At 42.8% G+C, this 57,671-nt stretch carries 59 protein-coding genes (1 of these 59 running past the window's edge); 40 read left to right on the top strand and 19 right to left on the bottom strand.

The genetic code is table 11. The annotated features are described in order from the left end of the window. From QZ106_RS09125 to QZ106_RS09115, 3 genes are all read left to right on the top strand, one after another. Positions 1 to 1,754, top strand: the 3' portion of a protein-coding gene (locus tag QZ106_RS09125) for an iron ABC transporter permease (RefSeq protein ID WP_295976532.1). The gene continues 304 nt to the left of window position 1, outside the view; 1,754 of the gene's 2,058 nt are visible here — the last part of the coding sequence; the start codon falls outside the window, past its left edge; the stop codon is at positions 1,752 to 1,754. A 16-nt stretch (positions 1,755 to 1,770) separates the two neighbouring features. Then, entirely contained in the window at positions 1,771 to 2,817 is a 1,047-nt protein-coding gene (gene fbpC, locus QZ106_RS09120; protein WP_295976531.1) for a ferric ABC transporter ATP-binding protein, read from the top strand. Positions 2,818 to 2,949: 132 nt separating this feature from the next. Continuing rightward, entirely contained in the window at positions 2,950 to 5,286 is a 2,337-nt protein-coding gene (locus QZ106_RS09115; RefSeq protein WP_295976530.1) for a hypothetical protein, read from the top strand. Positions 5,287 to 5,397: 111 nt separating this feature from the next. Here QZ106_RS09115 and rho read toward each other — a convergent pair whose 3' ends face one another. Next, positions 5,398 to 6,660, bottom strand: a complete 1,263-nt coding sequence (rho, locus tag QZ106_RS09110; RefSeq protein ID WP_021616385.1) for a transcription termination factor Rho — start codon at positions 6,658 to 6,660, stop codon at positions 5,398 to 5,400. 288 nt (positions 6,661 to 6,948) lie between these two features. Between rho and rhlB the strand changes: the two genes are divergently transcribed. The 8 genes from rhlB (at position 6,949) to ybeD (ending at position 14,681) form a co-directional block, all read left to right on the top strand. Further along, positions 6,949 to 8,205: an ATP-dependent RNA helicase RhlB gene (gene rhlB, locus QZ106_RS09105; protein WP_295976529.1), complete on the top strand. Its 1,257-nt coding sequence runs from the start codon at positions 6,949 to 6,951 to the stop codon at positions 8,203 to 8,205. A 66-nt stretch (positions 8,206 to 8,271) separates the two neighbouring features. Then, positions 8,272 to 8,580, top strand: a complete 309-nt coding sequence (gene rsfS / locus QZ106_RS09100; RefSeq protein WP_021616387.1) for a ribosome silencing factor — start codon at positions 8,272 to 8,274, stop codon at positions 8,578 to 8,580. A 48-nt stretch (positions 8,581 to 8,628) separates the two neighbouring features. Next, on the top strand, positions 8,629 to 9,096 hold the full coding sequence (gene rlmH, locus QZ106_RS09095; RefSeq protein WP_295976528.1) for a 23S rRNA (pseudouridine(1915)-N(3))-methyltransferase RlmH: 468 nt from the start codon (positions 8,629 to 8,631) through the stop codon (positions 9,094 to 9,096). Next, the gene (mrdA, locus tag QZ106_RS09090) at positions 9,097 to 11,037 is read left to right on the top strand and encodes a penicillin-binding protein 2 (protein WP_295976527.1); all 1,941 of its coding nucleotides are present in this window, start codon (positions 9,097 to 9,099) and stop codon (positions 11,035 to 11,037) included. Next, on the top strand, positions 11,024 to 12,145 hold the full coding sequence (gene rodA / locus QZ106_RS09085) for a rod shape-determining protein RodA (protein WP_295976526.1): 1,122 nt from the start codon (positions 11,024 to 11,026) through the stop codon (positions 12,143 to 12,145). The genes mrdA and rodA overlap by 14 nt, the downstream gene beginning before the upstream one ends. Positions 12,146 to 12,193: 48 nt before the next feature. Next, complete coding sequence (locus QZ106_RS09080) at positions 12,194 to 13,066, top strand: septal ring lytic transglycosylase RlpA family protein (RefSeq protein ID WP_295976525.1); 873 nt, start codon at positions 12,194 to 12,196, stop codon at positions 13,064 to 13,066. A gap of 26 nt (positions 13,067 to 13,092) precedes the next feature. After that, a complete protein-coding gene (locus QZ106_RS09075) occupies positions 13,093 to 14,280 on the top strand; it encodes a serine hydrolase (RefSeq protein ID WP_295976524.1) in 1,188 nt (395 codons plus the stop codon). 98 nt (positions 14,281 to 14,378) lie between these two features. After that, positions 14,379 to 14,681 carry a DUF493 family protein YbeD gene (gene ybeD / locus QZ106_RS09070; RefSeq protein WP_021616393.1) on the top strand — a complete coding sequence of 101 codons (303 nt, stop codon included), beginning with the start codon at positions 14,379 to 14,381 and terminating at the stop codon, positions 14,679 to 14,681. 89 nt (positions 14,682 to 14,770) lie between these two features. Here ybeD and rapZ read toward each other — a convergent pair whose 3' ends face one another. The 5 genes from rapZ to lptC are packed head-to-tail and all read right to left on the bottom strand — an operon-like array spanning position 14,771 to position 18,007. Next, complete coding sequence (rapZ, locus tag QZ106_RS09065; RefSeq protein WP_033002610.1) at positions 14,771 to 15,625, bottom strand: RNase adapter RapZ; 855 nt, start codon at positions 15,623 to 15,625, stop codon at positions 14,771 to 14,773. Between the two features lie 30 nt (positions 15,626 to 15,655). Then, entirely contained in the window at positions 15,656 to 16,183 is a 528-nt protein-coding gene (ptsN, locus tag QZ106_RS09060) for a PTS IIA-like nitrogen regulatory protein PtsN (RefSeq protein WP_295976523.1), read from the bottom strand. A 3-nt stretch (positions 16,184 to 16,186) separates the two neighbouring features. Next, positions 16,187 to 16,912, bottom strand: a complete 726-nt coding sequence (lptB, locus tag QZ106_RS09055) for an LPS export ABC transporter ATP-binding protein (RefSeq protein ID WP_021616396.1) — start codon at positions 16,910 to 16,912, stop codon at positions 16,187 to 16,189. A gap of 8 nt (positions 16,913 to 16,920) precedes the next feature. Beyond that, positions 16,921 to 17,442, bottom strand: a complete 522-nt coding sequence (gene lptA, locus QZ106_RS09050; RefSeq protein ID WP_295976522.1) for a lipopolysaccharide transport periplasmic protein LptA — start codon at positions 17,440 to 17,442, stop codon at positions 16,921 to 16,923. Next, positions 17,423 to 18,007, bottom strand: coding sequence for an LPS export ABC transporter periplasmic protein LptC (gene lptC / locus QZ106_RS09045; RefSeq protein WP_295976521.1), 585 nt, complete (start codon positions 18,005 to 18,007; stop codon positions 17,423 to 17,425). The genes lptA and lptC overlap by 20 nt, the downstream gene beginning before the upstream one ends. Before the next feature lie 245 nt (positions 18,008 to 18,252). On the opposite strand from lptC, the gene mlaF reads away from it, so the two are divergent. The 7 genes from mlaF to murA are packed head-to-tail and all read left to right on the top strand — an operon-like array spanning position 18,253 to position 22,949. Then, a complete protein-coding gene (gene mlaF / locus QZ106_RS09040) occupies positions 18,253 to 19,050 on the top strand; it encodes a phospholipid ABC transporter ATP-binding protein MlaF (protein WP_290521845.1) in 798 nt (265 codons plus the stop codon). Further along, positions 19,044 to 19,829, top strand: a complete 786-nt coding sequence (mlaE, locus tag QZ106_RS09035; RefSeq protein ID WP_021616400.1) for a lipid asymmetry maintenance ABC transporter permease subunit MlaE — start codon at positions 19,044 to 19,046, stop codon at positions 19,827 to 19,829. The genes mlaF and mlaE overlap by 7 nt, the downstream gene beginning before the upstream one ends. A gap of 22 nt (positions 19,830 to 19,851) precedes the next feature. Further along, positions 19,852 to 20,364, top strand: a complete 513-nt coding sequence (gene mlaD, locus QZ106_RS09030; protein ID WP_021616401.1) for an outer membrane lipid asymmetry maintenance protein MlaD — start codon at positions 19,852 to 19,854, stop codon at positions 20,362 to 20,364. 27 nt (positions 20,365 to 20,391) lie between these two features. Then, the gene (mlaC, locus tag QZ106_RS09025; protein ID WP_295976520.1) at positions 20,392 to 21,033 is read left to right on the top strand and encodes a phospholipid-binding protein MlaC; all 642 of its coding nucleotides are present in this window, start codon (positions 20,392 to 20,394) and stop codon (positions 21,031 to 21,033) included. 3 nt (positions 21,034 to 21,036) lie between these two features. Then, a complete protein-coding gene (locus QZ106_RS09020) occupies positions 21,037 to 21,396 on the top strand; it encodes an STAS domain-containing protein (protein ID WP_021616403.1) in 360 nt (119 codons plus the stop codon). After that, positions 21,396 to 21,653: a BolA family protein gene (locus QZ106_RS09015; protein WP_290521841.1), complete on the top strand. Its 258-nt coding sequence runs from the start codon at positions 21,396 to 21,398 to the stop codon at positions 21,651 to 21,653. Before QZ106_RS09020 ends, QZ106_RS09015 begins: the two co-directional genes overlap by 1 nt. A gap of 18 nt (positions 21,654 to 21,671) precedes the next feature. Beyond that, positions 21,672 to 22,949: a UDP-N-acetylglucosamine 1-carboxyvinyltransferase gene (gene murA / locus QZ106_RS09010; RefSeq protein ID WP_295976519.1), complete on the top strand. Its 1,278-nt coding sequence runs from the start codon at positions 21,672 to 21,674 to the stop codon at positions 22,947 to 22,949. Between the two features lie 91 nt (positions 22,950 to 23,040). Here murA and era read toward each other — a convergent pair whose 3' ends face one another. Genes era through QZ106_RS08980 form a run of 6 tightly spaced genes read right to left on the bottom strand, consistent with a single transcriptional unit; the run spans position 23,041 to position 27,884 of the window. Further along, positions 23,041 to 23,946 (bottom strand): GTPase Era, encoded by a 906-nt coding sequence (era, locus tag QZ106_RS09005; protein ID WP_295976518.1) that lies wholly within the window; start codon positions 23,944 to 23,946, stop codon positions 23,041 to 23,043. Then, positions 23,943 to 24,623 (bottom strand): ribonuclease III, encoded by a 681-nt coding sequence (rnc, locus tag QZ106_RS09000; RefSeq protein WP_295976517.1) that lies wholly within the window; start codon positions 24,621 to 24,623, stop codon positions 23,943 to 23,945. The genes era and rnc overlap by 4 nt, the downstream gene beginning before the upstream one ends. A gap of 1 nt (position 24,624) precedes the next feature. Beyond that, positions 24,625 to 25,647, bottom strand: a complete 1,023-nt coding sequence (gene lepB / locus QZ106_RS08995; RefSeq protein ID WP_295976516.1) for a signal peptidase I — start codon at positions 25,645 to 25,647, stop codon at positions 24,625 to 24,627. An 11-nt stretch (positions 25,648 to 25,658) separates the two neighbouring features. Then, positions 25,659 to 27,455, bottom strand: coding sequence for a translation elongation factor 4 (gene lepA, locus QZ106_RS08990; RefSeq protein ID WP_295976515.1), 1,797 nt, complete (start codon positions 27,453 to 27,455; stop codon positions 25,659 to 25,661). 3 nt (positions 27,456 to 27,458) lie between these two features. Next, positions 27,459 to 27,707, bottom strand: a complete 249-nt coding sequence (locus QZ106_RS08985) for a hypothetical protein (protein WP_295976514.1) — start codon at positions 27,705 to 27,707, stop codon at positions 27,459 to 27,461. A 27-nt stretch (positions 27,708 to 27,734) separates the two neighbouring features. Then, complete coding sequence (locus tag QZ106_RS08980; RefSeq protein ID WP_295976513.1) at positions 27,735 to 27,884, bottom strand: LysR family transcriptional regulator; 150 nt, start codon at positions 27,882 to 27,884, stop codon at positions 27,735 to 27,737. Positions 27,885 to 27,909: 25 nt separating this feature from the next. Here QZ106_RS08980 and QZ106_RS08975 point away from each other — a divergent pair, with 25 nt between their 5' ends. Further along, the gene (locus tag QZ106_RS08975; protein ID WP_209364773.1) at positions 27,910 to 28,140 is read left to right on the top strand and encodes a zinc-binding dehydrogenase; all 231 of its coding nucleotides are present in this window, start codon (positions 27,910 to 27,912) and stop codon (positions 28,138 to 28,140) included. An 11-nt stretch (positions 28,141 to 28,151) separates the two neighbouring features. Then, on the top strand, positions 28,152 to 29,192 hold the full coding sequence (locus QZ106_RS08970) for an LLM class flavin-dependent oxidoreductase (RefSeq protein ID WP_295976512.1): 1,041 nt from the start codon (positions 28,152 to 28,154) through the stop codon (positions 29,190 to 29,192). 36 nt (positions 29,193 to 29,228) lie between these two features. On the opposite strand, the gene QZ106_RS08965 is transcribed toward QZ106_RS08970, so the two are convergent. Next, positions 29,229 to 30,125, bottom strand: coding sequence for a LysR family transcriptional regulator (locus QZ106_RS08965; protein ID WP_295976511.1), 897 nt, complete (start codon positions 30,123 to 30,125; stop codon positions 29,229 to 29,231). 127 nt (positions 30,126 to 30,252) lie between these two features. On the opposite strand from QZ106_RS08965, the gene hchA reads away from it, so the two are divergent. Further along, positions 30,253 to 31,116: a glyoxalase III HchA gene (hchA, locus tag QZ106_RS08960; RefSeq protein ID WP_295976510.1), complete on the top strand. Its 864-nt coding sequence runs from the start codon at positions 30,253 to 30,255 to the stop codon at positions 31,114 to 31,116. Positions 31,117 to 31,289: 173 nt separating this feature from the next. Here the strand turns inward: hchA and QZ106_RS08955 are convergent, their stop codons facing one another. Next, positions 31,290 to 31,511, bottom strand: a complete 222-nt coding sequence (locus tag QZ106_RS08955; protein ID WP_295976509.1) for an antibiotic biosynthesis monooxygenase — start codon at positions 31,509 to 31,511, stop codon at positions 31,290 to 31,292. Between the two features lie 429 nt (positions 31,512 to 31,940). Then, positions 31,941 to 32,324: an autonomous glycyl radical cofactor GrcA gene (gene grcA / locus QZ106_RS08950; protein ID WP_021616414.1), complete on the bottom strand. Its 384-nt coding sequence runs from the start codon at positions 32,322 to 32,324 to the stop codon at positions 31,941 to 31,943. A gap of 285 nt (positions 32,325 to 32,609) precedes the next feature. Between grcA and ung the strand changes: the two genes are divergently transcribed. The 8 genes from ung to mdh all read left to right on the top strand — a co-directional run bounded on the left by ung (position 32,610) and on the right by mdh (position 39,854). Next, a complete protein-coding gene (gene ung / locus QZ106_RS08945; RefSeq protein ID WP_295976550.1) occupies positions 32,610 to 33,278 on the top strand; it encodes a uracil-DNA glycosylase in 669 nt (222 codons plus the stop codon). A gap of 31 nt (positions 33,279 to 33,309) precedes the next feature. Further along, complete coding sequence (yaaA, locus tag QZ106_RS08940) at positions 33,310 to 34,086, top strand: peroxide stress protein YaaA (RefSeq protein WP_295976508.1); 777 nt, start codon at positions 33,310 to 33,312, stop codon at positions 34,084 to 34,086. A gap of 5 nt (positions 34,087 to 34,091) precedes the next feature. Further along, a complete protein-coding gene (locus QZ106_RS08935; RefSeq protein ID WP_295976549.1) occupies positions 34,092 to 34,652 on the top strand; it encodes a hypothetical protein in 561 nt (186 codons plus the stop codon). Further along, positions 34,652 to 35,572, top strand: coding sequence for a cation diffusion facilitator family transporter (locus tag QZ106_RS08930; RefSeq protein ID WP_295976507.1), 921 nt, complete (start codon positions 34,652 to 34,654; stop codon positions 35,570 to 35,572). Before QZ106_RS08935 ends, QZ106_RS08930 begins: the two co-directional genes overlap by 1 nt. Before the next feature lie 50 nt (positions 35,573 to 35,622). After that, complete coding sequence (gene pfkA, locus QZ106_RS08925) at positions 35,623 to 36,588, top strand: 6-phosphofructokinase (RefSeq protein WP_209362051.1); 966 nt, start codon at positions 35,623 to 35,625, stop codon at positions 36,586 to 36,588. A gap of 221 nt (positions 36,589 to 36,809) precedes the next feature. Beyond that, positions 36,810 to 37,427, top strand: coding sequence for an outer membrane lipoprotein chaperone LolA (gene lolA / locus QZ106_RS08920; RefSeq protein ID WP_295976506.1), 618 nt, complete (start codon positions 36,810 to 36,812; stop codon positions 37,425 to 37,427). 12 nt (positions 37,428 to 37,439) lie between these two features. Beyond that, positions 37,440 to 38,777 carry a replication-associated recombination protein A gene (locus tag QZ106_RS08915; RefSeq protein WP_295976505.1) on the top strand — a complete coding sequence of 446 codons (1,338 nt, stop codon included), beginning with the start codon at positions 37,440 to 37,442 and terminating at the stop codon, positions 38,775 to 38,777. A 141-nt stretch (positions 38,778 to 38,918) separates the two neighbouring features. Further along, on the top strand, positions 38,919 to 39,854 hold the full coding sequence (mdh, locus tag QZ106_RS08910; protein ID WP_295976504.1) for a malate dehydrogenase: 936 nt from the start codon (positions 38,919 to 38,921) through the stop codon (positions 39,852 to 39,854). Positions 39,855 to 39,929: 75 nt separating this feature from the next. On the opposite strand, the gene fdhD is transcribed toward mdh, so the two are convergent. After that, complete coding sequence (gene fdhD / locus QZ106_RS08905; protein ID WP_295976548.1) at positions 39,930 to 40,733, bottom strand: formate dehydrogenase accessory sulfurtransferase FdhD; 804 nt, start codon at positions 40,731 to 40,733, stop codon at positions 39,930 to 39,932. 266 nt (positions 40,734 to 40,999) lie between these two features. Between fdhD and fdnG the strand changes: the two genes are divergently transcribed. The 3 genes from fdnG to QZ106_RS08890 are packed head-to-tail and all read left to right on the top strand — an operon-like array spanning position 41,000 to position 45,726. Continuing rightward, positions 41,000 to 44,083: a formate dehydrogenase-N subunit alpha gene (gene fdnG / locus QZ106_RS08900; protein ID WP_295976503.1), complete on the top strand. Its 3,084-nt coding sequence runs from the start codon at positions 41,000 to 41,002 to the stop codon at positions 44,081 to 44,083. A 1-nt stretch (position 44,084) separates the two neighbouring features. Further along, positions 44,085 to 45,017 (top strand): formate dehydrogenase subunit beta, encoded by a 933-nt coding sequence (gene fdxH / locus QZ106_RS08895; RefSeq protein WP_021616427.1) that lies wholly within the window; start codon positions 44,085 to 44,087, stop codon positions 45,015 to 45,017. Continuing rightward, positions 45,010 to 45,726, top strand: coding sequence for a formate dehydrogenase subunit gamma (locus tag QZ106_RS08890; RefSeq protein ID WP_033002614.1), 717 nt, complete (start codon positions 45,010 to 45,012; stop codon positions 45,724 to 45,726). The genes fdxH and QZ106_RS08890 overlap by 8 nt, the downstream gene beginning before the upstream one ends. 95 nt (positions 45,727 to 45,821) lie before the next feature. Here the strand turns inward: QZ106_RS08890 and QZ106_RS08885 are convergent, their stop codons facing one another. After that, positions 45,822 to 46,754 (bottom strand): Kdo(2)-lipid IV(A) acyltransferase, encoded by a 933-nt coding sequence (locus QZ106_RS08885; RefSeq protein ID WP_295976502.1) that lies wholly within the window; start codon positions 46,752 to 46,754, stop codon positions 45,822 to 45,824. Positions 46,755 to 46,870: 116 nt separating this feature from the next. Here QZ106_RS08885 and hldE point away from each other — a divergent pair, with 116 nt between their 5' ends. Further along, on the top strand, positions 46,871 to 48,319 hold the full coding sequence (hldE, locus tag QZ106_RS08880; RefSeq protein ID WP_295976501.1) for a bifunctional D-glycero-beta-D-manno-heptose-7-phosphate kinase/D-glycero-beta-D-manno-heptose 1-phosphate adenylyltransferase HldE: 1,449 nt from the start codon (positions 46,871 to 46,873) through the stop codon (positions 48,317 to 48,319). Positions 48,320 to 48,570: 251 nt separating this feature from the next. On the opposite strand, the gene QZ106_RS08875 is transcribed toward hldE, so the two are convergent. Then, positions 48,571 to 49,158, bottom strand: a complete 588-nt coding sequence (locus QZ106_RS08875; RefSeq protein ID WP_295976500.1) for an aminotransferase class IV family protein — start codon at positions 49,156 to 49,158, stop codon at positions 48,571 to 48,573. A 2-nt stretch (positions 49,159 to 49,160) separates the two neighbouring features. Then, complete coding sequence (locus QZ106_RS08870; protein ID WP_295976499.1) at positions 49,161 to 50,153, bottom strand: aminodeoxychorismate synthase component I; 993 nt, start codon at positions 50,151 to 50,153, stop codon at positions 49,161 to 49,163. Positions 50,154 to 50,247: 94 nt separating this feature from the next. Between QZ106_RS08870 and QZ106_RS08865 the strand changes: the two genes are divergently transcribed. The 7 genes from QZ106_RS08865 to QZ106_RS08835 all read left to right on the top strand — a co-directional run. After that, positions 50,248 to 50,814, top strand: coding sequence for an anthranilate synthase component II (locus QZ106_RS08865; protein ID WP_295976498.1), 567 nt, complete (start codon positions 50,248 to 50,250; stop codon positions 50,812 to 50,814). A 152-nt stretch (positions 50,815 to 50,966) separates the two neighbouring features. Beyond that, positions 50,967 to 51,911 carry a 2-hydroxyacid dehydrogenase gene (locus tag QZ106_RS08860; protein ID WP_295976497.1) on the top strand — a complete coding sequence of 315 codons (945 nt, stop codon included), beginning with the start codon at positions 50,967 to 50,969 and terminating at the stop codon, positions 51,909 to 51,911. 91 nt (positions 51,912 to 52,002) lie between these two features. Then, entirely contained in the window at positions 52,003 to 53,931 is a 1,929-nt protein-coding gene (locus tag QZ106_RS08855) for a TonB-dependent siderophore receptor (protein WP_295976496.1), read from the top strand. 66 nt (positions 53,932 to 53,997) lie between these two features. After that, on the top strand, positions 53,998 to 54,807 hold the full coding sequence (locus tag QZ106_RS08850) for a helical backbone metal receptor (protein ID WP_295976495.1): 810 nt from the start codon (positions 53,998 to 54,000) through the stop codon (positions 54,805 to 54,807). A 273-nt stretch (positions 54,808 to 55,080) separates the two neighbouring features. Further along, positions 55,081 to 56,058, top strand: coding sequence for an iron ABC transporter permease (locus QZ106_RS08845; RefSeq protein WP_295976494.1), 978 nt, complete (start codon positions 55,081 to 55,083; stop codon positions 56,056 to 56,058). A gap of 4 nt (positions 56,059 to 56,062) precedes the next feature. Then, the gene (locus tag QZ106_RS08840) at positions 56,063 to 56,797 is read left to right on the top strand and encodes an ABC transporter ATP-binding protein (RefSeq protein WP_295976493.1); all 735 of its coding nucleotides are present in this window, start codon (positions 56,063 to 56,065) and stop codon (positions 56,795 to 56,797) included. Positions 56,798 to 56,827: 30 nt separating this feature from the next. Further along, on the top strand, positions 56,828 to 57,671 hold an 844-nt coding region (locus QZ106_RS08835), incomplete at its 3' end, for a CAP domain-containing protein (RefSeq protein WP_295976492.1).

Raw genomic sequence — 57,671 nt, 5'->3', positions numbered from 1 at the left:
TCAGTATGGGTTATTCGGTCATCGTTTTACTCATCGGTTTCACCGCACTTGCCACGCTATCGCTTGCCAAGTTGAAAATCATGCAAGGCGATAAATTTATTATCGCATCTCTGCTTTGCATTATTTTGCTGATTTTTTTCTTCATCGTGTATCCAACCTTGGCGATTTTTGTCTCTATGTTCTACGACGGGGACACCTTTGCCCCACAACAAGTAATGCGTATTTTGACGCAAAGCTACATTGTGCGCGTCATCAGTAACTCCTTATTCCTATCCGGTTTCGTGGGTATCGTTTCTACGGTGTTCGGTTTAGCCTTTGCTCTTTACACGACCCGTATTGCGCGCCGTACCGCATTTATCGGTAAAATCTTCTCTATTTTGCCGATTGTTACACCACCGTTTGTCGTTGGGTTAGGGGTGACTTTAATGCTGGGTCGTTCCGGTTATGTGACCGAGTTTTTATCCACCAATTTCGGTTTCACCAACCACAACTGGTTATACGGTTTTAACGGTATCGCCATTGCACAAATTTTGGCATTTGCGCCAATTTCCTTCATGATTTTAGATGGCGCATTAAAATCCGTGCATCCGTCCATTGAAGAAGCGTCTTATACGTTGCGTGCTAACCGTTATCAAACCTTCTATAACATCATTTTCCCGTTACTGCGCCCTGCCTTGGCGAACTCGTTCCTCATCGTGTTCATCCAATCGCTCGCCGACTTTAGTAACCCGTTGGTGTTGGGTGGTAGCTTCGATGTGATTGCAACGCAAATTTACTTCTATATTGCCGGTTCACAATTAGATTACGCCTCCGCCAGTACCCTTGGCTCCATGTTGTTAATCTTCTCCTTGGCGATTTTTATCATTCAATATTTATGGATTGGTAACCGCTCTTATGTGACCGTTTCCGGTAAATCTTATCGCGGCGATGTACAAGAACTCCCTGCCGGCTTGAAATACACGATTATTTTCATGCTCGGCTCTTGGGTTATCTTCAACCTTGCTTTATACGGCAGTATTTTCTACGGAAGCTTCACCGTCAACTGGGGGGTGGACTATACCTTAACCTTGAAGAACTATGCCATGTTGTTCGGACAAGGATTGAGTGATGGTGCATGGCCTTCCTTAATTAATACCTTAATTTACGCTGGTATCGCGGCACCACTTACCGCCATTTTTGGTTTATTAATTGCCTATATTGTGGTGCGTAAAGACTTCCAAGGGAAAAAATCCCTCGAATTCTTAACCATGCTTTGTTTTGCCGTACCGGGCACCGTGGCGGGGGTCTCTTACATTCTTGCCTTTAACAATGCGCCAATGTACATCACCGGCACCAGCATTATCGTAGTGATCTCCATGGTGATGCGTGATTTGCCAATTGGTATGCGTGCGGCGATTGCGGGCTTGGGACAACTCGATAAATCCTTAGACGAGGCCTCTCTTTCTCTGAAAGGTAGCTCATGGAAAACCCTGTGGTATATCGTGTTACCATTATTAAAACCGGCCTTGCTTTCTGCACTTGTCACCAGTTTCGTGCGTGCCATGACAACAGTAAGTGCAATCATCTTCTTGGTGACTGCGGATACCCGTGTAGCAACCGCATACATCCTAAACCGTGTCGAAGACGGTGAGTATGGGATTGCCATTGCATATGGCTCTATCTTAATTGTGGTAATGATGGCGATTATTTTGTTCTTCGACTGGATTGTCGGTGACACCCGCATTTCCCGTTCCAAAGCGAAAAAAATGAATTAAGTTGTAGGTAAAAAATATGAGTAATGATTTCTTAGTATTAAAAAATGTCACGAAAGCCTTTGGCAAATCTGTGGTAATTGATGATTTGGATTTAACCATTAAACGCGGCACCATGGTGACGTTGCTTGGTCCATCCGGTTGCGGTAAAACGACCATCTTGCGTTTAGTTGCCGGTCTTGAAAACCCAACCTCCGGACAAATTTTCATTGACGGTGAAGACGTAACCAAATCGTCCATTCAAAATCGCGATATTTGTATCGTGTTCCAATCTTATGCATTATTCCCACACATGAGCATCGGCGATAACGTGGGCTACGGCTTACGCATGCAAAACGTCAGCAAGGAAGAGCGTAAACAGCGCGTTAAAGAAGCCTTGGAATTGGTGGATTTGGCTGGGTTTGAAGATCGTTATGTGGACCAAATTTCCGGTGGTCAACAACAACGTGTGGCGCTTGCTCGTGCGCTTGTTCTCAAACCAAAAGTCTTACTGTTCGATGAGCCTTTAAGTAACCTTGATGCTAACTTACGTCGCGCAATGCGGGAAAAAATCCGTGAATTACAACAAAGCCTTGGCATCACCTCTTTATACGTTACCCATGACCAAACGGAAGCCTTTGCGGTATCGGATGAAGTCATCGTGATGAATAAAGGCAAAATCATGCAAAAAGCACCGGCAAAAGATCTGTATCAACGCCCGAACTCCTTATTCTTGGCTAACTTCATGGGCGAATCCAGTATTTTCCCTGCAAAATTGCAAGGCAATACCGTTAACATTCATGGCTATGAACTTGCCTTAAATAATGCGGCGCAATTTAATTTACCGGACGGTGATTGTTTGGCTGGCGTTCGCCCGGAAGCCGTTTATCTCCATGAAACCGGCACAGAAGCCCAACGTTGCACGATTAAAAGTGCGGTGTACATGGGCAACCATTGGGAAGTTGTGGCGATATGGCATGGTCAAGATTTGTTGATTAACTGCCGTCCGGAACAGTTCAACCCGGCATTGCAAGAAGCCTATGTGCATCTTTCCGAGCAAGGCATTTTCTTGTTAAAAAATCAGTAAAAATTAAAAAATAATTGAAATTTTAACCGCACTTTGTATTCAAAAGAGTAAAGTGCGGTTATTATTTACGGCACTTTTAAAATTGACGTGATCAATTCGTCTAAACGTTTTTCATCTAAGTTTGAGAATAACATGAGTAAAAAAAGAAAAGTTACTTTAACCCTTGCTTCCATCCTTGTTGCACTGGGTGGGGGCGCGCAGTTTTATACCAACCAGCAAGTGGATCGGGTTTTGCAAAAATTCCCTTATTCTTTAGATAATCAGCTCAGCCTTCATGTCACCGAAACGGGAAATCATTTTTTTAGTCGAGACCTCACATTTAGCTTGGAAAATAGTGAGGGTAAGCGCACAGAGGTGATTTCGACTAAACTGACGGCGTTGCCTTTTTTTATTACGGCAGAATCTCAGCTTTCCGAACAGTTGGTGCGTCAATTAAATAAAAATCTTAATATCACGCTTGATAAAAACACCATTAACAGCAAATTTTCTCCGGTAGGTGATTATTTGCAATCGGATCTTGTTACTGAATTTCGTGATTTTACGAACAAAACGCAAACGCTTTCTGTGCTATTTAACTTTGATCCAAGTAGCAAAAATATCAAGGTGAAATCCACGCTGAGCGGATTTAATTATGATAAAAACAGCAAATTAGAACAGCTGCAAGGGCATGCGCAATTACAGCGGGTCGATGATAATGAATATGCTATTCGGCTATTAGAACTGAATGCCAAGCAAGTTGAGGTGGATTTATTAAATGGTGAAAACACGAAAATTCAGTTAAAAAACGCCGTTTATCGTCTTGATGTCAAACCGCATCCCGAGATACAGCAACGAGATTTATTGACACAATTTAATAGTGAAACTTTCCAAATTACCGATAAAGCGCATAAGGCAGAGGAAAATCCAACGATTGTGCGTGGCTTATCACTGAATCTTGAGCAACAAGGCGTGCAAAGTGCGGTGGATTTTGCCAGTGAATTTAATGCATTGAACAATCAGCCGAGTGTTAAAAATGCCGTGAATTTTGTCATTGGTGTGCTGACCCATAATGACCGTTTTAACGGTTCGCTGTCGGTGAAATCCATTGACGTGCCGAAAGATCAGCAGCCTTATTTTTCTTTAAAGGACACTGCACTCCAGCTTGAATTAAACAATACGGACCTTGCCAAAGCCGGTATTTCATTGCAATTAAAGGCAGCCGATGTCAAACAAACTCCGGCAGAACCAGCGAAACAATGGCAACTTAGCGGTGCGGATATTCGCTATCAACTGGATGACTATCCGTTACAAAATGAATTCGCGTTTATTCCGTTTTATTTAGAAGCGCTGGCGACCAAAACACCACCAAAAGAAGCGAGTCAAGCATTATCCGCCTTGAGAGATCAATGGGTGAAGTCCATGGAAGATAAGGCACATTGGGAGATGACGCTGAAGGCTTTTCGCTATGATGATGTAGCGTTGGAGGCGTTGGCGGTAAACGGTGATGCGAAGGTGGAAAATCAACATTATTACGGGACATCGCACCTTTCATTGAAAACGTTAGCCTTGCCTGATTTGCAAGTGCAACTTGAGGGATTGCAGATAAATATGCCGATGGTGCTAAACAATTACCCTCGGTTAGCAATAACGCAATTCTGTATGGGAATGCATAGTCTCTTGTGTACTGCGTATTTTCCACCGGAAAGTTATAAGAAAATGTTCGATGATCTCTGGGCTACACTGGATCTGTCAACAGAGAGCACAACGGTAGCATTGAATCTCAATACCTATCCGACAACCAAAGCTTATCCTGTGAACCTTGCTCTTAAAGGGGCGGTATCTGTGCTACAGGAGAGTAAAAAGTCTGCTGGGTTGTTTAAGCAAAATCTTAAGGGAAAAATGACGTTTTCATTTGATAAGGCGCTACTAGATGATACACAGGAAGCTGCGTCAACAATCAAAAAGAATTCGATGTTTTGGCAATCATGGCAGACGGAACTCAAACCCGAAGGTAAGCTGATACCTCTTTTCACTGAGCAAGATGGAAAGTATGTCATGACCTTGGAAAAGGACAAGGAATGGCTTGTGAACGGTAAAACGTTAGAGGCGATTCGTCAGGAACGTCTTGCTCAGGCGGAAGCTGAACGGAAAGCCGCGGCTGAACAGGAAGCACTTGAACAAGAAACGCTTCAGAAAGCTGAACAACATGAAACGGAAACGCCTGTGGTGTTAGAGGAGTCGAATAAAGCGGATGAAACGGTTAATCCTCCTGTGGTAGCGATAGAAGCAACGAAAGACTCGGCTGCACTACAGGATTCCGGTAAACCGGAGGTAAAGGAACATTCCGCGAATGAAAGTGCGGTTCAAGAAAATCCTGTTAAAGAGGATGTCGTTCAAAAATCAGAAAGCGTTGAAACCCATAAAGAAAATGTTGAAACGAGCAAGGAAAAGGAAGTAAATAAGGGAAAAGACATCAACAAGGAAAAGTAGAAAAATCGGCGACAACGTCTCATTAAAAGAGACACTAAAAAGGGCTTGATTCATATCAAGCCCTTTGTTTATCTCATGTACTGAATACGCATTCAGTATTTCAAAGATTCATTATGAACGTTTCATAATTTCAAAGAAGGCTTCGTTGGTTTTTGCCACAGCGAGTTTGTCGATAAGGAATTCCATCGCTTCCACTTCGCCCATTGGGTTAAGGATTTTGCGTAGGATCCACATTTTTTGTAGTTCGTCAGGGGTGGTGAGCAAGTCTTCTTTACGGGTGCCTGAACGATTAAAGTCGATAGCCGGGAATACGCGTTTTTCCGCGATCTTACGAGAAAGATGCAATTCCATGTTACCGGTACCTTTAAATTCTTCGAAGATCACTTCATCCATTTTGGAGCCGGTATCTACTAATGCGGTGGCGATAATCGTTAAGCTACCGCCTTCTTCCACGTTACGCGCGGCCCCGAAGAAACGTTTTGGACGGTGTAATGCGTTGGCGTCCACACCACCGGATAAAATCTTACCGGATGCCGGAGTCACGGTGTTATAAGCGCGCGCCAAACGGGTAATGGAGTCGAGTAAAATCACCACGTCTTTTTTGTGTTCTACAGAACGTTTGGCTTTTTCGATCACCATTTCTGCCACTTGAACGTGACGGGTTGCCGGTTCATCGAAAGTAGAAGCAATCACTTCTCCTTTTACGGAGCGTTGCATTTCCGTAACTTCTTCAGGGCGCTCATCGATCAATAACACAATAAGTTCCACGTCAGGGTAGTTGTGGGTAATGCTTTGTGCAATATTTTGCAACAACATGGTTTTCCCCGCTTTCGGTGGCGCGACGATCAAACCACGTTGGCCTTTCCCGATAGGGGCGGCTAAATCTAAAATTCGGGCGGTTAAATCTTCGGTAGAGCCGTTGCCGCGTTCCATTCTTAAACGGGAGTTGGCATGTAATGGGGTTAAGTTTTCGAAAAGGATTTTGCTGCGGGAGACTTCCGGTTTGTCGTCATTGACTTGGTCAACTTTAAGGAGGGCAAAGTAGCGTTCGCCTTCTTTTGGCGGTCGAATTTTCCCTTCGATTTTATCCCCGGTTTGCAAATTGAAACGACGGATTTGGCTTGGCGAAACGTAGATGTCATCCGGGCCGGCTAAATAGGAACTGTCTGCCGAACGTAGAAATCCAAAACCATCCGGTAAAATTTCCAAAACGCCACCACCGAAAATATCTTCTCCGCCTTTCGCATGTTGTTTCAAAATGGCAAAAACGATGTCTTGTTTGCGTAAACGGGCTAAATTTTCCAAGCCCATTTGTCCTTCGCCAAGTCTCACAAGATCGGAAACAGGCATATTTTTAAGTTCTGTAAGATGCATAGTTAATTTGAGAGTTGTTTAGATTTGATATTTAGATATAAATAAAAAGAGGTGATTTTGAAATTGGTGCGTAAATTAGCATTAAATTACTAGCCTGTCTAGTTTTAAACGGTCTTTTTCCAATTTTATTAAGCAGGAAAAATCGAAAGTGCGGTTCTTTTTAGCGGTGTTTTTTGAGGGATATTTCGTATTTCACAGTAGCCATTAAATTAATTGTGCCGAATTTTTGGGGATTTTTCCCGTTCATGCTATGCTTAGCGCCAATTTTTTATGATTGAATTGATGATTATGCAAGAGAATTATTTAAGTTCGGCACGTTTTGCCGATTTACCGTTGCATCCTTTGGTACTGCAAGCATTAACGATAAATGGGTTTGAATTTTGTACGCCAATTCAGGCGTTGTCCTTGCCGGTAACATTGCAAGGAAAAGATGTGGCAGGGCAAGCGCAAACCGGCACGGGAAAAACCATCGCATTTTTGACCGCACTTTTTCACCATTTATTAACTCACCCAACCGAGACGGATAAGAATCAACCGCGTGCGTTGATTTTGGCACCGACCCGTGAATTGGCGGTGCAAATTGAACATGATGCACAGATTTTCTTAAAAACAACGAAATTTAAGACCGCACTTGCTTATGGTGGTGATGGCTATGACAAGCAATTAAAAGCCATCGAAAACGGCGTGGATGTGCTTATTGGCACAACCGGACGCGTCATTGATTATGTGAAGCAGGGCATTATCCGCTTGGATCAGATTCAAACCGTGGTGTTGGATGAAGCGGATCGGATGTTTGATTTAGGTTTTATTCGCGATATTCGTTATTTGTTGCGTAAATGTCCGCCTCCGCAACAACGTCTGACGATGCTGTTTTCCGCCACGCTGTCTTACAAAGTGCGCGAACTCGCTTTTGAAGATATGAATGATCCGGAATACGTGGAAATTGAGCCGGAACAAAAAACCGGGCAGCAAATTAAAGAAGAATTATTTTACCCGTCTAACCAGGATAAAATTCCGCTATTGCTCACCTTGTTGGAGGAGGAATGGCCGGAGCGTTGCATTATCTTCGCTAATACGAAACATCAATGTGAGGCGATTTGGGGTTATTTAGCCGCGGATGGGCATCGTGTCGGTTTGTTAACCGGCGATGTGGCGCAGAAAAAACGCCTTTCTTTGTTGAAACAATTTACCGATGGCGAGTTGGATATTTTAGTGGCGACCGATGTGGCGGCACGTGGATTACACATTGCAGAGGTTACACACGTGTTCAACTATGATTTGCCGGATGATCGGGAAGATTATGTTCATCGCATTGGGCGTACCGGCCGTGCGGGCGAAAGTGGGATTTCCATTAGCTTTGCGTGTGAACAATACGCCATGAATCTCCCGGCGATTGAAGAATACATTGGGCACAGCATTCCGGTGAGTCAATATGATCCGAATGCGTTGTTGCAGGATATTCCAAAGCCTTATCGCTTGAAACGGGAAGGCAATTCTAGCACGCCGAACAATCAACGTCGTAAGCCGTTTCGCGCGAAACGCTAGCCAAAGGATTGGCGTTGATTTTATTCAATGCTAAAATTCGCCGTTTTTTTGAATTGAGGAGAAAATATGTCGTTAGTCGAGTTTGTGGTGAATAAATTAGAGGATTTAAAAGCCACGGACATTTTACCGTTAAACGTAAAAGGGAAGTCATCTATCACCGATACCATGATTTTATGCACCGGCACCTCTTCCCGTCATGTGTCTTCCTTGGCGCAGAAATTAATCACCGAATGTAAGCTTGCCGGCATTGATGTGTTTGGCGATGAAGGCAAAGAAACGGCTGATTGGGTCGTTGTGGATTTAGGTGAAGCTATTGTACATATCATGCAGGCGGAAAGCCGCGAAATGTATCAACTGGAAAAACTTTGGGCATAGGGCACATAAAGTGCGGTCGTTTTTTACGACGTTTTTTGAGGCGCGAGGATGAAAATTCAGTTAATTGCCGTTGGAACCAAAATGCCGGCGTGGGTAACCACAGGCTTTGAGGAATACCAACGTCGCTTTCCCAAAGATATGCCTTTTGAATTGATTGAAATACCTGCCGGTAAGCGGGGCAAAAACGCGGATATTAAACGGATTTTGGAACAGGAAGGCAAAGCCATGTTGACTTCGGCCGGAAAGGGCAAAATCGTAACATTGGATATTCCCGGCAAACCGTGGACCACCGAACAATTAGCGCAACAGCTGGAAGGTTGGAAAAATGACGGGCGAGATGTCTGTTTACTTATCGGCGGGCCGGAAGGACTTTCACCTGAATGCAAGGCTGCCGCTGAACAAAGTTGGTCATTATCGCCTTTAACCTTGCCACATCCGTTAGTGCGCGTGGTTGTCGCAGAGAGCTTATACCGTGCGTGGTCGTTAACCACCAATCATCCTTATCATCGAGAATAAATGAACTTAAAAAAATTATTGTCGCAACCACAATACGATCCGATTCGTGATAAAAAGGCCGAGCGCAATTTATTTGCTCGTCGCGCCTTGGTGTCATTTATCGGGGTGTTGGCGTTATCAGTAATTTTAATCTTAAATCTTTACGATTTGCAGGTGGTGAATTACGACAGCTATCAAACCCGTTCTAATGGCAATCGAATTAAATTGTTGCCGTTACCGCCGACACGTGGGTTGATTTATGATCGTAATGGGCAAATTTTAGCTGAAAATTTAACCTTTTTCGGATTGTATATTGTGCCGGAAAAAGTGGAAAATTTAGACCGCACTTTTGAAGAATTGAAAGTGTTGGTCGGTTTAACTGATACGGATATCGAGAACTTTAAAAAAGAACGGCAACGTTCTTCACGCTATACCCCGATTTTATTAAAGCCTAATTTGACGGAAGAGCAAATCGCGCGTTTTTCAGTAAACCAATACAATTTTCCAAGCTTGGATGTGAAACCTTATTTCAAACGGCACTATTTATACGGCGAGCCGTTAACGCACATTTTAGGGTATGTCTCTAAAATTAACGATCGTGATGTCGAACGATTAAAAAAAGAAGAAAAATTTGCCAACTATTCAGGCACGCACGATTTAGGTAAGTTAGGTATTGAACGTTATTATGAAGATGCGTTGCATGGCACCACCGGTTTTGAAGAAGTGGAAGTGAATAGTCGCGGCAAAGTGATTCGTAAATTACGCGAACAACCGGCTGTCGCCGGCAAGAGCATTCATCTGACGATTGATTTAAATTTGCAGCTTTATATTACCGATCTCTTGGCGGGGCAAAAAGGGGCAGTTGTGGTGATGGATCCGAAAGATAACAGCGTATTAGCGATGGTTTCAGTGCCAAGTTATGATAATAATTTGTTTGTAGATGGTATTTCCGGTGAAGATTACCGTCGTTTATTAAATGATCCGAATCGCCCCTTGTATAGTCGTGTGACCCAAGGCGCATATCCGCCGGCATCGACGGTGAAACCGTTTATTGCGGTATCGGCGTTGCAGGAGAACGTGATTACGCCGGAAATGACCATTTCTGACCCCGGTTACTGGGTGTTGCCGAATACCACAAAACGCTTCCGTGATTGGCGTCGTGGCGGGCATGGTATGACGGATTTGAATAAGGCAATTACCGAATCGTCGGATACCTATTTTTATCAAACCGCCTATAATTTAGGCATTGATCGTTTATCCGGTTGGATGAAACGGTTTGGCTTTGGTGTGCCGACCGGTATTGATATTCAAGAGGAAACCAGTGCTAATATGCCCACTCGGGAATGGAAACAGAAACGTTACAAAAAACCTTGGGTGCAAGGTGATACGATTTCTGTGGGAATTGGGCAAGGGTATTGGACGGCTACGCCACTTCAATTAGCGAAAGCCACCAGTATATTAGTGAATAACGGTAAAGTCATGACGCCTCATTTAATGAAACGTATTGAGGGAACAACGATTGAACCTTATCAAGATCCGAAATTATACGCTGATATTACCGAGCCTAAGCAATATTATTGGGATGTCGCAAAACGCGGCATGTATAACGTCGTGAACTCGGCGGCAGGTACCGGTCGTAAAGCGTTTGCCGGTGCGCCTTATCGGGTGGCAGGCAAATCCGGCACGGCGCAAGTATTTAGTTTAAAAGAAAATCAAAGTTATAATGCCGGTGCGCTAAAAAAAGAATTACATGACCATGCGTGGTTTACTGCTTTTGCACCCTATGACAACCCCAAAGTGGTGGTGTCCATTATTTTAGAAAATGCCGGAGGCGGGTCAAGTAATGCCGCACCGCTGGTGAGAAAAATCATGGATTATTATTTTAGACAGACAAGTGAACCGCTCATGGGCGAACCCACTGACTTTATGCCGGCAGGAGTATCAACAAATGAAAATGAATGAGCGTCAGGTTTGGCAGAAATTATGGCGTCGCCTGCACATTGATTTGTGGTTATTTATTGGTCTAGTCGTGATTACCGGTTACGGCATGCTGGTGTTATATAGCGCGTCCGGCGCGAATGAGGCGATGTTTCAGAGCCGTATTATTCAGGTTGTTTTAGGGTTTGCGGTCATGCTCGTAATGGCACAGCTTTCGCCTAATTTTTATAAGCGCATTGCACCTTATTTATTTGGGCTTGGAATTGCGATGCTCATTTTAGTGGATTTAATTGGGACAACGAGTAAGGGCGCGCAACGGTGGTTAGATTTAGGGATCGTGCGTTTTCAGCCGTCGGAGATTGTGAAGTTAGCGGTGCCATTAATGGTGGCAGTATATTTAGGGAATCGCCCACAACCGATTAAACTGAAAGAAACCTTTATTGCCTTAATCATTATTATTGTGCCGACCCTGCTGGTGGCAGTTCAGCCGGATTTAGGGACTTCCGTGTTGGTTAGCGGCTCAGGGTTATTTGTGATATTTTTGGCGGGGATGAGTTGGTGGCTGATTTTAGCCGCCATCATCGGGCTTGCCGGCTTTATCCCTATTATGTGGTTTTACTTAATGCACGATTATCAACGTGCTCGCGTATTAACCCTTTTTGATCCGGAAAAAGATTTATTGGGAGCGGGATACCACATTTGGCAGTCCAAAATTGCTATCGGTTCAGGTGGCTTATGGGGTAAAGGCTGGATGCAAGGCACGCAATCCCAATTAGAATTTTTACCGGAACCGCATACGGATTTCATTTTTGCTGTATTAAGTGAAGAATATGGCATGGTGGGCTTTTTAATTTTACTAGCGATTTACTTATTTATTATTGCGCGCGGTCTCATGATTGGTGTGAGTGCACAAAGTGCATTCGGACGCATTTTAGTTGGCGCATTAACGTTAATTTTCTTTGTTTACGTTTTTGTGAATATTGGTATGGTCAGTGGCATTTTACCGGTGGTAGGCGTGCCGTTGCCGTTGGTGAGTTATGGCGGCACCTCTTATGTGGCGATTATGGCAGGTTTCGGACTAATTATGTCGATTCATACTCACAAAGAACACTTTCTGAAGGGAACTCATTAAGTTTTCAGTTTTCTTAGTTAGATAACTCGACAGAAGGGGATAACTTCTATGAATATAAAACAAACTGTAACATACGTGCTTTTTTTGTTTCTGTGTTTGACCGCACTTTCTGTGCAAGCGGAAACTAAAAAATTATATGGGATACAAGGGCCGAGTTTAATCTATCGTCAGTTATCTAACTCGCCTAAAACCTATGAAGTCAATGGTGAAGTCTATGTAACGCATCCACCTGAATCTGCCAAGGAATATACGAAAAAAGGTATTGCAAGTTATTATCATCATAAATTTAATGGACGCCCGACTTCAACGGGGGAGCCTTATGATTCCACCCTATACACGGCAGCCCATAAGACACTGCCGCTTAATTCTTATGCGGTAGTGACTAATATGTATAACAAGCGGAAAGTCATTGTACGGATTAATGACAGAGGACCGTTTGCTAAAGATCGCATTATTGATTTATCCCATGCGGCGGCAAAGGAAATCGGGATTGTGAATTATGGAATGGGGTTAGTTAAGATTGAAGCCCTTCACGTGCATACCAATGGCGATATTTCCGGGCCGGGGAGTGCCACATTGGCAAAATCAGCAAAAAATGTGGAGGGCTTAAAACGGTTAAAACCCAATGCTAAAAATAATGCTTCCACCGATGAAAACCGTATTGCCAAAAAGGATAAGGCAGGGAATAAAAAAGAAAGTTATAAAGTCAAGATGGTGAATATTCCCAGCAAAAAAGAGGCTGAAAAAATCATTAAGCAATTATCATCAAAAAATATTAAAGCGGAAATGATTGCGCAGGGTAAAAAATACAATGTTCACTTTGGCCCTTTTAAATCAAAAAATGAAATAGAAAAACTCAAAACACAATTGAGACAATGGAAACATTCCGAGCCTTTAATTGTGTATGCTTACAATAAATAATGACCTAATCTAGGATGTTTAATATTATGTTTTATCATATCGCGACAAAAACAAAAATCGCACTTTTTACCGGAATGCTCAGTGCCTCCTTTATCGCAAATGCAAATGACGTAGCCTACGATGTAACTACGCCACAAATTAACGCACAAACCTATATTTTAATGGACTACAATTCCGGTGCGGTGTTAGCGGCATTGAATCCGGATCAAAGACAATATCCCGCCTCATTAACCAAAATGATGACTAGCTATGTCGTGGGGCAAGCATTAAAACAGGGAAAAATCCATAGCACAGATATGGTAACCATTGGGGAAAGCGCATGGGGGAAAAATTTCCCGGGCTCCTCAAAAATGTTCTTAAATTTAAACCAACAGGTTTCCGTAGCAGATCTGAATCGTGGGATTATTATCGTGTCAGGAAATGATGCTTGTGTTGCTATGGCAGAGCATATTTCCGGTAATACCGCCAACTTTATTGAGAGCATGAACAAATATGTGCGTCAGTTTGGGTTAAAAAATACGAATTTTACGACAGTGCATGGCTTAGACGAAGAAGGGCAGTATTCTTCAGCACGTGATATGGCGATTATTGGTTCACATATTATTCATGATTTGCCGGAAGAATATAAAATTTATGCGGAAAAAGAATTTACCTTTAACAAAATTAAGCAACCAAACCGCAACGGTTTATTATGGGATAAAACCATTAATGTAGATGGGATGAAAACCGGTCATACAGATAAAGCCGGTTATAATCTGGTGGCTTCAGCGACGAACCCGAATAATATGCGCTTAATTTCTGTCGTGATGGGTGTGCCGACTTACAAAGGGCGAGAAGTGGAAAGCAAAAAATTATTACAATGGGGTTTTGCGAACTTTGAGACCTTTAAAACATTAGAAGCTGGTAAACCGATTTCAGAACAGCGTGTCTATTATGGCGATGAAAATAACGTGCAATTAGGTGTGTTGCAAGATGGATTTATTACCATCCCGAAAGGTAAAAATACCGAATTGAAAGCACGCTATGAGTTGGATAAAAAATATCTCGAAGCGCCACTTGCTAAAGGTCAAGTCGTCGGGAAAGTCGTTTACCAACTGGATGGAAAAGATGTTGCCAGTTTAAACTTGCAAGTGATGCAAGAAGTCAAAGAAGCGGGGATATTAGGTCGCGTTTGGGATTGGCTGGTCTTGACGATTAAAAGTTTATTTAGTTAGGTTTAAAATCTTGGCAGAAACGACCGCACTTTTTGATTTTTTGATGTCATCAGCGGTGATGAAGTGCGGTGAATTTTTTATTTATTTTAGGAAAAACAATGACTCACGATAAAACCGTTAATTTGACGGATCTTGCACATAATAAGAAACTCAAAGATTTACTTGAATTCCCTTGTGATTTTACATTTAAAGTTGTCGGTGCGGCACGGGCAGATTTGATTGATGATGTTGTGCAAACTGTACATAAAACCATTAAAGGGGATTATACGCCAACCATGAAAGAAAGCGGCAAAGGTACGTATCATTCTGTTTCAATTAAGGTGCGTGCAGACAATATTGAACAGATTGAAACGCTTTACAAAACATTGGCAGAAATTAAAGGCGTTCGCATGGTGTTATAGCAAAATAGGCGGAATAAAATTCATTATTCCGCCTATTTTTATTTTTGTATTTTTAAATGACCACGCATTCTTCAGGTATGAGAAAGGCATTATTTTTTATGTTTTTCTAAAGAGCGGTGTAAAATTTTGACGTTTTTGCCTTTGTCTTGGAAATATCTTCCCAGCTGTTCAGCAATATAAACGGAGCGATGTTTTCCGCCGGTGCATCCGATAGCAATGGTTAAATAACTGCGATTATTTTGTTCCAGTAAGGGTAACCAAGTTTCGATATAAGTGCGGGTTAGATAAATAAATTGGTGTACATCATTGTGTTTATTTAAAAATTCCGCCACCGGCTCATCTAATCCTGTCAGCGGTCGCAAGGCGTGGTTCCAGTGCGGATTAGGCAGAAAGCGCACATCAAATACATAATCCGCATCAAGTGGAATGCCGTATTTAAATCCGAAAGACTCCACCACGATTTTTAATTCTTTATCAGAATGCCCACGTAAAAATTCACGTAAGCGTTCCGCAAGCTCATGGGTGGATAACGCGCCTGTATCAATAATCAAATTGGCTTGTTGAATTAAAGGGTCAAGCTGTTTCGCTTCTTCTTCAATGGCGGCTTCTAGAGAAAGATCATGGGTGGAAAGCGGATGTAAACGACGAGAATCGCTGTAGCGGCGGACTAAAGTGCTGTTATCAGCATCTAAGAAAATAATTTTAACATTGTGCTGTTGTTGAAGATCATTAATGGTCTTTTCCAACACTTGTGGGGACGCCGGTAAATTGCGAATATCTAAACTAATCGCAGCGGCCGTTTGGCTAACTGACAGAATTTCAATTAATTTCGGCAGTAAATCCAATGGCAAATTATCCACGCAATAATAGCCCATATCTTCTAACGCTCTTAATGCGACGGATTTACCGCCACCCGACCGTCCGCTAATGATGATAATTTCCATGATGTTCCCCTTGATTCGTTCAAATGGCACTTATTCTTCTGCGTTATCCGGCATTGAGATTGGCGTATCTTCCTCATCGGATTCTGACGGCTCATTTTCACATTGATCATAATGCAGAAAAATTTTCCAAATCTCATCCGCACTTTTTGCCGAACGCAGTTGTTTGCAAAGTGATTTATCCATTAAATAGTCCGCCAATTTCGGCAGACACTGGGCATAATCGCTACACATATTTTCTGGGATTAATACCGCAAAAATTAAATCCACATCCCGTTTGTCGGCAGCATCATACTCAATGGGGGTTTCTAATTGAATAAACACACCAATGGGTTTTGTACCTTGTGGCAGACGGCCTTTCGGCATCGCAACGCCACCGCCTAAACCGGAATTGCCTAATTTTTCACGATTAAATAAACAATCAAAACAATATTGTTCCCCATTTTCCATGGGTAATTGTTCTTCCACAATGCGCGCGATAGATTCAAACACCCGTTTTTTGCTGGAAGAAATCATTCCCTGACGAAGGGTTTGAGGCGTTAATAATTCGGTAAATTTCATAAGCTATAGTTGGAAATCTGCACCTAAATACACGTCTTTTACCAATTTGTTATTCATAATTTCAGTAGGTGTGCCGGTGGCAATCATTTTACCGGAACTCACAATATAGGCGCGCTCACACACATCGAGCGTCTCCCGCACATTGTGATCGGTAATCAGCACACCTAAGCCACGATCACGTAAGTCTTTGATAATTTTCTTAATATCAATCACCGAAATAGGATCAACGCCGGCAAAAGGTTCATCTAATAAAATGAACTTCGGATTTGCTGCCAAGGCACGCGCAATTTCCACGCGACGACGTTCGCCGCCGGAGAGTGATTGCCCTAGATTGTCTCGAATATGACCAATGTTGAATTCATCAATCAACTCATCGGCACGTTCACGACGTTGAAGTGCGGTCAGATCTTTGCGTATTTCTAATACGGCCATTAAATTTTCATACACACTCAAGCGGCGAAAAATAGAGGCTTCCTGTGGTAAATAACCTACGCCTTTTTGAGCGCGATTGTGCATTGGCAACAAACTGATGTCTTCTTCATCAATTCGAATTTTGCCTTGATCATGATTCACCAAGCCAACCACCATGTAGAACGTGGTTGTTTTTCCGGCGCCATTTGGCCCGAGTAAACCGACAATTTCACCAGAGTTGACGGTTAAACTTACATCAGAAACCACTTGGCGTTTTTTGTAGCTTTTCGCTAAATTTTCAGCAGACAGAATCGCCATGTTTCACCTTATTTCTTGCCTTTAGCATTATTTAATTGGTTTGGAATTAAGACAGTTTTTACACGAGAGCCGGAAGAACCGTTCGCTTTCAACTGTTGTTTTTTCACATCATAAGTAATGACATTGCCACTAATTTTACTATCTAATTGCTTTAATTCGGCGTTGCCGGTTAAGGTTAAAAATTCTGTACTCAAATCATAAAACACTTTATTGGCTTTACCGTCCACTGGTTTGCCATCATCCATCATTTGATGAAACGTAACAGGATTGCCAAAAGCTTCAACGGTATCTTTCTTATTGGCGTTTTCTTCCGGACGGGTAATGATCACTTTATCCGCTTTGACAAGAATAGAACCCTGTGTAATCACCACGTTATTACTGAGGGTGACCACACGGCTGTTCATATCCAACGATTGGTTATCGGATACGATGTTAATCGGTTGATTGGTATCGTCTTTTAACGCGAATGCGGAGAAAGCGATTAAAGTTAATGTGGAAGCAAGGAAAAGTTTATTGCTTATTAATTTCATAATGTGTTTTTACCTGTTCTTTTAAATTAGCCACTTGTTGTTGCAAATTACCCGTTAATTTCAAGCCGGTCGAACTAAAATTTTGCCCGTTGAGCGTAACCATTTTGTCCGAACGAATATCCTGCGTTGTTAAATTTACCACCGCACTTTCGGTTTCAATGCGCTGTAAACGGGAGAGGGGAGAGAGGCTTTGTGCCACCACATTGCCCTCTAAATACAACATATTATCTTTGGTTAATCTCGCTTTATCGGCACGGAGTTCCCAGCTTTCTTTTTCTTCGGTATTGGCACTAGGCACATTCATCTCGAGTAATGTCACTTTAGGTTGTTGAAAGTCGGTATGCCCGTCAGCCGTGTAGTATTCCACTTGCAAAGAGGTGGCGAGGTATTGCTTTTTACCGCTAGGCGAATAAACGACAGTCTCCATTTTTTGTCCGATATATTCCGGCCGATCTTCTGATTTAATGAGTTCAGTTAAATGGTTATCGTCTTGATTTAAACGATAAAACCAAGCTAATAACCCCAGCGCAATGACCGATAAAATAATATTCCAGCGAATATTCATAAGCCTATGTTAAGTCAGTCTAGTTAATAAGAAGACGCAATCATAGCATAGTTTTGTGAAAAGCATGTAAAAGTGCGGCCTGATTTTATGATGTTTTTATATAGGATACCAAGGTATCGGCAAGGAAAATCGATGGGTAAATTCAGATAATTCTATTTGACATTCAGTGGAATTTCATAGAGTATCGCAGCTTATTTTAGTTAGTGGCGATTTTATAGCCTCTTATTATTTGCAACGAATGTGTTATGAACGAATCTTTAATTGAAGTTAAACATCTGACATTTAAGCGTGGCGATCGAATTATTTATAAGGATCTTAATCTGAAGGTTCCCAAGGGCAAAATTACTGCCATTATGGGGCCTTCCGGCATTGGTAAAACCACGTTATTAAAACTCATTGGTGGGCAGTTGTTGCCGACCGAGGGGGAAATTTTGTTTGATGGGCAAGATATTTGCAAACTGTCAAATCGTGAACTTTATGAAGTGCGCAAACGCATGGGAATGCTATTTCAATCGGGCGCATTGTTTACCGATATTTCTACTTTCGATAATGTGGCATTTGCGATTCGTGAGCATACGAATTTGCCACCGTCATTAATTCGTCAGATCGTGTTAATGAAATTGGAAGCGGTTGGCTTACGTGGTGCAGCTGATTTAATGCCCTCCGAACTTTCCGGTGGGATGGCTCGGCGTGCCGCCCTTGCCCGCGCGATAGCATTAGATCCGGATTTAATGATGTTCGATGAACCGTTCACCGGGCAGGATCCGATTAGTATGGGGGTGATTCTCAGCCTCATTAAACGGTTAAACGAAGCCTTAAATCTCACATCGATTGTGGTGTCGCACGATGTGCAAGAAGTGTTAAGCATTGCGGATTATGCTTATATTATCGCGGATAAACACGTTATCGCGGAAGGCACTTCCGAGCAGCTGCTGGCAAGCCAAGATCCTCAGGTGACTCAGTTCCTACAAGGTCAAGCAGACGGTCCGGTGCATTTTCATTACCCTGCACCGAATTATATTGAGGAGTTGTTTGAATGCTAGTGAATTTCATTTCAGCCCTCGGGCGCAATGTGATTAATTTTGTACGGGCGCTAGGTCGTGCCGGCTTTTTATTGTTCGGCGCATTAGTTGGGAAACCGCAAGTGACGAAGCATTTCCCACTTCTTATTAAGCAACTGCATGTTCTTGGCGTGCAATCTTTATTAATCATCATGCTTTCCGGTTTATTTATTGGCATGGTGCTTGGGTTACAAGGCTATGTGGTTTTAGTGGATTTCTCCGCAGAAACCAGCCTCGGGCAATTAGTCGCCTTATCCTTGTTGCGAGAATTAGGCCCGGTGGTGACCGCACTTTTATTTGCTGGTCGAGCCGGTTCTGCCCTAACGGCAGAAATTGGTTTAATGAAAGCCACCGAACAATTATCCAGCTTGGAAATGATGGCGGTCGATCCGTTGCGTCGGGTGATTGCACCGCGTTTTTGGGCAGGAATTATTGCCATGCCGCTTCTTTCCATGATTTTTATCGCCATTGGAATTTGGGGCGGTTCTTTAGTCGGGGTTGACTGGAAAGGCGTGGATGCCGGTAGTTTTTGGTCTGTTATGCAAAACGCAGTCACATGGGAACATGATATTCTAAACGGCACAATCAAAAGCGTCTTTTTTGCCATTGCTGTTGTATGGATTGCGTTATTTAACGGGTATGACTGTATGCCAACGTCCGAAGGTATTAGTAAAGCCACGACGAGAACGGTAGTTCATGCGTCATTAGTGGTATTGGGTTTAGACTTTGTGCTGACAGCGATGATGTTCGGTGCAAATTAATCTCTGTTTGTAAGGAAAGAGTATGCGACAAACAATTAAATATGAATTTTGGGTGGGTTTATTTTTGCTTTTAGGCATTGCCTCGCTTGTTTTTTTAGGCCTAAAAGTTGCCAACGTACAAGGCTTTAGTGAAACAAAATCTTACCAAGTCTATGCAACTTTCGATAATATCGGCGGACTAAAAGTGCGTGCGCCACTTAAAGTAGGCGGTGTCGTGGTTGGGCGCGTATCCAATATTGAATTGGATCCGAAAACGTATTTGCCGAAAGTAACGATTGCGATTAATCAAGAATACAACAAGATTCCTGAAACCAGTTCGTTATCCATTAAAACCTCAGGATTATTGGGCGAACAGTACATTGCATTAAATGTCGGTTTTGACGACGGTGAAATTGCGATGCTGAAAGACGGCGACAAAATTGTTGATACCAAATCTGCCATGGTGCTGGAAGATCTTATCGGCCAGTTCTTATACGGTAATAAAGAAGATAAGAAAACGGAAGGCGAAGCAAATGACGCCGCCGAAAGTCACTAATTTACACAACCTACAGGAGAAGGATGTATGTTAAAACTGAATGTAAAACGCTGGTTAGCAAAAACGTTGGTTATTTTCACCGCACTTTTTGCCGTGCAACAAGTGATGGCGGAAGATACGCCCTATGATTTAACGCAAAAAGTGTCGGCAAAACTGTTTAGCGATATTAAAGCGAACCAAAGTAAAATTAAACAAGATCCGAATTACCTCAGAACAATTGTGCGCCAAGATTTAATGCCGTATGTTCATGTGAAGTATGCCGGCTCTAAAATTTTAGGACAAAACTATAAAACCGTAACCCAAGAAGAGCGGGATCGTTACTTTGCCGTTTTAGATAAATACATCGAACAGGTTTATGCACAAGTGTTAACCATGTATAGCGATCAAAGTATTCAAATCGGCAAAATGAAGGAAGAATCTGCAAGTCTTGCGACCGTGAACGTTAAAGTGGCGCAACCGAATAATCAACCGCCTTTAAACGTGGATTTCTATTGGTATAAAAATAGCAAAACCGGTCAATGGCAGGTGTATGACATGACAGCCGGTGGTGCAAGCATGGTGAATACCAAACAGCAAGAATGGAGCCCAATCATTCGTAAACAAGGGCTGGATGCATTGACTGCACAGCTACAAAAATCAGCGGATACACCAATTACGTTGAGCAAATAATCCATGCAAGAGACACAAAGTTTACATTGGGAATCACAGGTAAATGATGGTAAAATGACGCTCCAATTATCAGGAGAGTTATCTCGTAACACGTTGTTGCCACTTTGGCAGCAACGTGCTTCTTTTTTATTGGAAGGGCAGTTAGACGGGCAAATGATTGTTTGGGATTTAAGCCAAATTACCCGTATTGACTCCGCCGGTTTTGCGTTACTCTGTGACTTTTTACAACATAACCAAACCTTGTTAACAAAAGCGCAGAGACAAATTCTGCAAAATCCACCATCACAATTACTAACATTAGCTGATCTTTTCGGATTATCCGATTGGATTGCACAATTTATCCCGCAAAATGGAAATCGTTAATGGAAACGCAAGAAATTGAACGAATTTTAAAAGAAGCACTTCAGCTTGATGAAGTTTACGTCCAAGGTGAAAATGCCCATTATGGCGTGATCGCAGTTAGCGATCAGTTTGCCGGGTTATCTAAAGTTAAACAGCAGCAAATGATTTATGCGCCATTGTTGGATCATATTTCCAGCAATGAAATCCACGCACTTTCCATCCGCACTTATACCGTTGAAAAATGGAAACGCGAACGTTTACTTAATCCACCGGCTTAATTCCTACAGGGTACTCTCATGCAAAAATTTCGTGTTTATGGTCAATCTTGTTTAAAAGGCACCGTAGAAATTTCCGGTGCGAAGAATGCGGCATTACCCATTCTTTTTGCTGCAATTTTAGCGACAGAGCCTGTCACATTAACCAATGTGCCTGATCTTAAAGATATTGAAACAACACTCAAAATTTTACGCCAACTCGGTGTTGTGGTAACGCGCAATGAGCAAGGTGTTGTGAGCTTAGATGCGTCTAAAATCGATCACTTTGTCGCGCCTTATGAATTAGTTAAAACCATGCGTGCCTCCATTTGGGCGCTTGCTCCTTTAGTCGCCCGTTTTAATCAAGGACAAGTCTCTCTGCCGGGCGGATGTTCTATCGGTGCCCGTCCTGTGGATTTACACATTAGCGGTTTAGAACGCCTTGGTGCTCAAATTGTTCTTGAAGACGGTTATGTAAAAGCGCACGTCAATGGACGTTTAAGTGGTACGCGTATTGTGATGGAGAAAGTCAGTGTAGGAGCTACACTCTCCATTATGATTGCTGCAACCCTAGCCAAAGGCACAACGGTAATTGAAAATGCCGCACGTGAACCGGAAATTGCCGATACGGCAGAATTCTTAAATAAAATGGGTGCTAAAATTAGCGGTGCCGGTTCTGATGCCATTACCATTGAGGGCGTGGAACGCTTAACTGGTTGTCAACATAGTATCGTTCCCGATCGTATTGAAACCGGGACATTCCTTGTGGCAGCCGCCATTTCCGGTGGACGCATTGTCTGTAAAAATACCAAGGCAGACACCTTAGATGCCGTGATTGATAAATTACGTGAGGCCGGCGCTCAAGTGGATGTAACGGAAGAGACGATTACACTCGATATGTTGGGTAATCGTCCGAAGGCAGTGAATATTCGCACCGCACCTTACCCGGGATTCCCAACCGATATGCAAGCACAGTTCACCTTGCTAAACATGGTGGCAAATGGTACCAGTATCATCACCGAAACTATTTTTGAAAATCGTTTTATGCATATTCCTGAATTGATTCGGATGGGCGGCAAAGCTGAAATTGAAGGTAACACGGCAATTTGCCACGGTGTTGATCATTTATCCGGCGCAGAAGTCATGGCAACGGATTTACGTGCTTCTATCAGTTTGGTTCTTGCCGGCTGTATTGCAACCGGTGAAACCATTGTTGATCGTATCTATCATATCGATCGTGGTTATGAACGCATTGAAGAAAAACTTCGGGGTATTGGCGCTCGCATTGAGCGTTTCTCTGAAGAAAACGAAGAAGTGTAATGATTAAATAAAAATCCCCTAAGGCGACAGTCTTAGGGGATTTTTGATGGTATGAAGTGAGTTAAATCAAGTGATGGTGTTTAGCTGAAGGTTAGTCTTCCATATACCCCAGACTTCGCAAAGCCCGCTCATCGTCTGCCCAGCCGGATTTTACTTTGACCCAAAGTTCCAGATGGACTTTATTATCAAATAAACGCGCCATATCTAAACGGGCTTCCGTACCAATTTTTTTCAATTTTTCACCTTTATGGCCAATGACGATTTTTTTCTGTCCGTCACGCTCAACCAAAATTAAGGCATTGATTTCATAAGTTCCGCGTTCGTTCACCTTAAATTGCTCAATTTCTACGGTCACAGAATAAGGTAATTCTTCCCCCATAAAGCGCATTAATTTTTCACGAATAATTTCTGATGCCATAAAACGTTGAGAACGATCGGTGACATAATCTTCCGGGAAATGGTGTACGCCCGGGCGCAAAGATTGACGCACGATATTCTCAATTACCTCTAAATTATTCCCTTTTTCAGCAGAAATCGGCACGATGTCGGTAAAGGTAAATTTACGGCTGATTTCCGTAATAAATGGCAATAAATCGTCTTTATGCTTAATGTTATCGATTTTATTAATGGCAAGGACAACCGGCACATTGGTTTTGCGCAGTTTATTCAGTACCATTTCATCGTCATCATTCCAGTGTGTGCCATCGACCACAAAAATGACTAAATCCACATCAGTAATTGCACTGCTGGCGGCACGGTTCATTAAACGGTTGATAGCGCGTTTTTCCTCAATGTGCAGCCCCGGCGTATCCACGTAAATTTCCTGATACGGACCTTCAGTTTTAATGCCCACAATGCGATGACGAGTGGTTTGCGCTTTGCGCGAAGTGATCGAAATTTTTTGTCCGAGAATTTTGTTCAGTAAGGTAGATTTCCCTACGTTCGGACGACCTACAATGGCAATAAAGCCACAATACGTTTCAAGTTGTTCTGTCATTTGATATTTAGCTCTTGAAGAATTTGTTCTGCTGCCGCTTGTTCTGCTTTACGGCGACTGGAACCTTTGCCGATAAAAGTGCGGTCATCATTTTTAATGGAACATTCCACAATAAATAATTGGTTATGAGCTTGCCCTTGAATATTCACAATATTGTATGTCGGCACAGGGAGTTTTTTTCCTTGCAAATATTCTTGTAAACGGGTTTTCGCATCCTTTTGGTTATCGCCCGGTTGAATCTCTTTTAATAAAGATTGATACCAACGGATTACGATTTCAGTGGCGTGAGTGAGGCTACTATCTAACGAAATCGCACCAATAATGGCTTCTACGCAATCAGCTAAAATAGATTCACGACGAAATCCGCCACTTTTTAATTCCCCTTGTCCCAGTGAAAGATAGTCTCCCAACTGGAAATCGCGCGCTAAAATCGCTAAGGTTGGCTCACGCACCAATGTTGCCCGCATTCGACTGAGTTCCCCTTCGTTGCACTTGGGAAATTGATGAAATAAGGCATTGGCAATGGTTAAGTTTAAAATGGCATCGCCTAAAAATTCTAAGCGCTCGTTATGTTTATGCCCTGCACTTCTATGGGTGAGGGCTTGTTTAAGAAGATCGGTATCTTGAAATTGGTAATCAATTTTTTGTTGTAAACGATCTAAATTATGGTCTCTCATATTATTGAATTTTTTGGAATAAGCGTTCAGTACGAATGCCGGTTGGCCATTCATCCTGTTCTTTCTTTAAACTCAGCCAAATATAGGTGGCTTTCCCGACGATATTTTGTGACGGTACAAAGCCCCAAAAACGGCTATCTTCACTGTTGTTACGGTTATCGCCCATGACAAAATACTGCCCTTCCGGCACAACCCATTCTGTTACATAATTTTCTTGTTTGCTAAAGGCTTTATAACGATATCCTTCGTTAATCGGCTGTGGATACCAATGAATAGCGTGTGTCACATCACCGGTTTCAATGGTTTCTAATGGTGCAGGGCCGTATTGCACTTTACCGCTGTGATCTCGTCCTAAAATAAAACGGAAACTTTCATTCGGTTGAGGTAGCGTGTAGCTAAATTCTTTGGTTTCACAATCGGTCAAACATTCTTTGCCGTCTTTGGCGTAAACCAAGGTTAAATGACGATTCGCTTCGTTATAAATTATGCGATCGCCGGGGGTGCCGACAACACGTTTAATGTAGTCGGTACTAGGGGATTCCGGTGCTTTGAACACAATGACATCACCACGTTGAGGCTCGCCTCGTTTTATCAACGTATTTTGGAAAACCGGATCTTTAATGCCGTAATCAAATTTATTGACTAAGATGAAATCGCCAATACGCAATGTGGGTTCCATGGAAGAAGAGGGGATTTGAAATGGCTCGAAAATAAATGAGCGCACAATCAATACAAAAGCTAATACCGGAAATAAAGACGCGACAAATTCAGAACTTTCTGAAATCGGTTCAATTTGAGTTTTTTCCTCGTCGTTTAATGGTTTGCCACTGCGTTGCTCCAAGCGTGCAATTTGTCTGGCGCGTTTTGGTAACACGCCAAAGCGCAAATAACACCAAACGGCACCAGAAAGTGCGGTAAAAATAATGAGTAAAATGGAAAAGGTGTTGGGTAACTGAAAATGATCCAATACTTTCCACAAACCATATCCGACAGCGATTAAAATAATCGTAAATACGTTCGACATGAATACTTTCCTTATTTGTCTTTTCCTACGTGTAAGATGGCTAAGAATGCTTCTTGTGGCACTTCAACATTGCCGAGTTGTTTCATTCGTTTCTTACCTTCTTTTTGTTTTTGTAGTAATTTTTTCTTACGGCTGACATCACCACCATAGCATTTTGCCAACACATTTTTGCGTAATTGTTTCACGGTAGAACGGGCAATAATGTGGTTGCCAATTGCCGCTTGAATCGCGATATCAAATTGTTGACGTGGAATGAGTTCACGCATTTTTTCTACCAATTCACGACCGCGATACGGTGCATTGTCTTTATGTACAATTAACGCTAACGCATCTACACGATCACCGTTGATCATAATATCCACGCGCACCATATCTGCCGTTTGGAAGCGTTTGAAACCGTAATCTAAAGACGCATAACCGCGCGAGGTGGATTTCAGGCGATCAAAGAAATCCAGCACCACTTCGCCCATCGGGATTTCATAAGTCAGCGCCACTTGATTGCCGTGATAAACCATATGGGTTTGCACGCCACGTTTTTCAACGCAAAGGGTAATCACATTGCCGAGATATTCTTGTGGCAATAGCATATTACATTCCGCAATGGGTTCACGAATTTCAGCAATATTGTTTAACGGCGGCAGTTTTGACGGACTGTCCACATAGACTACCTCACCATTGGTTAATTCCACTTCATAGACCACGGTTGGTGCCGTCGTGATTAAATCTAAATCGTATTCACGCTCCAAACGTTCTTGAATAATCTCCATGTGCAACAGCCCAAGGAAACCACAGCGGAAACCGAAGCCAAGTGCGGTGGAATTTTCCGGTTCATAGAACAAGGAGGCGTCATTTAAACTTAATTTACCAAGCGCATCACGGAACGCTTCATAATCATCAGAGCTGACCGGGAATAAGCCGGCGTAAACCTGGGGTTTAACTTTCTTAAAGCCCGGTAAAACGGAACTTGCCGGATTATTGTGTAGCGTTAAGGTATCTCCCACCGGTGCGCCTAAAATATCTTTAATGGCACAAACGACCCAACCAACTTCACCGCAATTTAATACAGTGGTATCCACTTGTTTCGGCGTAAAAATCCCCAAACGATCGACGTTATATGATTGGCCGGTGGACATCACTTTGATTTTATCGCCTTTGCGTAACGTGCCGTTTTTAATGCGAACCAAAGACACTACACCCAAATAATTATCAAACCACGAGTCAATAATTAATGCCTGTAATGGCGCATTTGGGTCACCTTCCGGTGCCGGAATTTTGGCAACAATTTCTTCTAATACGTCTTCAATGCCCACGCCCGTTTTAGCCGAACAACGCACGGCTTCCATGGCATCAATTCCCACAATATCTTCAATTTCTTCCGCAACACGTTCAGGATCGGCCGCTGGTAAGTCAATTTTGTTTAAAATCGGCACCACTTCCAAGTTCATTTCGATAGCGGTGTAACAGTTTGCCAAGGTTTGTGCTTCTACACCTTGTCCGGCATCGACTACCAATAATGCGCCTTCACAAGCCGCAAGAGAGCGAGATACTTCATAAGAAAAGTCAACGTGTCCCGGTGTGTCGATAAAATTCAGTTGATAGGTTTCGCCATCTTTGGCTTTGTAGTTCAGCGTTACGCTTTGTGCCTTGATGGTAATCCCGCGTTCGCGCTCCAAATCCATAGAATCGAGCACTTGCGCTTCCATTTCACGATCTGAAAGTCCCCCACAGGTTTGAATTAAACGATCAGATAAGGTGGATTTACCGTGGTCAATATGGGCAATAATAGAAAAGTTGCGAATATTCTTCATAAATCAGTCAGTTTTCTCATTCAAAAAGTCATTAAATTTAACTGGCGGATTGTACCCGAAAAGCGTGGAAATCGCTAGAAAAGAAAAGGGAAGTGCGGTCAGTAATTCAAACAACATTTGATCGTTATGAGGCATTGGCGGCAAGATGATATACACCACACCATACATCGCTTTCTCGCTCAATTTTGGGGAAGCAAATAAACGCTCGCTTTCCGCCGGAAATTGCGTGATTTTCGGCAAAAATTTTGCCAAATTCGGGGGGATATTCCGTGAGCTGTGTTAAAACCGTCTTTCGTCCAGCAATTCTTCCAACTCGGTGATCGTGCGAGTTACCACTTGCAAAGACGTCGCCAAACGCTGCATAGTCTCACGAAAATTGAAGGTTTCGCAGGCGACGCAAAAAGAGCGCAGAGCATCCGGTTCATTCATATTATTCCTTTTTTCAGAATAGTTTATTCGTATTTTATGTATTTTAACTCATGATAGTCAGCGTATAATACAAGTAAATCATCAAAGAGCGGTTAGAATTAACGAGCTCTGGGAAAAACTCGGCAACGGTGAAATCGGCAAACCGATTATTCATCAAGTATTTGATTTTAACGACGTAGCAAAAGCCCATATAGAAATGGACAAAGGCACGCATATTGGGAAAGTGATGTTGGATTTCACTTTGCTCAATCAATAAGGAGAAACACTATGAAACTTTCCATTCTTAATCTCGCCCCCGTCCGAGAAGGACAAACTTATTTGCAAGCCGTTGAGTCTATGGTAAGTCTTGCAAAACATGCTGAGAACATTGGCATTGAACGCTATTGGATTGCTGAGCATCATAATATGAAAAATTTGGTGAGTTCAGCGACCGCACTTTTAATTCAGCATACGCTAGCCAATACGAAGACCTTGCGCGTTGGCTCAGGTGGCGTGATGTTACCGAATCATTCGCCTTATGTGGTGGCTGAGCAATATGGCACACTGGAGACGCTTTATCCAAACCGTGTTGAACTCGGTTTAGGCCGTGCACCAGGAACGGATATGCAAACGGCTGCAGCACTTCGTCGTGGACGAAACAGTCTGGATTTCCCTGCGGAAATCGCGGAACTTCGAGGTTACTTTAAAGATAGCAATCCTGTTTCAGCTTATCCTTCCGCAGGCTTGAATATACCGTTTTATATTTTAGGATCTAGCACCGAAAGTGCCTATCTTGCGGCAGAGCTTGGCTTGCCTTATGCCTTTGCTTCACACTTTGCGCCACGCATGATGGAAATGGCGGTGGAGATTTATCGCAAAAACTTCAAACCTTCTACCTATCTTGCTGAACCCTATGTCATCTTAGGTGTGAACGCGATTGTTGCAGAAACCGATAACGAAGCGAGACAACTCGCGACGACGCAAACACTATTTTTCTTAAATATAGTGACTAATGCGCAACAAAATTTACAACCACCGATGGCGTCAGAAGAAGACGTTTGGAAAGCCCAAATGCATGCCCAAAAGAAACCACACTTTGGCCCAGTCGATTTCGAGGCAATCCCAATTTACAACCAAGAGCGTGCCGTAGTGGAACAAATGACGGCTTGTTCGCTTATCGGTAGTCCTGAAAGCGTAGAATTTCAACTCAAGCAATTACGTGAACGGGTACATTTTGATGAAATTATGGCAGTGAGCTATATTTTTGATGAGCAAAAGCAAGCCCAATCTTATACGATGTTAAAATCGATTGTGGATAAGCTATCGTGATAAAAACATGGCGAGATCATCTCGCCATTTTTATACCTAAAACATTTTCGACAACAAAATCTCCTTCAACTTGTTATACACCCATATCACCCGCTCGGCAACAATCGTTTGATATGGTCGGTATAAATAAAGCTGCCATTTTTGCTTTTCAATTTCGGGGAAGAGTTCCACCAATCGACCATTTTCTAAATAGGGATCACAAACACTGTTGATAAGATAAGAACAAGTGCGACCAGCGAGAGCTGATTGCAATTCGCTTTGCACGTCAGAGGCGAAGAATATCGCTCTGTTGGGCATAAAACGTTGTTCAGCGTTGATTTGCCATTGCCAAATACGTTTCAGTTTGGGGTCAATCAAACCACTCAGTGGATAATTTTGGGCTAAATCTTGTAAATCTTTAGGGAAATCCAATCGCTTGAGTAAGGCGGGCGAGGCGACAATTTTTTCCGAAAAAGTGCAGATATGCTGCGCCACCCAATCCAACTCAGGTTCTTGGCAAATTCGCAAGCCAATGTCAATTTGGTCATCTACACTTTTGAGCTTATCAATGCCCACCCGCCAATCAATCGCAATGTCGGGGTAGGGCTCAAGTGCGGTCAATAATTCAAACAGAATTTCATCGTTGTAAGGCATCGGCGGCAGGGTAATCCGAACTACACCTTGCATTGCTTTTTCTTTTACATTGTTTTTAGCAAATAGCTGTTCGCCTTTCGCCAAATATTGCGTCGCTTTCGGTAAAAATTGCTCGCCAAATTCAGTGAGTTTGATGTTTCGAGTGTTACGCTTGAACAGGCTTTCGCCTAATAACGTTTCGAGATTGGCAATCATTCTCGTGACTACTTGGGGCGAAACGGCAAGGCGTTGAGCGGTTTCACGGAAATTAAGAGTTTCCGCAGCGGAGCAAAAATAACGAAGAGCTTCTAATTTATTCATCATTATTCCTTTTTTCAGAATAGTTTATTCTTATTCTATTAATTTTCAAATTGAAAGACTAGGATATAATGCCCCCATTACAACAAACAATCTTTTTTAAACATTCTTTTAACATTAGTAGAAAAAAATGGCAGATTTAAAAAGCCCAGTAGCAGACCGTGCAGAACATAACGCATTTTTCCCATCAGAATACTCATTAAGCCAATATGTGGCGAAAAAAACGGATTTCGACGGTTTTAAATTCGACAAACCTTACACAGGTGGCAAATACAAAATTTTAATGGTGGCTTCTGACGAACGCTATTTAGAAATGAAAAACGGCAAATTATTTTCAACGGGTAACCACCCTGTGGAAACGATGTTGCCAATGTTGCATATTCACCACGCTGGTTTTGAAATTGAAGTGGCAACCCTTTCAGGTAACTCGGTAAAATTTGAAATGTGGGCGATGCCAACCGAAGATGAAGCGGTGATGGGCTTATACGAAACCTACTTGCCGAAATTCAAAAATCCACATAAATTAGCGGATATTTTGGCGGAAGTCACAGCGGAAGATTCACCATACTTAGGCGTGTTAATCCCGGGTGGTCACGCAGCATTACACGGTCTTCCGTTCAGCACCGACATGAAAGCAGTATTAAACTGGGCGTTTGCAAATGATAAATATATCATCAGCTTATGCCACGGACCTGCAGCATTTTTAGCAGCAAGCATAGGCGAAAAACCGGAAGATTTCCCATTCAACGGCTATGAAATCTGCGTATTCCCAGATGCGTTAGACGAAGGCGCGAACGTGGACATCGGCTACATTCCGGGCAAATTACAATGGTTATTAGCGGAACGCTTAGAATCTTTAGGCGTGAAAGTATTGAACGAAGGCATTACAGGTCAAGTGAACAAAGACCGCAACGTGCTCACCGGCGACAGCCCACTTGCGTCTAACAATTTAGGCATTTTAGCTGTCGAGGAGTTGTTAAAAGCCGTCGCTTAATCGCCCTTCTCCTTCTTGAAATAACATAAAGTGCGGTCGAAAAACACCATGAATTTCGACCGCACTTTTTACGTTTGTGCAAGCTTATCTGCCACTTGCATTAAAAAACCAAGCTGCCTTTGTAGTCCAAATAGGTCGGACGGATTTCGATACTTTGCTTATCCTGCAACATCTCATCGGTGTGCCGTATAAGTCTCATCGTTGGCGTAGATTTCAAAGAACACCCAATGACTCGGTTGTTCTTTCACTGTAGCGACATACATCGCCGACACACCCGGCTCCACTTTCAGGGATTGCGTCATTTCCGGCAACACCATGGCTTTAAATTTCTCATTTTCCGACGGCTTCACGTTCACAATGACCAAATTGGGACGGGTTTCATTCGTTTGTTGCACTTGGATTGTAAATTCAAGGGTTAAAAAGAGCGATGGAAATTTAACACGTTCACACCTGTTTTGTGTCTTCGGTTTGTGGGGGGCGGCATAATTATGGCATACTAGCCAACAAGTGCGCCAGTAACTAATAGATCATCTTCAGGAATAGAAAATGCATCATGGTTTAACGCTATTGATTTTTCTTAAACATAAGGTTTCATATCTATAATTATTTTACAAACTGCAAGTTCCCCAAAAGTGAGCAACTATGCCTAACCATGGGTAATTTATTACCCACGGATTAAACGTAAGTTTCGTTTCCGACAGCACCCTATATTTTCCGTTTATTTTCACTGCCCAAGTGGTCATATTGAATGATCGGAAAACATGGGGGAAGAAAGTAAAAAGAACCCCCGAATTTATCGGGGGTTCTTTTTACTCAACATGAAATTATAAACTTTCAGTGAAAGTACGGGTAATAACATCGCGTTGTTGTTCAGGGGTTAACGAGTTGAAACGTACTGCGTAACCGGAAACACGGATAGTTAATTGCGGATATTTTTCAGGGTGTTTTACCGCATCTTCTAATGTTTCACGACGTAATACGTTCACGTTTAAGTGTTGACCGCCTTCTACTTTCACAGTTGGTGCGACGTTTACCGGTAATTCGCGGTATTCGATTTGACCTAATTCGCTTACGGCAACGATTTGATCTTCCGCGTAATCACCTTTTGCACATAAACAACGGGCTTCACCTTTTTCGCTATCTAACAACCAGAAAGAGTTTAAAAGATTGTCGTTAGCAGCGTGGGTAATTTGGATACCTTTAATCATAAAATGCCTCCTAAGTTTGGCTTTTCTGTATATTAATTGAACTGAGCGGATTCTATCAAAACTTTTGAAAGTTTCAAATAAATTTGATGTAGAACCAAAGTCTTTTTTTAATTATTTTGAGGTATTTGATTTTAATCAAGAATATTGCGTCATTTTTCTCTAACATTTCACAGCATTGAGATATTTTTCTTACATTTTAGAAACTAAGAAAGGCAACTTATGGCTATGAATTTTGCCTTAGGTTCTTTATAATTTCCGTCATTCAAAATTGATTGGAACCCCATGATGAAAACCTGGACAGATGTGATTGGACAAGAAAAACAACAGCCTTATTTCCAGCACGTTTTGCAGCGAGTTCACGCAGAACGGGAGGCCGGTAAAATCATTTATCCGCCGGCGCATGATGTGTTTAACGCGTTCAAGTTAACCGAATTTGATCAAGTCAAAGTGGTGATTTTAGGGCAAGATCCTTACCACGGGCCAAATCAGGCGCATGGCTTGTCTTTCTCCGTTAAACCCGGTATCAAACCGCCACCGTCCTTGTTAAATATGTATAAAGAATTGTCCGATGACATTGAGGGCTTTCAGATGCCGAATCACGGTTATTTAGTGGAATGGGCACAGCAAGGCGTGTTATTGCTTAACTCGGTTTTAACCGTAGAACAGGGTTTAGCCCATTCCCACGCTAATTGGGGCTGGGAAATTTTCACCGATAAAGTGATTGAAGCCTTGAATCAACATCGCGAAAATCTGGTTTTTCTATTATGGGGTAGCCCGGCACAGAAAAAAGGGCAATTCATTGATCGCCAAAAACATTGTGTTTTAACCGCAGTGCATCCGTCGCCGCTATCTGCCCATCGTGGCTTTTTCGGCTGCTGCCATTTTTCGAAAACCAACGCCTATTTACAACAACAGGGTATTGCCCCGATTAATTGGCAATTAAGCGCGCTTTAGCGTTGTTATCAGAACCATTACAGGATTGTTTATGTTAGCCATTATTTCACCTGCGAAGACATTAGATTTTGAAAGCGCAGTCCCTAAAAAACTCCCGCATTTTCAACCGCACTTTTTAACACAAAGCCAACAACTGATCGATATTTGCCGTGAACTGACACCGGCAGACATTGGCTCATTAATGTCAATCAGCGATAAACTCGCGGGACTTAATGCCGCCCGTTTTGCCGAATGGCAACAAAATCATAACGAACAGAATGCCAAAGCGGCGGTTTATGCGTTCAAAGGCGATGTTTACACCGGATTAGACATTGAATCTCTCAACGAAGAAGATGTGTTATTTGCCCAGCAACACTTGCGTATTTTATCCGGCTTATATGGCTTATTAACGCCACTCGATTTAATCCAGCCATACCGTTTGGAAATGGGAACAAAACTCGCTAACCCGAAAGGCAAGGATTTATATGCGTTCTGGCAGGGCGTCATCACTCCGGTGTTACAACAAGCAATTGATGAACAAGGCGGCATTTTAATTAATTTAGCTTCTGATGAATATTACAAATCGGTGCAAGAGCAACAATTAAAAGCGCAGATTATCAAACCGATCTTCTTAGATAACAAAAATGGGAAGTATAAAGTGATTAGCTTCTATGCTAAAAAGGCACGCGGCTTAATGTGTCGTTACCTCATTCAACATCGCCTTAGCGACGTAGAACAGCTCAAGGAATTCGACCTTGGCGGCTACTGGTTTGATAGCGTGGCATCTACAAAAACAGAATTTGTCTTTAAACGGGATTTGGCGGAATAAACATGATGAAAAAAACACTTGTTATTTTAACCGCACTTTTTTTATCGGCCTGTGTCAGCCCACCGCAACTTAATGCGCCTGAAACGGTAGAGCACAACAAGAAAACCTATCATTTAGCCACGAAACAGGACCTGGAGTCGGTCGTTCGTTATTTTTATGTCTTACCGAACGAAAGCGCACAGCATTGGCAAAGTGCGGTGGAAATTTTGTTAGATCGTAACAAACAAAAACGCACTTTACAGGAACGTATTGACTGGCGTAAACGGATTTATACCAACACCGGGATAAAAAATTTCCACCTCTATGCTCAGGATAATACGCTTTATGCTTATGTGATTTATGAGCCTTCTGTAGAAAATAAAGATTGGCAAATTGATGTGGCGAAAGGCAAAGAGCTGCCGTTTTGTGGCTTTGTGCAATATCAATATTCATTAAAGATTCCTAAAAATCATAAGATGATGAATATGAACGGAAAACGGGTTATTAACCACCTGAAAAAATACGTGGTGGAAAAAGAAATGAAACAGTTAATGAAAGCCGATTGGCTGTTATCGTGTAAAGCTTAATGTCTGCTGTAGAATATTCCGCGCAAGTCAAAAAAGCGGCCAATTTTGCCATTATCACGGCGTTGATTTTGATTATCGCGAAAGGTATCGCTTGGTGGCAAACCGGTTCGGTGAGTATGCTCGCCTCTATTACCGATTCCATGTTGGATTTATTGGCTTCGTTCATGAACATGCTGATTTTGCGTTTCGCTTTAATGCCTGCGGATCATAATCACTCTTTTGGGCATGGCAAGGCGGAATCCCTGGCTTCGCTCGTGCAAAGTGCGTTTATTTCCGGTTCGGCGATTTTCTTGTTATTACAAGGCATTCATCGTTTTAATTCCCCGCAAGCCTTGAACAATACAATACTGGGTATGTTGGTCACCGTATTTTCCATTTTTGCGACACTATTATTAGTGTGGTATCAAGGACGCGTAATTGAACAAACAGATAGCCCGGCAATTAAAGCGGATCGGTTGCATTATCAAACAGATTTGCTGATGAACTTTGCCATTTTGATTTCCTTAGGCTTAAGTGTGCACGGTATTTTATGGGCAGATGCAGTTTTTGCGATTTTAATCTCCCTTTATATTTTATTAAATGCAGCCAAAATGCTGTTTAGTTCAACACAGTTATTGCTTGATCAAATGTTGCCACCGGAGGAAATTGAACAAATTAACGCGGTGCTTAACCAAGAAATCGCCCAAGATCCACGCATCCTCGGGTTTCATGCGTTACGAACCCGTCGTTCCGGCGCCATTCGTTTTATTCAATTTCACTTAGAATTAGCCGATGAACTGTCTTTTATTGAAGCCCATGATATCACCGAACATTTGGAACGTTGCCTATGTAAGACATTTCCGCGCAGTGATATTGTGATTCATCCGGAACCCACATTTGTTGTGCAACAGGAAATGCAGTTAGATAAAAAAGTGATATAATTTATACAGTTTTTAATATTCATTCTTTTATATTTTAATAGGAATAACGCATGATCAAAAAAATTGCAGTACTAACAAGCGGTGGAGACGCACCGGGCATGAACGCGGCAATTCGCGCAGTGGTTCGCGCAGGGTTGTCTGAAGGGTTAGAAGTTTATGGTATCTATGACGGCTATTATGGCTTATACCACAACAACATTAAGCAATTAACCCGTTATAGCGTATCCGACATCATCAACCGTGGCGGTACCTGTTTAGGTTCTGCCCGCTTTCCGGAATTTAAAAATCCTGAGGTCCGCGCCAAATGCGCCGATATTTTACGTTCTCATGGGATTGATGCGTTAGTCGTGATCGGTGGGGACGGTTCTTATATGGGAGCAAAACTGCTGACCGAAGAACACGGTTTCCCATGCGTTGGGATTCCGGGCACAATTGATAACGACGTTGCCGGTACCGACTATACGATTGGCTACCAAACTGCCTTAGAAACAGCAGTTGAAGCGATCGACCGTTTACGTGATACCTCCAGTTCCCACCAACGTATTTCCATCGTAGAAATCATGGGGCGCCACTGTAGCGACTTGACGATCTCCGCAGGGATTGCCGGCGGTTGTGAATATATCGTGGCTTCCGAAGTGGAATTTAACCGCGAAGAACTGATTCGCCAAATTGAACGCAGCATCATTAAAGGTAAACGCCATGCGATTATTGCGATTACCGAGTTAATTTGTGATGTGAATGAGTTAGCAAAAGAAATTGAAGAACGCGTTCACCATGAAACCCGCGCCACCATTTTAGGTCATATCCAACGTGGCGGTTCGCCTTGTGCCTTCGACCGTATCCTCGGCTCCCGCATGGGCGTTTATGCGATTGACTTGTTGCTGCAAGGTAAAGGCGGCTATTGCGTTGGGATTCAAAATGAACAGCTGGTTCACCACGATATTATCGATGCGATCAATAATATGCGCCGTGAATTTAAAGCAGATTGGTTAAAAATGTTCAAACGTTTAGACTAAGCTCAATCGCGTATTTGAGAACGTCAAAGTGCGGTTAAAATTCATGGTGTTTTTTGACCGCACTTTTTGTTTTATGTCAATCTGAATCTGTGTGAACGCACAAGAAGTGCATTGCTGATTTTGCATTTCGTCAGGTGTTCTGGCTATAATGCGCCACGTGTAAAACTGCGTTGGCGGTAATTCCGTCTTCCTGACGCATTGTGTTAAAAAGGAATTATGTTATGAAAAAAATACGCCAAAAACTCACCGCACTTTCTCTTTTTGCGATGGCCTCTATGGCGTGGGCAAATGCCGATATTGAGTTACAAAATCGCTTAAATAAAGTGAGTGTATTGAGTGCGGATTTTGCTCAAACGGTGATGTCGGCAAACGGCAGCAACGTACAACAAGGTAATGGAAAATTACGAATCAAACGTCCGAATTTGTTCCGCATGGACACCAAATCACCGCAAGAAACCCAAATTATTGCCGATGGGAAAACCCTTTGGTTTTATGACCCGTTTGTGGAACAAGTGACGGCCAATTGGGTAAAAGATGCGGTAAATAATACGCCGTTCGTGTTGCTCACCAGTAATGACAAAAGCCATTGGGCGCAATATACGGTGGAACAAAAAGATGACAGGTTTGTGTTAAAACCGAAAGCCAAAAACAGCAATATCAAGCAATTTGATATTCGTATCGATCCAAATGGCGTATTAAAAGGTTTTAGTACTATTGAGAAAGACGGGCAGTCTAATCAATATATTTTGCGCAATATTACCAACCAAAATTTAGATGGCAGTTTGTTTAAATTCACCGTTCCAAAGGGTATAGAATTGGACGACCAACGTAAAAAATAAGCGAATTGAACCATGTCTAATTTTAGCTTTGATTTCAACGGAAATGACTTTCGCCCTTTAGCCGCCAGAATGCGCCCAACTACTTTGGCGCAATATTGCGGCCAGTCTCATTTGTTGGGCGAAGGTAAACCGTTGCGTAAAGCGATTGAGGTAGGCTATGTTCATTCCATGATTTTCTGGGGGCCGCCAGGCACCGGCAAGACCACGTTGGCGGAAATTATCGCGCAACGCATTCAGGCGGAAGTGGAGCGAATTTCTGCGGTCACCAGCGGCATTAAAGAAATTCGCGAAGCTATCGAAAAAGCCAAACAAAATAAATTGGCGGGTTTGCGCACCATTTTGTTTGTGGACGAAGTGCATCGTTTCAACAAAAGCCAGCAAGATGCGTTTCTGCCTCATATCGAAGATGGCACTATTATTTTTATTGGTGCCACCACAGAAAATCCTTCCTTTGAATTAAATAATGCGTTGCTTTCTCGTGCGCGAGTTTATATTCTCAAACCCCTTTCCACGCAGGAAATTGAGCGCGTGTTGCAACAAGCCATTGATGAGCCGGACAATGGCTTGGGCAAAGTGCGGTTAGATTTGCAGGAGAATTTGTTGTCGCTTTTAGCAGAATACGTCAACGGCGATGCACGCCTTGCGTTGAACTGTTTGGAAATGATGGTGGACATGGCGGGCGAATCGAAAAACGGCAAAATTTTAGACCGCACTTTACTCACGGAAGTCTTAGGTGAACGCCAAGCGCGCTTCGACAAACAGGGCGACCGTTTCTATGATTTCATTTCCGCGCTGCATAAATCTATTCGCGGATCCGCACCGGATGCGGCACTCTATTGGTATGCCCGCATTATCACTGCCGGCGGTGATCCCCTTTATGTGGCACGCCGTTTGTTGGCAATTGCTTCGGAAGATGTGGGCAATGCTGACCCGCGCGCAATGCAAGTCGCCCTTGCCGCTTGGGATTGCTTTACCCGTGTTGGTGCCGCCGAAGGTGAACGCGCCATTGCACAAGCTATCGTGTATTTAGCCGTTGCACCGAAAAGCAATGCGGTTTACCTCGCCTTCAAAGCCGCGAAAAAATTGGCGATGGAATCGGCTGATTTTGATGTGCCGGAACACCTTCGTAACGCGCCAACCAATCTCATGAAAGATTTGGGCTTCGGTGCCGAATACCGTTATGCCCACGATGAACCCAACGCCTACGCCGCCGGTGAAAATTATTTCCCACCAGAACTTAAAGACACACAATTTTATTTTCCTACCACAAGAGGCATGGAAATTAAGATTAAGGAGAAGTTGGACTGGTTGCGGGAACAGGATGCTCAGAGTCAGCAAAAACGTTATTAAGCGGTTTTCCTTTTTGTATTCGCAGAAAAAATTTGAATTTGCTCACAGATTTGCATTTGCCCGTTTGAATTTAAAAATAGGGGAGCGTACAATTCTCACAAATTTTTAACTATCCATTTCTTGCGACATGAGGAGAATGAAATGAAAGTTGCCGTTTTAGGTGCCGCAGGCGGTATCGGTCAAGCATTAGCATTATTGCTAAAACTACAGTTGCCGGCAGGTTCCGAGCTATCACTTTATGATATTGCACCGGTAACCCCGGGCGTTGCTGTGGATGTCAGCCACATTCCGACCGCGGTTAAAGTGGAAGGTTTTGCCGGTGAAGATCCGACACCTGCATTAAAAGGCGCGGATGTCGTGCTGATTTCTGCCGGCGTCGCACGTAAACCGGGAATGGATCGCTCAGATCTATTCAACATTAACGCAGGCATCGTACGCAACTTAATTGAAAAAGTCGCTGTGACCTGTCCGAAAGCCTGTGTTGGGATTATTACCAACCCGGTAAATACGACTGTTGCGATTGCCGCGGAAGTCTTGAAAAAAGCCGGTGTTTATGACAAACGTAAATTATTCGGCGTGACCACATTAGACGTGCTTCGTTCTGAAACCTTTGTTGCCGAATTAAAAGGCTTAAACGTTTATCGTACAACCGTACCGGTGATTGGCGGACACTCCGGCGTGACCATTCTTCCTTTGTTATCTCAAGTGCCATACGTGGAATGGAAAGAGGAGGAAATCGAACCATTAACCAAACGTATTCAAAATGCCGGTACTGAAGTGGTGAATGCGAAAGCCGGTGGCGGTTCTGCAACCTTATCCATGGCTCAAGCAGCGGCACGTTTTGCCAATGCGGTAGTGCGCGGATTACAAGGCGAAACGGTGGTTGAATGTAGCTATGTGGAAGGCGATGGTAAATATGCTCGCTTCTTTGCTCAACCGGTTCGTTTCGGTAAAGAAGGCGTAGAAGAAATTCTGCCAATTGGTAAACTCAGTGCGTTTGAGCAACAAGCATTAGACGCGATGCTGCCAACATTGCGTGCAGATATTGAATTAGGCGAAAAATTCGTTAATCCATAATTCAACTGGAAAATAAAAATCCCCCGAGCTAAAAAGTGCGGGGGATTTTTTTGATAAATCTCATGTTCGAATGAATTAGGGGAGGGGAGTCAGTAATCTTTCTTTACCACTATAGATCGTTGCTCTACCTTCTCGGGCGAACCCAACAAGGGTTAGATTATATTGTTCCGCCATTTGTACGGCGAGGTCCGTTGCGGCAGAAATCGCAACAAGCATTTCAATACCACAAGAAACGGTTTTTTGTACCATTTCATAACTGGCGCGACTGGTGACAACGATAAACCCCCGTGGCGTGTCAGCTTTAGCGTGCCATCCCAATAATTTATCTAATGCCACATGGCGACCGACATCTTCCCGAATGGCGAGTAGTTTCCCTTCTGCAGAAAAAAATGCCGCGGCATGTGTGGAGCCGGTTTGCTTGCCAAGTTCTTGTGCCTCATATAATTGTTGCAAGCAAGTATCGAATTGGCGGATGTTGAACGTTAAAGTGTGGTCTAATTTTGCAACGTTTTTATATACCTGTTGAATTTGTTCTGCACCGCAAATGCCACAACCGGTGCGTCCGGTTAAGGTGCGACGGTGATCTTTCAATGCCACAAAGCAACGGGTCGCCAGTTCAATTCTGGCTTCCATACCATTACACACTTCCTCGATATCAATGCCATAAATATCCGCCGGCTTGTCGATAATGCCTTCTGTGAGGGAAAAGCCCATGGCAAAATCCTCTAAATCTCGTGGTGAACACATCATGACGGTATGGGCGATATCGTTATACACGAGGGCAACAGGCACTTCTTTCGCCAAGGTATCCTGTCTTTCGGTGACGATGATGCCACTGTCCGATGTCGCCGGATTTGTTAAATTTTTGATAAAATTAATTGTTCTTTTTGTGATCCAACTCAATTTTTTTTGCCCTTTTAATTATTAGTGATTATAGATTTATGTTTGAAAAATAGGTATTCTAGCGCATGCTAACGAATAGATAGGTCGTATCTCTTGTTACGTTAGGTTTAGTCTCGGTGGCGTTTAATTGTAATACTATTTTAACAAAATCGATGACTAAGTTATCTACTCAAATGTGATTTATAACTATTAAACATTAAACAAAGATCAACAACAAGTTTTGTTGATTGTGGGGAGTATTTATGCAGATCTCAAGAAGAAAATTCTTCAAGGTCTGTGCTGGCGGTATGGCCGGAACATCCGTTGCGATGTTAGGTTTTGCACCGTCCACAGCCTTAGCTGCACCACGCGAATACAAACTATTGCGTGCGAAAGAATCGCGTCAAACCTGTACATATTGTGCCGTAAGCTGCGGTATGTTGATGTATAGTACAGGTATTCCATCTAATACATTAAGCGGTCATACCTCAACCAATACCCGCTCTAAATTGTTCCATATCGAAGGTGACCCTGATCATCCGGTCAGCCGTGGGGCATTATGTCCGAAGGGTGCCGGTGCCTTAGACTATATCAATAGTGAAAGCCGTGCGTTATACCCTGAATATCGTGCACCGGGTTCCGATAAATGGGAACGCATTTCTTGGCAAGATGCAATTAAACGCATTGCCCGTCTAATGAAAGATGACCGTGATGCCAACTTCGTTGAAAAAGATGCGAGTGGCAAAACGGTTAACCGTTGGACAACCACAGGGATTATGACCGCCTCCGCCATGAGCAACGAGGCCGCACTACTAACTCATAAATGGGTGCGGATGTTGGGCATGGTGCCGATGTGTAACCAAGCGAATACTTGACACGGACCAACGGTAGCAAGTCTTGCTCCATCATTTGGTCGCGGTGCCATGACAAATAACTGGGTTGACATCAAAAACGCCAATCTTATTCTTGTTCAAGGGGGGAACCCTGCTGAAGCCCACCCTGTTGGCTTCCGTTGGGCAATTGAAGCGAAGAAAAACGGTGCGAAACTCATCGTAGTTGACCCGCGCTTTAACCGTACGGCTTCTGTTGCTGACTTTCATGCACCAATTCGTTCCGGTTCTGATATTGCATTCTTAATGGGTGTGATCCGTTACTTATTGGAAACCAATCAAATTCAACACGAATACGTTAAACACTACACCAATGCGTCCTTCTTAGTGGATGAAGGTTTCAAATTCGAAGATGGTTTATTCGTAGGTTTTGATGAAGAAAAACACACTTACGATAAATCTAAATGGAACTACCAATTCGATGAAAATGGCCATGCTAAACGTGATATGACCTTACAAGATCCACGCTGTGTGATTAATATCTTGAAAGATCACGTTTCTCGCTACACGCCGGAAATGGTTGAACGTATTACCGGTGTGAAACAAAAAACCTTCTTACAAATCTGTGAAGAAATTGGTAAAACCTCTGCACCGAATAAAACCATGACGCACTTATATGCGTTAGGCTTTACCGAGCACACAATCGGTACGCAAAATATTCGTTCTATGGCGATGATCCAATTGCTCCTAGGTAATATGGGTATGCCGGGTGGTGGTATTAATGCATTACGTGGACACTCCAACGTACAAGGTACAACGGATATGGGCTTATTGCCTATGTCTTTACCGGGTTATATGCGTTTACCAAACGACAAAGATACCTCTTATGAGCAGTATATCAATGCGATTACACCGAAAGATATCGTACCAAACCAAGTAAACTATTATCGTAATACCTCGAAATTCTTCGTGAGTATGATGAAAACGTTCTATGGTGATAAAGCCACCAAAGAAAACGGTTGGGGTTTCGATTTCTTGCCAAAAGCAGACCGCTTATACGACCCTATCACGAATGTTAAGTTAATGAATGAAGGCAAGTTAAACGGTTGGATCTTACAAGGTTTCAACGTATTAAACTCATTACCGAACAAGAACAAAACCGTTGCCGGTATGAGCAAATTAAAATACTTAATCGTGATGGATCCGCTTCAAACTGAATCTTCTGAATTCTGGAAAAACTTTGGCGAATCAAATAACGTGAATTCTGCTGAAATCCAAACAGAAGTATTCCGCTTGCCAACCACTTGTTTCGCAGAAGAAGACGGTTCTATCGTCAATTCCGGTCGTTGGGCGCAATGGCATGAAAAATCTTGTGACCAACCGGGCGAAGCATTACCGGATGCAGATATTCTTTCGATGATTCGTGAAGAAATGCACGAGCTCTATAAGAAAGAAGGCGGTCGCGGTATTGAATCTTTTGAAGCCATGACATGGAATTATGGTATTCCTCATTCACCAAGTGCGGAAGAATTAGCCAAAGAATTAAATGGTTATGCACTTGAAGATCTGTATGATGCTAACGGCAATTTAATGTACAAAAAAGGTCAATTACTCAGTGGCTTTGCACACTTGCGTGATGACGGTACAACCTCTGCCGGTAACTGGTTATATACCGGTCAGTGGACAGAAAAAGGTAACCAAACTGCAAACCGTGATAACTCTGACCCATCCGGTTTAGGCTGTACTTTAGGTTGGGGCTTTGCATGGCCGGCAAACCGCCGCGTTCTTTATAACCGTGCTTCATTGGATATTAACGGTAATCCTTGGGATAAACACCGTCAATTAATTAAATGGAATGGTAAAAACTGGAACTGGTTTGATGTCGCTGACTATGGCACACAACCACCAGGTTCCGACACCGGTCCATTTATTATGTCCGCAGAAGGTGTAGGGCGTTTATTTGCAGTAGATAAAATTGCAAATGGTCCGATGCCTGAGCATTATGAACCGATCGAAAGTCCGATTGATACGAACCCATTGCACCCGAAAGTGGTCTCTGATCCGACTGTTCGTATTTATAAAGAAGACCGTGAATTTATCGGCTCAAATAAAGATTTCCCATATGTGGCAACCACTTATCGTTTAACCGAGCATTTCCACAGTTGGACGGCACAATCTGCGTTAAATATCATTGCACAACCACAACAATTTGTGGAAATCGGTGAAAAATTGGCGGCAGAAAAAGGCATCCAAAAAGGTGATATGGTGAAAATTACTTCTCGCCGTGGCTATATTAAAGCTGTTGCAGTGGTAACGAAACGTTTGAAAGATTTAGAAATCGATGGACGTACCGTACACCATGTAGGTCTTCCGATTCACTGGAATATGAAAGCCTTAAATGGTAAAGGTAACCGTGGATTCTCTACTAATACCTTAACACCATCTTGGGGTGAGGCAATCACGCAAACACCGGAATACAAAACATTCTTGGTAAATATCGAAAAGGCGGAGGCATAATATGGCAGGAACTGCTCAAGGCGTTCAAACGCAAGATATTATTAAGATCTCCGCAACGTCCGGTTTAACACCGGCACCGCGTGCGCGTGATCATAAAGTTGAAGTAGCAAAACTCATTGACGTAACAACCTGTATCGGTTGTAAAGCTTGTCAAGTGGGTTGTTCAGAATGGAATGATATTCGTTCTGACGTTAATGCACAATGTGTGGGGATCTACGATAACCCGGTAGATCTCAATGCAAAAGCATGGACAGTGATGCGCTTTAACGAAGTAGAAGAAAACGATCGTTTAGAATGGTTAATTCGTAAAGATGGCTGTATGCACTGCCAAGAGCCGGGCTGCTTAAAAGCCTGTCCGGCACCGGGTGCGATCATCCAATATGCGAACGGTATCGTGGATTTCCAATCTGACAAATGTATCGGTTGTGGTTACTGTATCGCAGGTTGTCCGTTCAACATTCCACGTATGAATCCGGAAGACAATCGTGTGTACAAATGTACCCTTTGTGTTGACCGTGTTTCTGTGGGACAAGAACCGGCTTGTGTGAAAACCTGTCCGACCGGTGCAATTCGTTTCGGCTCTAAAGAAGAAATGAAAGTCTATGCGGAAAAACGCATCGCTGATCTTAAAGCACGTGGCTATGAAAATGCCGGTCTTTACGATCCGGAAGGCGTGGGTGGCACACACGTGATGTATGTGTTACATCATGCGGATAAACCTGAATTGTATTCCGGTCTTCCGAAAGATCCGCAAATCGACCCAAGCATTACTTTATGGAAAGATATCTTGAAACCGGTTGCTGCGGTTGCCATGGGCGGTTTAGCCTTGGCTGAAATTGGTCACTACTTAACAGTGGGTCCAAACGTAGAAGAAGATGTGGAAGATCATCACCATGAATTTGAAGAAGCAGACAAAGGAGGCAAAGATGAGTAAGATTGAGATTAGCAATGATACTCGAATCATTCGTCATAGAACGCCTGCGCGTTTAAGCCACTGGCTACTTGTTATCTGCTTCTTTATGACGATGTTCACCGGGGTGGCATTTTTCTTCCCGGACTTTGCGTGGCTAACTGAGATTTTAGGGACACCACAATTGGCTCGGGCAATCCACCCGTTCACCGGTATCTTAATGTTCTTTGCCTTTATTTATCTCGGCTATCTTTACTGGGATCATAATATTCCGGAGAAGAACGATATTCGTTGGGCAAAAGGGATGTTGGAAGTCTTAAAGGGAAATGAGCACGCTGTTGCTGATAACGGCAAGTATAACCTGGGTCAAAAAATGTTATTCTGGACATTAAATTTGGCAATGGTAACCTTGCTTGTGACTGGCATTATTATGTGGCGTCAATATTTCTCGCATTATTTCTCTATCCCAGTATTGAGAATTGCGATTCTTCTTCACTCTGCGAGTGCATTCATGTTGTTCACCGGTATCTTAGTGCATATGTATATGGCATTTTGGGTGAAAGGTTCCATTCGTGGCATTGTTGAGGGTTGGGTAACTGTTCGCTGGGCGAAAAAACACCACCCGAAATGGTATCGTGAAGAAGTGCTTTCTAAACTTGAAGAAGACCTGAAAAATGAAGCTGAAGGTAAGCAAGTGAAAGCCAAAGCATTGTTCAAAGGCATTAATGGCTAACTAGAACAGACATCAATCAACACATAAAACAAAGTGCGGTTAAAAAACAAAATGGATTTTAACCGCACTTTTTTTATGAGAAATATTGTTAAAGTTTATTCACTATAGAGGTTTTCTTCATTCGGTTGTGTCTTAAAACGACGATGTAACCACATATATTGTTCAACCCCCTTCATAATCTCTTTCTCAATCACTTGATTCATTCTTGCTGCAATTTCAGTTTCATCATGCAAATCAGAAAAATCCACCGGTGGAGAGATGGTGACCGTATAGCCGGAATTATCTGCGTTTCTAAGTGGCGCGAAAGGAATCACTTTACTGTTTGGAGAAGACTTTAATAAGTAATAACTGCCTGTTGTTGTTGCAGCGTGAGGAACCGCAAAGAACGGCACGAAAACGGCATTTTTTCGACCATAGTCGTGGTCCGGTGCATACCAAATAATATCGCCATTTCGTATCGCCTTAATCATGCCACGGAGATCTTTACGATCCAGCATCGATTTATTGGAACGTAATCTCCCTTGTGTTTGAAGCCAATCAAACAATGGGTTGTCGTTAGGGCGATAAACGCCAATGCCAGGTTGATGAATGCCAACAATACGAGCGCCCAATTCCAGCGTTAAGAAATGTACGCCGACGAAAATGATACCGTCTGCCAAATTGTCTTTTAAATAGTCAAGCCCTTCAATTTTTGACCATTTTTTTATACGATGATCAGACCAAAACCACGCCATACCTGTTTCAATAATCGCCATTCCGGTGGCGCGTAAGTTGGCTTGTAAAATCTGATGAATGTGTTGTTCAGACCAGTCAGGAAAGCAAAGTTCCAGATTACGTTTCGCGATCTTAGCGCGTCGCTTGCCCACACCGGTTTTCGCAAAGAGCCAACCTAATCCATTGCCAATTTTGCATAAAATAGGGTAGGGCAGAAGTAGAATTAAGCGGAAAATACCGAGAGCGAGCCAAAAGCCCCAGTGTTTGGGATGGAGAAATTCAATTTTAAATGTTGGAAGAACGGATTTTGCCATAAGGATTACAGGGTGACTTCAATAGGTTTTTAGTTTAACGGAATTTTGGGGAAATAGCATTTTTGCTGTGGTAATATTAGCGAAATTTTTATTTCAATCAGTTAAGAGAAAATCAAATGGCTCAATATTCTGCACAATTTAATCAGGCAAAAGTTTTGGTATTAGGCGATGTGATGTTGGATCGTTATTGGTTTGGTGCGACCAATCGAATTTCGCCGGAAGCGCCGGTGCCGGTGGTACGCGTTCAGAAAAATGAGGAGCGCGCAGGCGGTGCAGCGAACGTGGCGATGAACATTGCGTCATTAAATGTGCCGGTACAGTTACTTGGTTTGACCGGTCAGGATGAGGCGGGTGTTGCATTAACCACATTATTACAACAACAGAAAATTGATTGTAACTTTGTCCAATTATCTACCCATCCAACGATTACCAAGTTGCGTATTTTATCCCGTCATCAACAGCTTTTACGTCTTGATTTTGAAGAAGGCTTTCAAAATGTAACAAGCGAAAATTTATTACAAAAATTAGAAAGTGCGGTCAAAAATTACGGTGCTTTAGTGCTTTCGGATTACGGCAAAGGCACCTTAAATGATGTACAAAAAATGATTCAAATTGCGCGTAATGCCAATGTGCCGGTGTTGATCGATCCGAAAGGGACGGATTTTGAACGTTATCGTGGAGCCACTTTGTTAACACCGAATATGTCGGAATTTGAAGCGGTCGTGGGGAAATGTCATTCCGAACAAGAGATTATTGACAAGGGGCTGAAACTCATTTCAGACATCAATCTCACCGCACTTTTGGTGACACGTTCTGAAAAAGGCATGACCTTATTGCGTCCAAATCAACCGGTATTCCATTTGCCGACAGAGGCCAAAGAAGTCTTTGATGTGACAGGGGCAGGCGATACGGTGATCAGTGTGCTTGCAATCGCGTTAGCGGATGGCCGTAGTTTTGAAGAGGCCTGTTATTTATCCAACGTAGCCGCCGGTATTGTGGTGGGTAAATTGGGCACATCAACCGTTTCAACTGTCGAGTTGGAAAATGCGATTCATGGGCGAACTACAACCGGTTTTGGTGTGATGACCGAAGCTGAATTGAAACAAGCCGTTAAATTGGCAAAAGATCGTGGCGAGAAAATCGTGATGACAAACGGGTGTTTTGATATTTTGCATCCTGGTCACGTGTCTTACTTAGAAAATGCCCGTAAGCTAGGTGATCGTTTAATTGTTGCTGTGAATACGGATGAATCGGTAAAACGCTTAAAAGGCGAAGAACGACCGATTAATCATTTAGCCTCTAGAATGGCGGTACTTGCCGGACTTTCTTCTGTGGATTGGTTGGTTGCCTTTGATGAAGATACGCCGCAACGTTTAATTGGTGAAGTCTTGCCAGATTTATTGGTGAAAGGCGGTGATTATAAACCGGAAGACATTGCCGGTAGTAAAGAAGTCTGGGCAAACGGTGGCGATGTGAAAGTGCTGAATTTTGAGAATGGTTTTTCTACATCGAACGTAATCAAGAAAATTAAGCATTTGAAAAATAACACAAACAAAAAAGCGTAATTTACAATCTGCACCCCAAAAGTCGGAGTCACTTCCAACGAATTAAGGTGCAGATTTTTTATTTAACCCCTCGTAGCGTGCAACTTGTTGCACGACCAAACCACGCACGGTACGTTATTTAACCCTTTCGGGCATTCATGATTTCGTGCAACAAGTTGCACGCTACGATTTACTAAAAAATAAACACGGTTGCCAGCTTTCACAAGCCCTTATAGGGGAGCCTAAAAACCGCACGTTTTACGTGCGGATTGTTATTCCAATCCATTCAACGCATTGATCAACCTGATTTCTTCAAACAAACTCAAATCTGTGGCTAAAATTGACCGCACTTTTAGGCGACCTTGGTCTAATAATGCCGCCCGTTGGGTGCCTTCAAGGAGTGGCGTGTCGGGGGTGAACCATTGTGTGCCTTGGCGGAAAATAAGGTTGCCGATAGTGCAATCGGTGACATGCCCGTTTTTGATGATCATGATCTCATCACAATCGCCTTTTTGCGCGAGTAATTCGTTTAATAAAGTGCGGTCAGCGAATTTCAAGCCGTAGTCAATGTGGTCGCAGACAACCGGTTTAAAGGTGCGGTAATGTTTACGCTGATAAGGAAAATAGCGGCATTGAATTTGCTCGGCATTGTAATCGATTCGGCAACGAATCAGCGGTTCGGTAGCCAGTTCGACGGGGACATGAATATGTTCGGCAAGTTGAAAAACGTGGGGAAAAACGACCGCACTTTGTTTGCCATAAAACGCCTGTAAACTGCGTTCGTAGCGTTGTTGATGGCGTTCGATATTGCGGATCTTGCCTTGTTCGATGGCAAGGGTTTCAAATAAAGGAAATTCCATGGTTAAGCTCTCTGTAGTGGCACATACACTTTTTGAATTAATTCTTGATATTCTTCCTGTGCGTCACTTTGGATGGTAATGCCCCCACCACTGCGGAAAACAAAGCCTTTTTCTGTGTCTTCAATAAAACGAATTGTCACCGCACTTTGTAACTTCTCACCGTCAAAAATACCGAATATACCGGTGTAATAGCCGCGAGGTTGTTGTTCCGCCTGTTGAATAATGTGTACGGTTTTTTCTTTTGGGGCGCCACTGATAGATCCGGCGGGTAACAGTTTGGCAAGAAGAGAGCCGATTCCTTTCTGCCAGTTTTCCGCCAATTCACCACGAATTTCGGAGCTAGTTTGCAAAATGGCGCCGCGTTCTGTTTGGATTTCTTCCACATAACGAAAGCGAGTCACTTGAATGTTTTCAGCGACGGTGGCTAAATCATTGCGCATTAAATCCACGATGGTGTAATGTTCTCGCTGTTCTTTCTGATTGTTGAGCAAGGTGGCTTGGGCATGGGGTAGCGTGGCATCAATGGTGCCTTTCATCGGATAAGTGAAAATCTGGTTGTCGTATAAATTGACAAAACATTCCGGTGAAAAACACACAAATTGGTCTTTGAACAACAACTTGTATTTTGCCTGGCTGTATTGGAAGAGTTGACGCAGTGAATAATGGGTTTCAATCGGTGTCGGGTAGGTCAGATTCAGCAAATAGGAATTGCCAAAGTGCTGTTCCTGTTGCACCAAAGTAAAGCCTTTTTGATAGTCGGCAAAATTCATTGGCTGTTTATGTAAATAAAAAGGTGGCATCGGTGATGTTTTATGCGGCAAATCTTCCCGCCAATTCACGTTGGTATAGTCTGGAAATTGGACGAAAATCCCTTGTTCAGCCATTTCATTTAACGGACACAATATCGGTTTTTGTTGCTCAAAATCGATTAAAAAGAAGAAGGGTGTTTTTGTTTCGCCAAATCGGTTTGCTTGTTGAATAAAATCTTGCCACATAACATTATCTCGTGAAAAATCGGCGAAAATTTTAGCTTAAATTGCCATAAAATTATATACTTCACCGCCTACTTAGCCCTCAGAGAAAGATGTTATGTCGCTACTGATCATCAATAATCATGATTCTTTTACGTTCAACTTAGTGGATTATATCCGCCGGTTGAACGTGCCATTTCAAGTAGTCAATGTGGAAGAACTGGATTTAGATGCCGTGGGCGATTTTTCTCATTTATTGATTTCTCCCGGCCCGGATGTGCCGCGCGCTTATCCGCAATTATTTGAGTTGCTGGCACGTTATCAGCACAGTAAATCCATTTTGGGCGTGTGTTTAGGGCATCAAATGTTATGCGAATTTTTTGGCGCAGAATTACATAATCTTCCGTTCCCACGTCATGGGCAAGCTAAGCAGTTGCAGTGTGTGGTGGAATCCCTTCTCTTTAAAAATATGCCACCAACCTTTCAAATCGGTTTGTACCATTCTTGGGCAGTAAGTGAGCAGAATTTCCCAAGCGCATTACAAATTATCGCCCGTTGTGATGACAACATCATTATGGCCATGCAGCATAAAACGTTGCCGATTTACGGGGTGCAATTTCACCCGGAATCCTATATTTCGGAATATGGTGAGCAAATTTTGCGAAATTGGTTGCTGGACTCTTAAGAATCGCCATCAAAGTGCGGTGCTTTTTCGCTGCATTTTTTAGATCGGGATCACACAAACCACAAAAATCCTTTCTCTCCCTTGTTTTTGCGCAAGGACTTCTTTAAGGTTAGACGCGATATTCAAACGTTGTGAAACTAAAGGAGTTTTTGATGAACATTGTTTTTCTCGATCGTACCAGTATTCCCGCAAGCCATGATATTCCACGCCCAAGCTTTCCACACACTTGGACGGAATATGACCGCACTTTGCCGGAGGAAACCTTTGAACGCACCAAAGACGCCGATATTGTGGTGACCAACAAAGTGGTGTTTGACCGAGAATTATTAAGCCGATTACCAAAATTAAAACTCATCGCCATTACGGCGACCGGTACCAACAACATTGATTTAGACGCTGCGAAAGACCTCGGCATTGCCGTAAAAAATGTGCCCGGTTATTCCAGTGTGGCCGTGCCGGAGCATGTCTTGGGCATGATTTTCTCATTAAAACATAGCTTTATTGGGTATCATCGCGATCAAGTGACCTCTGATCGTTGGGCCACCTGCGGACAGTTCTGCTACACCGATTACCCGATAACAGATGTGCGTGGCGCGACGTTAGGTGTATTTGGTAAGGGTTGCTTAGGCACAGAAGTGGGGCGTTTGGCGCAATTATTGGGCATGAACGTATTGTATGCGGAACACAAAGGCGCAAGCCACATTCGTGAAGGCTACACTGAATTTGAAACCGTATTGAAACAAGCGGATATTGTTACGCTGCATTGCCCGTTAACCGACACCACCAAAAATTTAATCAATGCTGAAACGTTGGCATTAATGAAACCGACGGCGTATCTCATCAATACCGGTCGTGGACCGTTGGTGGATGAAGCTGCATTGTTAGAGGCGCTAGAAAACGGCAAAATTGCCGGTGCAGCCTTGGATGTGTTGGTCAAAGAGCCACCGGAAAAAGATAATCCGTTAATCCAAGCGGCAAAACGCTTACCAAATTTATTAATCACGCCGCATATTGCGTGGGCGAGTGATTCCGCGGTCACCACCTTAGTGAATAAAGTCGCGCAAAATATTGAAGATTTTGTGGCGCAGGGTAAGTAATTTTTGTTTCCTGTGCTATCATGTGGCGCCTGAAAAAAGGGCGCCATTTTTTATGGCAAATCGTATTTTTTAACTTAAAGAAACCTCTAAAATGAAAAAAAATCTCATCACCACTGCAATGTTATTTGCCCTTCCAACGATAGCATTCGCCAATGAAAACACAAAAACCGAATTAGCTCCGATTGTCGTTTATTCTGCGTATGCCGCACCGGTAAACCAAGACCAAACCGCGTCATCAGTCACCGTTCTCACAGAAAAAGATTTTGCCGAGCGCAACGCGACTTATGTGAGTGATGTGTTGAAAACCGTGCCAAGCCTTGCCGTAAGCACTTCAGGCGGTCGTGGTACATTGACCAACGTCTTTTTACGTGGTGCGGATGCAAACCACACTGCCGTGATTATTGATGGTGTAAAAGCCAATCCGGTTTCCGGCTACGGTTTTGATTTCGGTGGATTAGCTTTAAGCAACATCGAACGCATCGAAGTCTTACGCGGTGAGCAATCTGCGCTTTGGGGAAGTGATGCAATGGGCGGTGTGATTTATATCACCACCAAAAAAGGCCTAGAAAAAGGCAAAACCTTCAATGTTGACTATGATTTTGGCACTGGATCTCACCGCACTGTTGATGGTTCATTAACCCTTTCAGGCTCAAACAACAATTTCTATTATGCTTTACATGGTGACAGCCACCACACCAAAGGTATTTCAGCACTCAGCAAAGACCGTTTTAACTACACGGCACAAGATGGCACAGCGGTCAGTACCGGTGGAGCAAGTGAGCGCGATAAATTCCACCGTGATAATACCTCTCTTCGTTTTGGCTATGACGATAACCAAAAAGGCTTTGATTTCTTAACTTCTCATAGCAGTCAAACAGCTAACTTTGATAACAGTGCAACAGATGAAAAAGGTCATTACACTCGCACACGTGATACCTTATTTAAATTAAGTGGTTTCTTAGGTAATGGCGATGAATTGCTTAAACATAAAGTTGGCGTAAGCCATATCAAAACTGACAGCGATACGGTTGGCTATGCTTCAGCTTACGATGCGAAAAAACTCAATGCGAATTATCAATTAGATGTGAATTTCGATCGTGAAGGCACCATCACGCAAGGTTTAAGTTTCTTAACAGACTATCAAAAAACAGATTTTAATTCGTCTTATTTCAATAATGCGGGTAATAAAAAGCTTATTGAGAAAAGCGTCGCAGCAGAATATCGCCTATTACACGATGCGGATCATAGTTTGAATGTGAGTGGTCGTTACACTGATAGCTCTGAATACGAAAATTCATGGACAGGCCGTATTGCCGGGGCTTATCGCTTACATAACAATGTGAAAGCACACGCAAGCATTGGTTCAGCAATTCAAAATCCGACAATTACGGAATATTACGGCTATAACGCACGCTATATCGGCAACTCAAATTTACAACCGGAAAAAAGCGTAGGGGGCGATGTTGGTTTCTTATTTGAAACAGATGATCACCGCCATAGCGTTGATATCACTTATTTCACGCGTAACGTGAAAAATACGATTAGTAGCGAAGTGATTAATTCCGTCACCTATGCAAGCCGTGCCGTCAATCTTGATGGGAAGAGCAAGGTTAAAGGTCTTGAAGTGGCTTACAATGGTAAAATCACAGATGTATTAACCGCTTATGCGAACTATACATATACCCAAACCAGAGACAGCAAAGGGATTGAATTGGCACGCCGTCCGAAACATTTAGCCAACACAGGCTTAGCCTATCAGATTACTGAAAAATTGGGCGCAGATGTGAATTTGTCTTACACCGGCAAACGTATGGATACCTACTATTCACCAAGCTACAGTACACATAAAGTGAAATTGCCATCTTACACCTTGGCAAACGTAGGCGTGAATTACAAAGTGGCGGAGAGTTTGACGGTTTACGCAAATCTTAACAACGTATTCAATAAAAAATACGAAAACGTCCTTGGCTATGGTCAAGACGGGCGTAATGTTTATGTTGGCTTGAGAGGATCGTTCTAATTGTAAGGCGGGCTTTGGTCCGATGAATTTTTTAATCATGGCGGGCTGAAAACCCGCCTTCGTTATATGAAAAAAACATTCGTTATTTTCACCGCACTTTTTCTTTCCTTTTCTGCACATACCGAGCAATTTGTGTCGCTCACCTTGTGCAGCGATCGACTGCTTGCGGAAATTGCCCGTCCGGAACAAATCGCGGCAATGTCGCCTTACTCTCAAAATCCGCGTATGATGCTAGATAAAATTAACCGGGATAAACCGACCATTGAACCGCAACTTACCGCATTATTGCCTTATTTGGATAAAACCCTGTTGCTTAATGAAACCTTTTATCCGCAATTGGTCGCCGATTTAAAACGCCTTGGCGCAAAAATTGTGCCGATTAATGACAGCCCGCAAACCGCTGAAGAATTATTTGAACTGCTATTGCAACTCGGGAAAATCACCGGTAATGAAGCTCATGCGGAACAGTTGGTGGCAAAATTAAAATCACAAAAGACCAAACTGGATGTGACATTGACCGATACGCTAATGTTATCGGAAACCGGCGTAGTGGAGCCCATTTTCCCGCAATATAACGTGCTATTAACATTGCTTGGTTTAACACCGTTAAAATACCCATTGACCCCGCAAAATTTTTCATTGGAAAAAGTGCTGCTTGCCCAACCTAACTGGTTGATCGAAATTACCGATCAACAAAGTTATAACGAACAGGCAGAATTGTTTGATCATCCGTTGTTAAAAAAACACTTTGAAAATCGACCGCACTTTCGTATTCCGATGAAATATACTTATTGCTTTGATCACGGTGTGTGGCAGGGGGCGGAGAGGATTTATCAACAATGGAAGTCATGGAATTCGACAAATCTTTCTGAATGAGACAAATCTCCCTTGAATGAGACAAATCTCCCCTAGCCCCTCTTTACTAAAGAGGGGGACTATTGTATCGATAACTTATCATTCTGATGTTTTTATTTTAATCATTCATATATAAAAACGGTAAATATGCCATCTAGGGTTCATTCAATAATGAAATTCCCCTCTTTAGTAAAGAGGGGTTAGGGGAGATTTGTTAAATCTAAGGAAGAGATTTGATAACATTAAAACAAAGAATATACCCAATGATCTTTGGATTACGCAGGAAATAGCCCATTGACAAAAACACAAAAATTAAATACCGCACTTTTTTCATTCTTACTGTTGATAACAGGCATCGCCCTTTATCATCAACTCGGCGATTTTGCACAGCTTAAAAATGCGGATGGGGTGCTGACTGATATGCGTTCTCTCGTGCTGTGGGATATTCGTGTGCCACGCATTGGTTTAGCGATTTTAACCGGCGCCTGTCTTGCCCTTGCGGGCAATGCCATGCAGGGTATCTTCCAAAATCCACTGGCAAGTCCCGGTTTGCTCGGCAGTAGCGCCGGGGCAACTGCTGCCAGTGTGCTGATTCTTTATTATTTTTCTGTGCCATTTACGGTATTGCTGTTCGGCGGTGTTGCGGGGGCACTAGCGAGTTTTTTATTGGTGTATGCCATTGCCAAAAATCATGGCACGACCATGATGCTCCTCAGTGGTTTGGCGGTGAATATGTTGCTTGGCGCCGCCATTGCGTTGTTGTTATCTAACGCCGAAAGCCCTTGGGCGTTGGCGGAGCTTTACCGTTGGTTACAAGGCTCATTGGTGTGGGCGAAGCTTGATACTTTGTTAATTTCACTGCTGATTGTCTTGTTTGGTTTGGTTTGCTTATATCGCCAACGTCGTTATGTGGATTTACTCAGTTTCGGTGAAGAGACCGCCGGCACCATGGGGATCGATCCAAAACGCAGTTTTTTTATCACCACCTTTGGCGTTGCGTTGCTCGTCGGCGCAACCATTCCGCAAACGGGTGCCATCGGTTTTATCGGTTTAATCGCACCGCACTTTGCACGAATTTTATTGAAGCAACGCCCATCACAACTTTACATAACAAGTGCCTTATTTGGGGCTTTATTGCTGCTAATTGCGGATCTTTGTGTGCAATATGTGCCGTTTTTCTCTCACATTTACATCGGCACACTTACGGCAATTATCGGCGCCCCGTGTTTAATTTGGATTTTATTGACGGAACAACGGCGATTGGCAAGGTAACTTTATGATTAAAATCGAGAATCTCTCCCAACCTTACGGCTTAAAAGGCATTCACTGCACTATCCCAACGGGCAAATTGGTCGGCATTATGGGCGCTAACGGTGCGGGCAAATCAACGTTGCTGAAAACCATCGCTGGTATTTTGCCTATCAAAAGCGGTGAAATTTGGTTCGACAATCACAAATTAACCACAATGAGCGCGGAACAAAAAAGCCAACAGTTAGCTTACCTTGCACAAAACACGGAAATTCACTGGGATTTATCTGTGTATGATGTTATCGCGTTGGGGTTACCCAATCCGCTTAACCGAGCCAAAGAACAAGAAAAAGTGCGGTCGATTTCAGAAATGTTTTCCGTTTCACATTTATTAGAAAAATCCTTTCGCCAACTTTCCGGCGGCGAAAAAGCCCGTGTACAACTTGCCCGTTGTTGTATCAAAAATGCCCCTTTATTGCTTGCTGATGAACCCATTGCCGCCCTCGATCCGTTTTATCAAATCGATATGATGGAACAACTGAAATCCCTTACGCCTATCCACACCTGCGTGGTCGCAATCCACCACCTTTCTTTAGCCTATAAATTCTGTGACGAAGTGATTTTATTGAATCAAGGAAAAATCATTGCGAGCGGAGAAACGACAAGCGTATTAACGGTTGAGCATTTGGCAAACGCGTTTCATATTCATGCGGATATTAATCAAGAAAACAAAGTATTGGATAACATCACTAAATTAGTATAATAGCGTGCTTTTTAAGACAAGAGAGAGATGATGAAATTTTTATTTATTCTTTTATATTTTTCTTTTATTTCGACTTTCGTATCTGCTGAAGTTGGGAAAACGTATTCACTTCGTTCCAGTGAATTTACTTACCGAAATGAAGGCGAAAAAGAGAAAGCCGAAAGCCAAGCATTAAAAATGTTACAAAAAAGCTATCAACGTTTTCCGGATGTGGATAACTGTTATGCCGGCAAGGTGACGGAATTAGAGAAAAGACGGGCATTGAAAGAACTCAATTTAATTCGTCAAGCTCACGGTTTAGAAGCCGTAGGCTATGATGAGACAAAAGATCGTTTTACCACGGCCTCGGCATTAATTTCATCGGCAAATCGGTTATTGGATCATTATCCTTCTTCTCGTTTGAAATGTTATTCGAAAGACGGATATGAAGGAAGTCGCCATAGCAATATGCATTTAACTTCTGATTATATTGTGTTTCTACCGGAGAATTTTGCCGAAAAAGTCATTGATGAATTAATTATTGACGATAATGTGTTTTCGTTAGGCCACCGATTATGGTTTTTAGATCCTTTTTTAGGGGATATTTCCTATGGACGTGTTACTCATGTTGATAATCATCAGCGTGTGGCCGATGCGGTAAGTATTTATATTAGCAATACAAGACAAAATATTATAAATACCAAAGTCGATTATATTGCTTATCCGGATAAAAACTACCCTTCAAATTGGTTTACTTTAGATTGGTTTCTTCATTTTTCAGTCATTGCAGATAAATCTTCCAGAGAAAAGAATATTACTTCGGTAAATTATGCCAATGCGAGTGTTTCTGTCAGATCAGCAGATGGAAGAACGATGCGTGTGCATAGCATAAAAT

Source organism: uncultured Aggregatibacter sp., from assembly GCF_901873365.1.
GTDB lineage: Bacteria > Pseudomonadota > Gammaproteobacteria > Enterobacterales > Pasteurellaceae > Aggregatibacter.
This window is presented reverse-complemented; position numbering and strand designations above follow the sequence as displayed.

Excerpts from the sequence above, each read along its gene's own strand:
- fbpC (WP_295976531.1), top strand. The coding sequence starts at position 1,771 with ATGAGTAATGATTTCTTAGTATTAAAAAATGTCACGAAAGCCTTTGGC.
- QZ106_RS09115 (WP_295976530.1), top strand. The coding sequence starts at position 2,950 with ATGAGTAAAAAAAGAAAAGTTACTTTAACCCTTGCTTCCATCCTTGTT.
- rho (WP_021616385.1), bottom strand. The coding sequence starts at position 6,660 with ATGCATCTTACAGAACTTAAAAATATGCCTGTTTCCGATCTTGTGAGA.
- rhlB (WP_295976529.1), top strand. The coding sequence starts at position 6,949 with ATGCAAGAGAATTATTTAAGTTCGGCACGTTTTGCCGATTTACCGTTG.
- rsfS (WP_021616387.1), top strand. The coding sequence starts at position 8,272 with ATGTCGTTAGTCGAGTTTGTGGTGAATAAATTAGAGGATTTAAAAGCC.
- rlmH (WP_295976528.1), top strand. The coding sequence starts at position 8,629 with ATGAAAATTCAGTTAATTGCCGTTGGAACCAAAATGCCGGCGTGGGTA.
- mrdA (WP_295976527.1), top strand. The coding sequence starts at position 9,097 with ATGAACTTAAAAAAATTATTGTCGCAACCACAATACGATCCGATTCGT.
- rodA (WP_295976526.1), top strand. The coding sequence starts at position 11,024 with ATGAAAATGAATGAGCGTCAGGTTTGGCAGAAATTATGGCGTCGCCTG.
- QZ106_RS09080 (WP_295976525.1), top strand. The coding sequence starts at position 12,194 with ATGAATATAAAACAAACTGTAACATACGTGCTTTTTTTGTTTCTGTGT.
- QZ106_RS09075 (WP_295976524.1), top strand. The coding sequence starts at position 13,093 with ATGTTTTATCATATCGCGACAAAAACAAAAATCGCACTTTTTACCGGA.
- ybeD (WP_021616393.1), top strand. The coding sequence starts at position 14,379 with ATGACTCACGATAAAACCGTTAATTTGACGGATCTTGCACATAATAAG.
- rapZ (WP_033002610.1), bottom strand. The coding sequence starts at position 15,625 with ATGGAAATTATCATCATTAGCGGACGGTCGGGTGGCGGTAAATCCGTC.
- ptsN (WP_295976523.1), bottom strand. The coding sequence starts at position 16,183 with ATGAAATTTACCGAATTATTAACGCCTCAAACCCTTCGTCAGGGAATG.
- lptB (WP_021616396.1), bottom strand. The coding sequence starts at position 16,912 with ATGGCGATTCTGTCTGCTGAAAATTTAGCGAAAAGCTACAAAAAACGC.
- lptA (WP_295976522.1), bottom strand. The coding sequence starts at position 17,442 with ATGAAATTAATAAGCAATAAACTTTTCCTTGCTTCCACATTAACTTTA.
- lptC (WP_295976521.1), bottom strand. The coding sequence starts at position 18,007 with ATGAATATTCGCTGGAATATTATTTTATCGGTCATTGCGCTGGGGTTA.
- mlaF (WP_290521845.1), top strand. The coding sequence starts at position 18,253 with ATGAACGAATCTTTAATTGAAGTTAAACATCTGACATTTAAGCGTGGC.
- mlaE (WP_021616400.1), top strand. The coding sequence starts at position 19,044 with ATGCTAGTGAATTTCATTTCAGCCCTCGGGCGCAATGTGATTAATTTT.
- mlaD (WP_021616401.1), top strand. The coding sequence starts at position 19,852 with ATGCGACAAACAATTAAATATGAATTTTGGGTGGGTTTATTTTTGCTT.
- mlaC (WP_295976520.1), top strand. The coding sequence starts at position 20,392 with ATGTTAAAACTGAATGTAAAACGCTGGTTAGCAAAAACGTTGGTTATT.
- QZ106_RS09020 (WP_021616403.1), top strand. The coding sequence starts at position 21,037 with ATGCAAGAGACACAAAGTTTACATTGGGAATCACAGGTAAATGATGGT.
- QZ106_RS09015 (WP_290521841.1), top strand. The coding sequence starts at position 21,396 with ATGGAAACGCAAGAAATTGAACGAATTTTAAAAGAAGCACTTCAGCTT.
- murA (WP_295976519.1), top strand. The coding sequence starts at position 21,672 with ATGCAAAAATTTCGTGTTTATGGTCAATCTTGTTTAAAAGGCACCGTA.
- era (WP_295976518.1), bottom strand. The coding sequence starts at position 23,946 with ATGACAGAACAACTTGAAACGTATTGTGGCTTTATTGCCATTGTAGGT.
- rnc (WP_295976517.1), bottom strand. The coding sequence starts at position 24,623 with ATGAGAGACCATAATTTAGATCGTTTACAACAAAAAATTGATTACCAA.
- lepB (WP_295976516.1), bottom strand. The coding sequence starts at position 25,647 with ATGTCGAACGTATTTACGATTATTTTAATCGCTGTCGGATATGGTTTG.
- lepA (WP_295976515.1), bottom strand. The coding sequence starts at position 27,455 with ATGAAGAATATTCGCAACTTTTCTATTATTGCCCATATTGACCACGGT.
- QZ106_RS08980 (WP_295976513.1), bottom strand. The coding sequence starts at position 27,884 with ATGAATGAACCGGATGCTCTGCGCTCTTTTTGCGTCGCCTGCGAAACC.
- QZ106_RS08970 (WP_295976512.1), top strand. The coding sequence starts at position 28,152 with ATGAAACTTTCCATTCTTAATCTCGCCCCCGTCCGAGAAGGACAAACT.
- QZ106_RS08965 (WP_295976511.1), bottom strand. The coding sequence starts at position 30,125 with ATGAATAAATTAGAAGCTCTTCGTTATTTTTGCTCCGCTGCGGAAACT.
- hchA (WP_295976510.1), top strand. The coding sequence starts at position 30,253 with ATGGCAGATTTAAAAAGCCCAGTAGCAGACCGTGCAGAACATAACGCA.
- grcA (WP_021616414.1), bottom strand. The coding sequence starts at position 32,324 with ATGATTAAAGGTATCCAAATTACCCACGCTGCTAACGACAATCTTTTA.
- ung (WP_295976550.1), top strand. The coding sequence starts at position 32,610 with ATGAAAACCTGGACAGATGTGATTGGACAAGAAAAACAACAGCCTTAT.
- yaaA (WP_295976508.1), top strand. The coding sequence starts at position 33,310 with ATGTTAGCCATTATTTCACCTGCGAAGACATTAGATTTTGAAAGCGCA.
- QZ106_RS08935 (WP_295976549.1), top strand. The coding sequence starts at position 34,092 with ATGAAAAAAACACTTGTTATTTTAACCGCACTTTTTTTATCGGCCTGT.
- QZ106_RS08930 (WP_295976507.1), top strand. The coding sequence starts at position 34,652 with ATGTCTGCTGTAGAATATTCCGCGCAAGTCAAAAAAGCGGCCAATTTT.
- pfkA (WP_209362051.1), top strand. The coding sequence starts at position 35,623 with ATGATCAAAAAAATTGCAGTACTAACAAGCGGTGGAGACGCACCGGGC.
- lolA (WP_295976506.1), top strand. The coding sequence starts at position 36,810 with ATGAAAAAAATACGCCAAAAACTCACCGCACTTTCTCTTTTTGCGATG.
- QZ106_RS08915 (WP_295976505.1), top strand. The coding sequence starts at position 37,440 with ATGTCTAATTTTAGCTTTGATTTCAACGGAAATGACTTTCGCCCTTTA.
- mdh (WP_295976504.1), top strand. The coding sequence starts at position 38,919 with ATGAAAGTTGCCGTTTTAGGTGCCGCAGGCGGTATCGGTCAAGCATTA.
- fdxH (WP_021616427.1), top strand. The coding sequence starts at position 44,085 with ATGGCAGGAACTGCTCAAGGCGTTCAAACGCAAGATATTATTAAGATC.
- QZ106_RS08890 (WP_033002614.1), top strand. The coding sequence starts at position 45,010 with ATGAGTAAGATTGAGATTAGCAATGATACTCGAATCATTCGTCATAGA.
- QZ106_RS08885 (WP_295976502.1), bottom strand. The coding sequence starts at position 46,754 with ATGGCAAAATCCGTTCTTCCAACATTTAAAATTGAATTTCTCCATCCC.
- hldE (WP_295976501.1), top strand. The coding sequence starts at position 46,871 with ATGGCTCAATATTCTGCACAATTTAATCAGGCAAAAGTTTTGGTATTA.
- QZ106_RS08875 (WP_295976500.1), bottom strand. The coding sequence starts at position 49,158 with ATGGAATTTCCTTTATTTGAAACCCTTGCCATCGAACAAGGCAAGATC.
- QZ106_RS08870 (WP_295976499.1), bottom strand. The coding sequence starts at position 50,153 with ATGTGGCAAGATTTTATTCAACAAGCAAACCGATTTGGCGAAACAAAA.
- QZ106_RS08865 (WP_295976498.1), top strand. The coding sequence starts at position 50,248 with ATGTCGCTACTGATCATCAATAATCATGATTCTTTTACGTTCAACTTA.
- QZ106_RS08860 (WP_295976497.1), top strand. The coding sequence starts at position 50,967 with ATGAACATTGTTTTTCTCGATCGTACCAGTATTCCCGCAAGCCATGAT.
- QZ106_RS08855 (WP_295976496.1), top strand. The coding sequence starts at position 52,003 with ATGAAAAAAAATCTCATCACCACTGCAATGTTATTTGCCCTTCCAACG.
- QZ106_RS08850 (WP_295976495.1), top strand. The coding sequence starts at position 53,998 with ATGAAAAAAACATTCGTTATTTTCACCGCACTTTTTCTTTCCTTTTCT.
- QZ106_RS08840 (WP_295976493.1), top strand. The coding sequence starts at position 56,063 with ATGATTAAAATCGAGAATCTCTCCCAACCTTACGGCTTAAAAGGCATT.